General features: G+C 42.5%; 60 protein-coding genes, 2 pseudogenes, 1 riboswitch and 1 other annotated feature (2 of these 64 running past the window's edge). Of the genes and pseudogenes, 24 read left to right on the forward strand and 38 right to left on the reverse strand.

From position 1 onward, the window contains the following. A protein-coding gene (locus E4665_RS06325; RefSeq protein WP_338325998.1) for an aminotransferase class I/II-fold pyridoxal phosphate-dependent enzyme crosses the window boundary here: on the forward strand, positions 1 to 320 show its 3' portion. Its footprint begins 37 nt before the window's first position; only the last 320 of its 357 coding nucleotides appear in the window; the start codon falls outside the window, past its left edge; it ends in the stop codon at positions 318 to 320. A gap of 261 nt (positions 321 to 581) precedes the next feature. Here the strand turns inward: E4665_RS06325 and E4665_RS06330 are convergent, their stop codons facing one another. The 6 genes from E4665_RS06330 to E4665_RS06355 form a co-directional block, all read right to left on the reverse strand. Beyond that, complete coding sequence (locus tag E4665_RS06330) at positions 582 to 1,454, reverse strand: LysR family transcriptional regulator (RefSeq protein ID WP_135347959.1); 873 nt, start codon at positions 1,452 to 1,454, stop codon at positions 582 to 584. A 51-nt stretch (positions 1,455 to 1,505) separates the two neighbouring features. Then, positions 1,506 to 2,543 (reverse strand): NADH:flavin oxidoreductase/NADH oxidase, encoded by a 1,038-nt coding sequence (locus E4665_RS06335; protein WP_135347960.1) that lies wholly within the window; start codon positions 2,541 to 2,543, stop codon positions 1,506 to 1,508. Between the two features lie 12 nt (positions 2,544 to 2,555). Beyond that, positions 2,556 to 3,299, reverse strand: coding sequence for an SDR family NAD(P)-dependent oxidoreductase (locus E4665_RS06340; RefSeq protein WP_241654726.1), 744 nt, complete (start codon positions 3,297 to 3,299; stop codon positions 2,556 to 2,558). Between the two features lie 148 nt (positions 3,300 to 3,447). Next, positions 3,448 to 4,107 carry a type 1 glutamine amidotransferase domain-containing protein gene (locus E4665_RS06345; protein WP_135347962.1) on the reverse strand — a complete coding sequence of 220 codons (660 nt, stop codon included), beginning with the start codon at positions 4,105 to 4,107 and terminating at the stop codon, positions 3,448 to 3,450. 150 nt (positions 4,108 to 4,257) lie between these two features. After that, complete coding sequence (locus tag E4665_RS06350) at positions 4,258 to 4,467, reverse strand: helix-turn-helix domain-containing protein (RefSeq protein ID WP_135347963.1); 210 nt, start codon at positions 4,465 to 4,467, stop codon at positions 4,258 to 4,260. Positions 4,468 to 4,477: 10 nt separating this feature from the next. Continuing rightward, complete coding sequence (locus tag E4665_RS06355) at positions 4,478 to 4,957, reverse strand: DUF2975 domain-containing protein (protein ID WP_135347964.1); 480 nt, start codon at positions 4,955 to 4,957, stop codon at positions 4,478 to 4,480. Positions 4,958 to 5,158: 201 nt separating this feature from the next. Next, positions 5,159 to 5,402: a binding site (T-box leader), on the forward strand. Positions 5,403 to 5,449: 47 nt separating this feature from the next. Here E4665_RS06355 and tyrS point away from each other — a divergent pair. The 5 genes from tyrS to E4665_RS06380 all read left to right on the forward strand — a co-directional run bounded on the left by tyrS (position 5,450) and on the right by E4665_RS06380 (position 11,496). Next, a complete protein-coding gene (gene tyrS / locus E4665_RS06360; protein WP_135347965.1) occupies positions 5,450 to 6,697 on the forward strand; it encodes a tyrosine--tRNA ligase in 1,248 nt (415 codons plus the stop codon). A gap of 180 nt (positions 6,698 to 6,877) precedes the next feature. Then, positions 6,878 to 7,489, forward strand: a complete 612-nt coding sequence (locus E4665_RS06365; protein WP_135347966.1) for a TetR/AcrR family transcriptional regulator — start codon at positions 6,878 to 6,880, stop codon at positions 7,487 to 7,489. 63 nt (positions 7,490 to 7,552) lie between these two features. Beyond that, on the forward strand, positions 7,553 to 9,034 hold the full coding sequence (locus E4665_RS06370) for a DHA2 family efflux MFS transporter permease subunit (protein ID WP_135347967.1): 1,482 nt from the start codon (positions 7,553 to 7,555) through the stop codon (positions 9,032 to 9,034). Positions 9,035 to 9,057: 23 nt separating this feature from the next. Continuing rightward, positions 9,058 to 9,423, forward strand: a complete 366-nt coding sequence (locus E4665_RS06375) for a hypothetical protein (RefSeq protein WP_135347968.1) — start codon at positions 9,058 to 9,060, stop codon at positions 9,421 to 9,423. Between the two features lie 363 nt (positions 9,424 to 9,786). Further along, positions 9,787 to 11,496 carry an AAA family ATPase gene (locus E4665_RS06380; RefSeq protein ID WP_135347969.1) on the forward strand — a complete coding sequence of 570 codons (1,710 nt, stop codon included), beginning with the start codon at positions 9,787 to 9,789 and terminating at the stop codon, positions 11,494 to 11,496. Between the two features lie 162 nt (positions 11,497 to 11,658). Here the strand turns inward: E4665_RS06380 and E4665_RS06385 are convergent, their stop codons facing one another. Next, on the reverse strand, positions 11,659 to 12,156 hold the full coding sequence (locus E4665_RS06385; RefSeq protein ID WP_135347970.1) for a GNAT family N-acetyltransferase: 498 nt from the start codon (positions 12,154 to 12,156) through the stop codon (positions 11,659 to 11,661). A 206-nt stretch (positions 12,157 to 12,362) separates the two neighbouring features. On the opposite strand from E4665_RS06385, the gene E4665_RS06390 reads away from it, so the two are divergent. Beyond that, the gene (locus tag E4665_RS06390) at positions 12,363 to 12,977 is read left to right on the forward strand and encodes a cation efflux transmembrane domain-containing protein (protein WP_241654712.1); all 615 of its coding nucleotides are present in this window, start codon (positions 12,363 to 12,365) and stop codon (positions 12,975 to 12,977) included. Positions 12,978 to 13,025: 48 nt separating this feature from the next. Here E4665_RS06390 and E4665_RS06395 read toward each other — a convergent pair whose 3' ends face one another. From E4665_RS06395 to E4665_RS06405, 3 genes are all read right to left on the reverse strand, one after another. Continuing rightward, positions 13,026 to 14,234, reverse strand: a complete 1,209-nt coding sequence (locus E4665_RS06395; RefSeq protein WP_241654713.1) for an MFS transporter — start codon at positions 14,232 to 14,234, stop codon at positions 13,026 to 13,028. Between the two features lie 346 nt (positions 14,235 to 14,580). Next, positions 14,581 to 15,075, reverse strand: a complete 495-nt coding sequence (locus tag E4665_RS06400) for a cysteine hydrolase family protein (RefSeq protein WP_135347972.1) — start codon at positions 15,073 to 15,075, stop codon at positions 14,581 to 14,583. 54 nt (positions 15,076 to 15,129) lie between these two features. After that, the gene (locus tag E4665_RS06405; protein WP_135347973.1) at positions 15,130 to 15,681 is read right to left on the reverse strand and encodes a cysteine hydrolase family protein; all 552 of its coding nucleotides are present in this window, start codon (positions 15,679 to 15,681) and stop codon (positions 15,130 to 15,132) included. Positions 15,682 to 15,793: 112 nt separating this feature from the next. Here E4665_RS06405 and E4665_RS06410 point away from each other — a divergent pair, with 112 nt between their 5' ends. After that, entirely contained in the window at positions 15,794 to 16,186 is a 393-nt protein-coding gene (locus E4665_RS06410; RefSeq protein WP_167815133.1) for an Lrp/AsnC family transcriptional regulator, read from the forward strand. Positions 16,187 to 16,352: 166 nt separating this feature from the next. Here E4665_RS06410 and E4665_RS06415 read toward each other — a convergent pair whose 3' ends face one another. From E4665_RS06415 to E4665_RS06425, 3 genes are all read right to left on the reverse strand, one after another. Next, on the reverse strand, positions 16,353 to 17,717 hold the full coding sequence (locus E4665_RS06415) for an aspartate kinase (RefSeq protein WP_135347975.1): 1,365 nt from the start codon (positions 17,715 to 17,717) through the stop codon (positions 16,353 to 16,355). Positions 17,718 to 17,915: 198 nt separating this feature from the next. Beyond that, the gene (locus E4665_RS06420) at positions 17,916 to 19,472 is read right to left on the reverse strand and encodes a Vga family ABC-F type ribosomal protection protein (RefSeq protein WP_135347976.1); all 1,557 of its coding nucleotides are present in this window, start codon (positions 19,470 to 19,472) and stop codon (positions 17,916 to 17,918) included. 307 nt (positions 19,473 to 19,779) lie between these two features. Next, entirely contained in the window at positions 19,780 to 20,628 is an 849-nt protein-coding gene (locus tag E4665_RS06425) for a DNA/RNA non-specific endonuclease (RefSeq protein WP_174845461.1), read from the reverse strand. A gap of 385 nt (positions 20,629 to 21,013) precedes the next feature. Here E4665_RS06425 and E4665_RS06430 point away from each other — a divergent pair, with 385 nt between their 5' ends. Further along, entirely contained in the window at positions 21,014 to 21,538 is a 525-nt protein-coding gene (locus E4665_RS06430; protein ID WP_135347977.1) for a DUF1440 domain-containing protein, read from the forward strand. 66 nt (positions 21,539 to 21,604) lie between these two features. Beyond that, entirely contained in the window at positions 21,605 to 22,927 is a 1,323-nt protein-coding gene (locus tag E4665_RS06435; RefSeq protein ID WP_135347978.1) for a glycoside-pentoside-hexuronide (GPH):cation symporter, read from the forward strand. A gap of 121 nt (positions 22,928 to 23,048) precedes the next feature. Here the strand turns inward: E4665_RS06435 and E4665_RS06440 are convergent, their stop codons facing one another. From E4665_RS06440 to E4665_RS06455, 4 genes are all read right to left on the reverse strand, one after another. After that, positions 23,049 to 23,774, reverse strand: coding sequence for an ABC transporter permease (locus tag E4665_RS06440; RefSeq protein ID WP_167815134.1), 726 nt, complete (start codon positions 23,772 to 23,774; stop codon positions 23,049 to 23,051). Beyond that, a complete protein-coding gene (locus E4665_RS06445; protein WP_135347980.1) occupies positions 23,767 to 24,690 on the reverse strand; it encodes an ABC transporter ATP-binding protein in 924 nt (307 codons plus the stop codon). Before E4665_RS06445 ends, E4665_RS06440 begins: the two co-directional genes overlap by 8 nt. Positions 24,691 to 24,758: 68 nt before the next feature. Then, on the reverse strand, positions 24,759 to 25,694 hold the full coding sequence (locus E4665_RS06450) for a sensor histidine kinase (RefSeq protein ID WP_206663559.1): 936 nt from the start codon (positions 25,692 to 25,694) through the stop codon (positions 24,759 to 24,761). Positions 25,695 to 25,696: 2 nt separating this feature from the next. After that, the gene (locus tag E4665_RS06455; RefSeq protein WP_135347981.1) at positions 25,697 to 26,398 is read right to left on the reverse strand and encodes a response regulator transcription factor; all 702 of its coding nucleotides are present in this window, start codon (positions 26,396 to 26,398) and stop codon (positions 25,697 to 25,699) included. Positions 26,399 to 27,020: 622 nt separating this feature from the next. Here E4665_RS06455 and E4665_RS06460 point away from each other — a divergent pair. From E4665_RS06460 to E4665_RS06495, 8 genes and pseudogenes are all read left to right on the forward strand, one after another. Further along, a complete protein-coding gene (locus E4665_RS06460; RefSeq protein WP_135347982.1) occupies positions 27,021 to 27,476 on the forward strand; it encodes a GNAT family N-acetyltransferase in 456 nt (151 codons plus the stop codon). 191 nt (positions 27,477 to 27,667) lie between these two features. Next, positions 27,668 to 28,237, forward strand: coding sequence for an NAD(P)/FAD-dependent oxidoreductase (locus E4665_RS06465; RefSeq protein ID WP_135347983.1), 570 nt, complete (start codon positions 27,668 to 27,670; stop codon positions 28,235 to 28,237). A 215-nt stretch (positions 28,238 to 28,452) separates the two neighbouring features. Beyond that, complete coding sequence (locus E4665_RS06470; RefSeq protein ID WP_135347984.1) at positions 28,453 to 28,782, forward strand: PadR family transcriptional regulator; 330 nt, start codon at positions 28,453 to 28,455, stop codon at positions 28,780 to 28,782. 14 nt (positions 28,783 to 28,796) lie between these two features. Further along, complete coding sequence (locus E4665_RS06475) at positions 28,797 to 29,663, forward strand: pentapeptide repeat-containing protein (protein WP_135347985.1); 867 nt, start codon at positions 28,797 to 28,799, stop codon at positions 29,661 to 29,663. 67 nt (positions 29,664 to 29,730) lie between these two features. Continuing rightward, positions 29,731 to 29,808: pseudogene (locus E4665_RS18805) on the forward strand (ATP-binding cassette domain-containing protein); the annotation flags it as partial. A gap of 195 nt (positions 29,809 to 30,003) precedes the next feature. Continuing rightward, positions 30,004 to 30,534, forward strand: a complete 531-nt coding sequence (locus E4665_RS06485; RefSeq protein WP_135347986.1) for a GNAT family N-acetyltransferase — start codon at positions 30,004 to 30,006, stop codon at positions 30,532 to 30,534. A gap of 97 nt (positions 30,535 to 30,631) precedes the next feature. After that, a complete protein-coding gene (locus tag E4665_RS18735) occupies positions 30,632 to 30,760 on the forward strand; it encodes a hypothetical protein (RefSeq protein WP_338325997.1) in 129 nt (42 codons plus the stop codon). Positions 30,761 to 30,837: 77 nt separating this feature from the next. Next, entirely contained in the window at positions 30,838 to 31,470 is a 633-nt protein-coding gene (locus E4665_RS06495; RefSeq protein ID WP_135347987.1) for a LysE family translocator, read from the forward strand. A 115-nt stretch (positions 31,471 to 31,585) separates the two neighbouring features. On the opposite strand, the gene E4665_RS06500 is transcribed toward E4665_RS06495, so the two are convergent. Next, on the reverse strand, positions 31,586 to 32,293 hold the full coding sequence (locus E4665_RS06500) for a DNA alkylation repair protein (RefSeq protein ID WP_135347988.1): 708 nt from the start codon (positions 32,291 to 32,293) through the stop codon (positions 31,586 to 31,588). A gap of 244 nt (positions 32,294 to 32,537) precedes the next feature. On the opposite strand from E4665_RS06500, the gene queG reads away from it, so the two are divergent. After that, positions 32,538 to 33,704 (forward strand): tRNA epoxyqueuosine(34) reductase QueG, encoded by a 1,167-nt coding sequence (gene queG / locus E4665_RS06505; protein WP_135347989.1) that lies wholly within the window; start codon positions 32,538 to 32,540, stop codon positions 33,702 to 33,704. A 6-nt stretch (positions 33,705 to 33,710) separates the two neighbouring features. Here the strand turns inward: queG and E4665_RS06510 are convergent, their stop codons facing one another. The 18 genes and pseudogenes from E4665_RS06510 to E4665_RS06595 form a co-directional block, all read right to left on the reverse strand. Then, positions 33,711 to 34,118 (reverse strand): type II toxin-antitoxin system death-on-curing family toxin, encoded by a 408-nt coding sequence (locus E4665_RS06510; RefSeq protein ID WP_135347990.1) that lies wholly within the window; start codon positions 34,116 to 34,118, stop codon positions 33,711 to 33,713. Continuing rightward, positions 34,115 to 34,375, reverse strand: a complete 261-nt coding sequence (locus E4665_RS06515; protein ID WP_135347991.1) for an AbrB/MazE/SpoVT family DNA-binding domain-containing protein — start codon at positions 34,373 to 34,375, stop codon at positions 34,115 to 34,117. The genes E4665_RS06510 and E4665_RS06515 overlap by 4 nt, the downstream gene beginning before the upstream one ends. Positions 34,376 to 34,476: 101 nt before the next feature. Beyond that, entirely contained in the window at positions 34,477 to 34,848 is a 372-nt protein-coding gene (locus E4665_RS06520) for an iron chaperone (protein WP_135347992.1), read from the reverse strand. A gap of 338 nt (positions 34,849 to 35,186) precedes the next feature. Beyond that, positions 35,187 to 35,618: a DMT family transporter gene (locus E4665_RS06525; RefSeq protein ID WP_135347993.1), complete on the reverse strand. Its 432-nt coding sequence runs from the start codon at positions 35,616 to 35,618 to the stop codon at positions 35,187 to 35,189. Positions 35,619 to 35,778: 160 nt separating this feature from the next. Next, complete coding sequence (locus E4665_RS06530) at positions 35,779 to 36,147, reverse strand: DMT family transporter (RefSeq protein WP_241654715.1); 369 nt, start codon at positions 36,145 to 36,147, stop codon at positions 35,779 to 35,781. Between the two features lie 74 nt (positions 36,148 to 36,221). Beyond that, the gene (locus E4665_RS06535; RefSeq protein ID WP_135347994.1) at positions 36,222 to 36,581 is read right to left on the reverse strand and encodes an ArsR/SmtB family transcription factor; all 360 of its coding nucleotides are present in this window, start codon (positions 36,579 to 36,581) and stop codon (positions 36,222 to 36,224) included. A 153-nt stretch (positions 36,582 to 36,734) separates the two neighbouring features. Next, positions 36,735 to 36,872 (reverse strand): annotated as a pseudogene (locus tag E4665_RS18470) (VOC family protein); the annotation flags it as partial. Between the two features lie 203 nt (positions 36,873 to 37,075). Further along, the gene (locus E4665_RS06545) at positions 37,076 to 37,426 is read right to left on the reverse strand and encodes a DUF3899 domain-containing protein (protein WP_135347995.1); all 351 of its coding nucleotides are present in this window, start codon (positions 37,424 to 37,426) and stop codon (positions 37,076 to 37,078) included. Then, complete coding sequence (locus E4665_RS06550) at positions 37,410 to 38,351, reverse strand: ABC transporter ATP-binding protein (protein ID WP_135347996.1); 942 nt, start codon at positions 38,349 to 38,351, stop codon at positions 37,410 to 37,412. Before E4665_RS06550 ends, E4665_RS06545 begins: the two co-directional genes overlap by 17 nt. Continuing rightward, positions 38,348 to 39,394 carry an ABC transporter ATP-binding protein gene (locus E4665_RS06555; RefSeq protein WP_135347997.1) on the reverse strand — a complete coding sequence of 349 codons (1,047 nt, stop codon included), beginning with the start codon at positions 39,392 to 39,394 and terminating at the stop codon, positions 38,348 to 38,350. Before E4665_RS06555 ends, E4665_RS06550 begins: the two co-directional genes overlap by 4 nt. A gap of 4 nt (positions 39,395 to 39,398) precedes the next feature. After that, on the reverse strand, positions 39,399 to 40,430 hold the full coding sequence (locus E4665_RS06560) for an ABC transporter permease (RefSeq protein WP_135347998.1): 1,032 nt from the start codon (positions 40,428 to 40,430) through the stop codon (positions 39,399 to 39,401). Next, a complete protein-coding gene (locus tag E4665_RS06565; protein WP_277752209.1) occupies positions 40,423 to 41,349 on the reverse strand; it encodes an ABC transporter permease in 927 nt (308 codons plus the stop codon). The genes E4665_RS06560 and E4665_RS06565 overlap by 8 nt, the downstream gene beginning before the upstream one ends. Positions 41,350 to 41,446: 97 nt before the next feature. Next, entirely contained in the window at positions 41,447 to 43,117 is a 1,671-nt protein-coding gene (locus tag E4665_RS06570) for a peptide ABC transporter substrate-binding protein (protein ID WP_135348000.1), read from the reverse strand. A 316-nt stretch (positions 43,118 to 43,433) separates the two neighbouring features. After that, the gene (locus tag E4665_RS06575) at positions 43,434 to 45,446 is read right to left on the reverse strand and encodes a S9 family peptidase (RefSeq protein ID WP_135348001.1); all 2,013 of its coding nucleotides are present in this window, start codon (positions 45,444 to 45,446) and stop codon (positions 43,434 to 43,436) included. A 147-nt stretch (positions 45,447 to 45,593) separates the two neighbouring features. Beyond that, entirely contained in the window at positions 45,594 to 46,973 is a 1,380-nt protein-coding gene (locus E4665_RS06580) for a M20/M25/M40 family metallo-hydrolase (RefSeq protein WP_135348002.1), read from the reverse strand. Between the two features lie 210 nt (positions 46,974 to 47,183). Next, positions 47,184 to 47,284, reverse strand: a riboswitch (SAM riboswitch). Between the two features lie 464 nt (positions 47,285 to 47,748). Continuing rightward, entirely contained in the window at positions 47,749 to 48,921 is a 1,173-nt protein-coding gene (locus tag E4665_RS06585) for an MDR family MFS transporter (RefSeq protein WP_135348003.1), read from the reverse strand. Positions 48,922 to 48,933: 12 nt separating this feature from the next. Then, entirely contained in the window at positions 48,934 to 49,335 is a 402-nt protein-coding gene (locus tag E4665_RS06590; protein WP_135348004.1) for a MerR family transcriptional regulator, read from the reverse strand. Between the two features lie 88 nt (positions 49,336 to 49,423). Further along, positions 49,424 to 50,281, reverse strand: coding sequence for a LysR family transcriptional regulator (locus E4665_RS06595; protein WP_135348005.1), 858 nt, complete (start codon positions 50,279 to 50,281; stop codon positions 49,424 to 49,426). A gap of 108 nt (positions 50,282 to 50,389) precedes the next feature. Between E4665_RS06595 and E4665_RS06600 the strand changes: the two genes are divergently transcribed. Continuing rightward, the gene (locus tag E4665_RS06600) at positions 50,390 to 51,613 is read left to right on the forward strand and encodes an MFS transporter (protein ID WP_135348006.1); all 1,224 of its coding nucleotides are present in this window, start codon (positions 50,390 to 50,392) and stop codon (positions 51,611 to 51,613) included. Positions 51,614 to 51,714: 101 nt separating this feature from the next. On the opposite strand, the gene E4665_RS06605 is transcribed toward E4665_RS06600, so the two are convergent. Continuing rightward, the gene (locus E4665_RS06605) at positions 51,715 to 52,626 is read right to left on the reverse strand and encodes a LysR family transcriptional regulator (protein ID WP_167815135.1); all 912 of its coding nucleotides are present in this window, start codon (positions 52,624 to 52,626) and stop codon (positions 51,715 to 51,717) included. A gap of 224 nt (positions 52,627 to 52,850) precedes the next feature. On the opposite strand from E4665_RS06605, the gene E4665_RS06610 reads away from it, so the two are divergent. The 3 genes from E4665_RS06610 (at position 52,851) to E4665_RS06620 (ending at position 55,518) form a co-directional block, all read left to right on the forward strand. After that, entirely contained in the window at positions 52,851 to 53,789 is a 939-nt protein-coding gene (locus E4665_RS06610; protein WP_135348008.1) for a DMT family transporter, read from the forward strand. Between the two features lie 106 nt (positions 53,790 to 53,895). Continuing rightward, positions 53,896 to 54,816, forward strand: coding sequence for a DMT family transporter (locus E4665_RS06615; protein WP_135348009.1), 921 nt, complete (start codon positions 53,896 to 53,898; stop codon positions 54,814 to 54,816). Between the two features lie 198 nt (positions 54,817 to 55,014). Beyond that, positions 55,015 to 55,518 carry an NAD(+) diphosphatase gene (locus E4665_RS06620; protein WP_135348010.1) on the forward strand — a complete coding sequence of 168 codons (504 nt, stop codon included), beginning with the start codon at positions 55,015 to 55,017 and terminating at the stop codon, positions 55,516 to 55,518. A gap of 218 nt (positions 55,519 to 55,736) precedes the next feature. Here the strand turns inward: E4665_RS06620 and E4665_RS06625 are convergent, their stop codons facing one another. Next, the gene (locus E4665_RS06625) at positions 55,737 to 56,636 is read right to left on the reverse strand and encodes a DMT family transporter (protein ID WP_135348011.1); all 900 of its coding nucleotides are present in this window, start codon (positions 56,634 to 56,636) and stop codon (positions 55,737 to 55,739) included. 174 nt (positions 56,637 to 56,810) lie between these two features. On the opposite strand from E4665_RS06625, the gene E4665_RS06630 reads away from it, so the two are divergent. Further along, positions 56,811 to 57,671, forward strand: the 5' portion of a protein-coding gene (locus E4665_RS06630; RefSeq protein WP_135348012.1) for a LysR family transcriptional regulator. The gene runs 33 nt beyond the window's last position; 861 of the gene's 894 nt are visible here — the first part of the coding sequence; it begins with the start codon at positions 56,811 to 56,813; the stop codon falls past the right edge of the window.

Consider the following 57,671-nt stretch of genomic DNA (forward strand, 5'->3'; position numbering starts at 1 on the left):
AGTGTGTGAATCAACTGCTGAACTCCAACAAGGATTTTTTAACCTATGGCGATTATCAGGGTGAGTTGGAATTAAGAAAGGCCCTATCGGGGTATCTGCATCGTTCCCGCGGTGTGAATTGTTCTCCGGAGCAGATCGTCATCGCTGCCGGCACACAGTCCATTTTGCATATTCTCTACCGGATCACTGAGTGGAAGAACAAAGTATTGGCTATGGAAGATCCGGGATACCAGGGCGTCCGGCGCTCTCTGCAAAATCAGGATATTCGTATGGCACCCGTCCCAGTTGACAAGGATGGCCTGTCCCTGCATGAACTGTAAAAAGTTCCGGCAGATGCGGTTTATATCACGCCATCCCATCAATATCCTCTGGGGTATGGCGGACTGTCACCGAACGGGATAAAAGAAGGCATTCATCGATTGCACAAAGCCTGGCTGCCTTATTATCAATAAAAATGGGAAAAATGAATGACGAACAATGAAATCCCATTAAAGTACAGCGTTTTTATCAACAACATTTAATAACTCATTTAAACTTAAAATCAACCAAAAAAAAGTCATTCAGAGCAGGAGTTTATACCATTACCTGGTTTTCTGAATGACTTTTATTATATGATTCATTACAGGCAGATGCTTACTTTTGCTTTTGTATGCCAGATAAATGACATTTTTAACGCTTAAATTCTCTAATATTACCCTGGCTTTTTCTCTATCCATTGAATTTCTTAATATATAGGTCGGAATTAAACTGATACCCGCACCATTTTCTATAGCCTTAAGAATCAAGTGTAAGTTAGGAATGACGTGAACCGGTTTAATAATCGGGCGCTTTTTAAAGTGTTCCCGCCAAAATCTTCTGATGATCGGCAAATCCAGACCATAACTGATCCAGTCCTGGGACAAAAGCCATTTTTCTAGTGACTCAAAATCATTATTTGACGGTATTTCCATTTGTTTTGGCGCAGCGACGACAAATTCCTCATCATATAATCTCGTGAATTCAATTCCTGGCGTTTGGCACTTTTGCGAGGTAATAATGATGTCTACCTTATCTTCCTTCAATAGTCCGAGCAATTGATCAGCTGTCCCGAAATAAGAAATAGTGCTTGTCTTATATTCCTGAAGCTGATCCAGAATATTTTCAGAAAAGTATTCAATGGCGGATCCGATTCTGATGATCGAAAGTGTCGGCAGGGAAGCCGCCTTAAAGTTTAAGGTGGCTTCCTCTAATGCTTCAACAAGAGGCGCAAGCTGTGAATATAATTCTTTCCCTCTTTCAGTGGGTACCATTTTCCGTGCCGTTCTGACGAACAAAGGCTCTCCCACTTCAGCTTCTAACGAAGCTAAGTGCTGGCTCATTGCCGGTTGTGTCATGATGCGTGTCTTGGCAGCTTCAGACACCGAATTATATTTATAGATCGAAACAAAGCTTCGATACCATTCAAAATCTGCCAAAGTTTAAAAATCACCTCTTAATAAAGATATCAGGGATTAAACTGTAAATCGTCACTTCCGTTTTCTTGGAAATCCATTTTCATACTGCACCGGTATATCCGCTTCTTTATGGAGTTTAACGGCAGCTTCAAGCGTCCAATAAGGATTTCGAAGCATTCCTCTGCCTACAGCAACGAGATCGGCCTCTTCGTTTCCGACAACAGCATTGGCCAGCTGCGGTTCGTCCAGTCGTCCGACTGCGATGACTGGAATGTTGAGCGCGTGCTTAATTTCTCTGGCTAATGGCACCTGATAGGCCGCGTGTGTCCCCGGTCTTCCATCAGCGGAAATCGGGCCTTCTCCTCCCGCACTGACATGAAACACATCTGCACCTGCTTTTTGGTATTCTTTAGAGAAAGCCACACTTTCCTTAATCCCATAGCCACCTTCTACGTACTCCTGAGCAGAAATGCGCACAATGAGTGGCATATCTTCAGGCATCTCACTTTTCGCGGCCTGAATCACTTCTTTGCCAAACCTGGTCAGATCCTTACCATACTCATCTGTTCTATGATTGGTTAACGGTGAATGAAATTGGTGAATAAGGTATCCGTGAGCTCCGTGCAGTTCAATCGTATCCACGCCTGCCTTGACAGCACGCCGCACCGCCAGACGAAATTTCTCCACCATTTGTTTCACTTCATCCGTTGACAGTGCTCTTGGTGTTTTCGATTCACTGTCAAAGGGAACCGCTGAAGGCGCAACAGGAACAGCAGCATCCTCCGCTTTACGTCCTGCGTGAGCAATCTGAATGCCCACTTTCGCCCCATAGTGATGGCAGGCGTCTACGATGCGGGCCAAGGCCGGGATTTGTTCATCTGACCATAAGCCCAGATCAAAATCAGTAATACGGCCATCCGGCTCCACATCCGTCATTTCAATGATAATCAGGCCGGTCCCGCCGACAGCCCGGCTCACATAGTGCACGTAATGCCAATCTGTCGCAATTCCGTCTTTGTTCTTCACGGAGTACTGGCACATGGGAGGCATTACTACGCGATTTTTTAACGTCAATCCCTTCAGCTGGTACGGGGTAAATAGATGCTTCATATTCGTCTCTCCTTATAAAAGCTCATTAACGGAATAAACTTTTCCGTTGATTAAATTTTCATTTAAAATCAGGTCAACCAATGCCTTCGCTATCCGGTCAGGCTGCCGCAAAGATCCGTTCGTTTTGAAGCTTAAAAATTGATCAATATCAGTAAATGCTTCTTCATCCGCATTTCTTATGGTACCCTGCATATCAGTATCCATAATTCCCGGATTGAAGGCCACGATCTTATGAGAGCCCTTTACATTTTCCTGCTCAATACCTGCCACTTCCGTGTGCATATTGATGGCCGCTTTGGTCGCGTTGTATACATTCCATCCGTAAATCGGCCGTTCTGCTGCACCGGAGGTTACGTTGACAATAACCAGTTCAATCGCTTCTGCCCTTAATTCTTTTAACAATGTGTTGTTAATAAGCATGGGGGCAAGAAGATTTAAATGGATTGCTCGCCGAATCAGACTGTTATCTAAAAAACCCAGCCTTTCAATGGGCTCGACCATACCCGCATTATTAACTACATACAATCTCTGAGGTTTTCTGGCAACAACCTGCTGACATAACCTCCTTATCAGAGGTTCAATTTCTTCTACGTGAGTCAGATCGACAGGGAAATGCGAATAGTGGCCCTTTGTTATCAGATCCTGCACCTTTTCATTCGTGCTCCGGGACAAACCGATAACCTCCGTGCCCCGCTCAACCAAGGCATTGCTGATCTCATAACCAAGCCCTTTAGATACCCCTGTAACAAGTGCCATTTCCAATATTTTTCACCTCTTTTTTTCCAAATAAGAAAATATATCAGAACTCAAACAATTTTATCGGAACTCAGTAACGAATAGTCATTTAAAGTTTCCTAGAAAATTAGAAAAGCTGATATCCTATAAGATACCAGCTTTTAGTTAATTAACCCAGTTTTTCGATCACTGCTTGGGCTACAGCTAGTGTAGACTGCGGATTTTGGCCTGTGATCAGATTGCCGTCCGCCTCAACATGAGAGGTCCAGTTTGGAGCGGCAACATAAATGGCGCCTAACTCACGGATTTTACTTTCCAGCAGGAATGGTAGTACCGGTTTCAGTCCTGTCTCTGCCTCTTCTCTGTCCGTGAATGCATTCACACGTTTTCCAGCGACAAGTGGCTGGCCATTGGATAACGTTGCACCAACAAGTCCCGCAGGTCCGTGGCAAACGGCCGCCACGATCTTGTCCCCTTCATAGAAATCACGCAGCAATTCCTGAAGTTTTTTACTTTCAGGAAGGTCAAACATCGCCCCATGACCTCCTGGTAGGAAAATGGCATCGAAAGGATCAGAAGATATATCATTAAGTTTCACAGTATCATGCAAATACTTTTCTGTATCCAGAATTTCCTGTGATGTATTCTGATCAATGCTGCCTGGATCAGGAGTACTTTTCCCGCCAAGAGGGCTGGCAACGGTGACACTATACCCTCTCTTTTTGAATTCAAGATATGCTTCCGCAAACTCAGATAACCAGATACCTGTAGTTTTGCCTTCTGTGAGTTCCGTATGATTTGTGACCACCATTAAGATATTTTTTGACATCATCATAACCTCCTAAGTCATTTATGGTTCTTGATTAGTCTAATCCCAGGCAACGTATAAAACAAATTATGTTTTTATACGTTATCCATAAATATATTTATACATAATGGCAACCACGAATTTGAACCGACGTCTGTAAACCGAATTCAGTTACTCTTCCCTTCTGTACTCGAGAATATCACCCGGCTGGCAATCCAATACCTCACAGATTTTATTTAACGTATCAAATCTTATCGCCTTGGCTTTACCGGTTTTCAAAATAGATATATTCGCCATCGTGATGCCCACGCGTTCTGACAGTTCCGTGACGGTTATTTTTCTTTTAGCCATCATGACATCCAATGTAACATTGATCGCCACACGTATCACCTCAAATGGTCAGGTCATTCGTTTCCTTCAAATCACAGGCTTTATCCACCCAATGTGATAAAACCGCAAAGATCATTGACAGGCTCAAGCCGCCGATATCAATAAAAAAAGTAGCAATCAAAAGGCCAGGATGCAACATACTTGAACCAAACAAAATAATGCTGATAATGAAAAACAGAGCTGTATCAAACAAGAATAATCTGCTGATCATCAGCAGGCTCTTTGAATTGGCCCGGGAAAAAGAATTATCTCTGGAAATTTCATGACACACCTTCCAGAAGCAGATGAGGGCAGCGAAGCATGGCACGATCGTCACCCATTCCCAGATTAAATAGGGCCAGAACAGATAATCCAGGTCCGCATATGTACGCGTCAGACTGATACCTAGTGTCGGCAAAATATACAAAGAGAGCAGAATACCTATAATGCCTACAATAATCGTCATACCCTTTAACCATCTGGCCAGCTGAGCCTGTTTCACGATGGATTCCCCCAGTCATGCTGAATATATGTTAAATATAGCGCTAAAAACATTGTTTTTCAATAACGATATATCGTTTTTCAATAATATTATAAACCCCGTACCGACCGGGACCAAAGGCTTATCGGTGGATCGGAAAACCCTAGCTGTGCTTGACAGAGATTACCATTTGTGATTAAATAACCACTAACTTTTATATTCGTAAAAACGTTGAAAGAATCAAGTAATGCTTGTCAATTAAGTCTCAGAAAGTCGGCGGCCGATGTGAGCCGACACATTGATGAACATGAATTACCCTCTTGAGTGCTGCTGTGAACGGAAAGATTTATTCTTATTCATTAAGAATTTCAATTAACAGTGGCCGGTACCCAACCGTTATGATCGGGAAAAGCGGAAAGCCTTCGGGTTTTCAACTAGGGTGGTATCGCGCCACGTCGTCCCTATTTTTAGGGGCGGCTTTTTTTTATCATTAATTAATTGGAGATGGATCATATGAATGATTGGAAATCCTTATCGCTATCACAAAAGGAAGAAGTCGAAGAACAGTTTGAAGTACTAAGTCGGGGAACAGAAAAAACTATTCCAGATAATGGTTTAAAAGAAAAACTAATCGCATCAATCACTTCTAAAACGCCACTACGAGTAAAGCTTGGACTGGATCCTTCAGCCCCTGATGTACACATTGGTCATACAGTAGTATTGCATAAGCTGCGTCAATTTCAGCATTTCGGTCATATCGTCCAGCTTGTGATCGGTGATTTCACAGGAAGAATTGGTGATCCAACCGGGAAGTCGGCCACACGCAAACAGCTCACCGATGAGGAAGTCAAAGCAAATGCGACAACCTATTTTAAACAGTTCGGCAAAGTGATTGATATGGAAAAAGCAATGGTTGACTACAATTCGACATGGCTTGCGCCGCTTCACTTTGCAGATGTCATTCGACTGGCTTCACAAACAACCGTTGCCAGGATGTTGGAGCGTGATGATTTTGAGAAGCGGTACCGAGCAGGCCAGTCCATTGCTATTCACGAATTCTTCTATCCGCTCATGCAAGCCTATGACTCTGTTGCCTTAAAGTCGGATATTGAATTGGGCGGAACGGATCAAACGTTTAATTTATTAATGGGAAGGCACATACAGGAAAGCTTTGGTCTGGACAAACAAGTGGTGATGACGCTTCCCCTGCTTGAAGGCCTGGACGGGGTCAAAAAAATGTCGAAGTCTCTCGGAAATTACATCGGCATCGATGAGGATCCGAAAAGTATGTTTGGCAAAGCGATGTCCATTCCCGATAATTTAATGGTAAAGTATTTTACCCTTGTTACCGATATTTCTGCAAATGATCTGGAAAAAATAAAGACTGCTTTAAGCGACGGCTCTCTTCATCCAAGAGATGCCAAATTAAAACTAGCCTGGACGCTTGTCAGAATGTATCACGGAGAATCTGAAGCAAATGAAGCAAAGCTGAATTTTCTTTCAGTCTTTCAAAAGCACGCTCTTCCAGAACATCTAGAAGAGGTTCCGCTACAGATAAGTCAGGAGAAAATCTGGATTATCGACTTATTAGTTACGAAACTGCACTTATTTAAGACGAATGGAGAAGCCCGGAGAATGATTTTGGCCGGTGGCATCAAAATTAATCAGGAAAAAATAAATGATGTGCATCTAGAAATTAAAGTGGAGAACGATATGGTTATCCAAGTTGGAAAAAGACGTTTTCTTAAAATCAGAGGCTAACGGTAAAATGAACAATCATTGCTGCGGAGTTTCCCTTTTTTACCGTGCAACAGCAGAATGAAACAGTTCAACTGCTCAGTGATGCCCGACAAAAACAAAACATTTTGCTTTTGGAAAAAATGTATGTTATATTTTAACTAATCGAACGTTTAGTTAATTTTTAGAGAGGAGGCTTATTCAGTGAGCACCAGAATGACGAACCGCGATCTTCAGGCACTGGAACGCCGCAAACAAATCCTTGATGTTTCTAAAAAGCTGTTTCTGGAGCAAGGGTACCATGCAACATCAATGCGCATGATCAACAAAACCGTCGGACTATCGGAAGCACTAACCTATCATTATTTTCCAAATGGCAAATTGGAAATATTTAAAGCGGTTGTCGAGGCGGGACACGAGAATAGCATCAAACAGATACAGACAGTCATTCAAACGTTCCGGCACGATATGCCTTTGAGAGATGCGTTGATCACTTTTGGGAAAACCGTTCATCAACTGTTTGCTACCGATGACAGTATTATTCCGCTGGTTATTCGTGAACGGCAGCTGCTGGACAGTTCTGAATATAAGTTTATCAACGAAACGACTCAGCAGCTGATCGATACATTTGCTGCCTACTTAAAAAATCCTAAAGTCAGGCCAAAATTAAAATCGTTTGATCTTCGGTTAGGTATTCTGCAATACACCTATAATTTCACAACCAGTTCAATATTCGGTGAGTCCCTGTTTAATGATAATTACGACGAGTACGTTTCGGAACTGGCTGATATGACCCTTCAATTGTGGTGTGAATGACAGTATTTTTTTATTTGTTAATTTAACTAAGCAAACGTTTGGTTAATATACTGGAGGCGGATTATGAAAAATATGCGTAAATGGCTCGTTTTATTTGTTCTCGCTCTGAGTACTTTAGCAGTTGGTATTGATTCAACTGTACTCAACCTGGCTTTGCCGACATTGGCATCAAAATTAAATGCAACAAACTCCGAGTTACAATGGTTTGTCGATTCCTACAACTTAGTCTTTGCCGCGACACTGATACCGGCTGGTCTACTGGGCGATCGTTTTGGCCGTAAAAAAATGCTTATTTTGTCCTTGGGCATATTCGGCTTGTCATCACTGCTTTGCGCCTATGCAGCTTCACCAGCGATGCTGATTGTTTATCGGTGTACGCTTGCTCTTGGCGCGGCGACGTTGATCCCAACGTCCATGTCCATTATTCCTGTACTATTCACAAAGGGAGAACAGCCAAAGGCGACCGCAATCTGGGTAATTGCTAATACGCTTAGTATGCCGATCGGACCAATCATTGGCGGTTGGTTACTCAATCACTTCTGGTGGGGCTCCGTTTTTCTGATTAATGTGCCAATCGTTTTGATCGCGTTAATTGCTGTTACTGTTTTGATGACTGAATCGAAGCAATCCCACAAGCAGACCTTTGATCTTCTTGGCATTGCCACATCAAGCCTCGGACTAACCAGCATCACCTACGGCGTTATTCTTGCGGGTGAAAAGTCATGGTCAAATGCTGGGGTCTGGTACGCGATTATACTGGGTGTGATTTTACTTGTAGCATTTGTCATGTGGGAACTTAAGTGCAAAAAACCGCTCATTAATCTATCACTGTTCAAATCTCGATCATTTTCGCTGAGCAATATTTTTATGATGGTGATCAGCTACATTATGTTCGGCTATCTCTACATCCTGCCTCAATATTTTCAAAATGTTGAAGGCAGCGATACACAGCAGGCAGGCTTCAAATTACTGCCGCTTATTCTTGGCATTACATTAGGCTCAATTATTGTCAGCAGGATTCATCTCAACCAAAAAATGACCATTACTTTTGGCTTTATCTTGCTGATCGTGTCAGGATTAATGGGTTGGCGCACGGCAATCGATACATCTTATGGCTGGGTGGCTGTATGGACAGCACTCGCCGGCGTCGGCATTGGTGCTATTCTTCCAGCTACAATGAGCACTGCGCTCGCCGATCTTTCCCCCGATCAAAGCGGTATTGGTTCATCCGTCATAAAAGCCATTCAGCAGATCGGCAGCACGTTTGGTGTCGCAACGCTTGGGACCGTATTAATTTCAACTTATCAGGCGAATGTCAATTTCAGAGGCCTGCCTCCTGAAGCAGTATCCTGGGTCAAGAAAAGCGTCACTTCCGGAATCGCAGTCGCACATAAACTGCAATCCCAGGCGTTAGTTCATTCCGTACGATCCAGCTTTGTGCTTGGAATGAATAGCGTTTTATTCATTTGTGGCGTGATCGCATGTTGCAGTTTAATCGTTGTTTGGCTATTTTTACGCACGTCCAAAGCAAAACAAGTAAATTGAATCTATCGAAGGAAGGTCAAAATATGAACCGTAAAAAACTAGTGTCCATCGGATGGATGATATTATTTTTAACCGTCTTGAAATTTCCGATTATGGGTTTAGATACACATACAAACAGTTCCATCTTGGGATTTATTGGACCGTTAATCATTGCACTCATTATTTATTTGCTGCCCTTATATTTTGTGGCAAAGGATAAAAAGTGGGCTATAGTCGTCTTTTCGGTGATCCTGCTTCTAACGTTATTAATGGGCGGAAGTTCGGGAGTAGAATTTGCGGCCACAACCCATTCAGCCTTATTGAAAGGATTAATGATTACCCTACTGATCGTGCAGTTGGTTGCGACCATTTATTGGTTCTTTGCAGCGTTCGTGCAGAGGAAAAAATGAATTTGCGTATTCCGTCTTTCTTGCGGTAACCAACAAAATTCCTGATTAAGCATGATTAATAAGAGAGTACAGCTCGTTTAAAAACTGTACTCTCTTTCGTTTGTTTTGATGACGGCACATGAGGCGTGAATCTCTAACAGCTCCGGCAAATTTCTAGTAAGTTATGTATTTAAGCTCAATATTCTGCTAATTATGCTTCAACATATTATAATGATCCTATATTAAAAATCTGATATTTTTGTCAAAGATTGTCGCCACTTCATTTGGCGCATATCGATATAGGCCGAACCATGACCTTTCTCGTAGATTCAGGAAATTTTAAACTTATCCGGTTAAAATAGGCCCATAAAAGGAAGTGAGATCATGAGAAAATATCGATGGGTCATGTGGCGAAAGCTGCTGATCTTTGTAGCGATTATCGCAATTATTAGTGTATCCCTTTGGGCAGGGGGATCAAATGCGTGGAATATTGCCCTTACTATCTTAAACTTGCTGCTCCAATTGTTTTTTGCCGTACTCATGATCATTGTCCAGTTTGTTGCACTATTCTGGTTCCTCGCCAGAGGGCGGACCTACTGGATCATGCCCGGCGAAACCGGATCAAACTGGGACGACTATCGGGGCAATCCTGAAATCGTTGAGAATGCCAAACGAATTGTCACCCTTCTCAAAGGCGTTAAGGATTTCAAGAAAATGGGGGGCCAAGCAATACGGGGACTGCTGCTTTGCGGACCACCGGGAACAGGGAAATCTTATCTTGCACAGGTCATTGCCAACGAAGCTCAGATCCCTTTCGCTTATGCTTCCGCTCCAAGCTTTCAAAATATGTTCTTCGGCGTCGGCAATTTAAAAGTTATGAGTCTCTATAGAAAAGCACGGAGATTAGCCAAAACCTATGGTGCCTGCATTATTTTTATTGACGAAATTGACGCGATCGGTATGTCGAGACAGTCAGGCGGAGGGGCCGGCGGAATCGGCGCGATGTTCGGCATGGGTGGCTCCGGCCTGCTTAATGAGCTGCTTCTGCAGATGGATCCACCGAACATCGATCATTCGCGCTTCGCCAAGCTTCTCCGTTCGCTCGGACTTCGGCACAAAAAAGCAGAACATCGTGCTGTTCTGACCATTGGTGCGACGAATTTACCGGACGTTCTTGACCCGGCCCTGCTCCGTCCCGGACGATTTGACCGGAAGCTCTGGGTCTATCCCCCGGACTATGACGGCCGGGTGGATGTGTTCGACTATTATCTTCAGAAAGTGAACCGGGATCAGACGCTAACCCCGCAAAAAGCGGCTCTGGACACCATCGGTTACAGCCCGGCTCAGATCAAGCATATTGTTAACGAAGCAATTATCATTGCTCATCAGCGCGGTGCTCAGGATGCCAATTACGAAGACTTCCGGGCTGCCATGGAAACCTACGAATGGGGTCTTCAGCAGCCTCTTCGCTCCATGAGCGCCGATGAGCGACGTAATGTTGCCTATCATGAGGCCGGACATGCGGTTGCCCAGTACTTGCTGAAGCCACATGAACGTGTCTGGAAAGTAACCATTATCCGCCGCGGCGGTGCACTCGGGCTTGCGGCAACGAAACCAACGCATGAGCGCTATAACCAAAGCGACAGTGAAATGCTGGCAGAAATTCAGGTCTGCCTTGCCTCACGTGCTGCCGAAGAAATCTTTTTGGAGAAAAAATTAAATGGCGTGACCTCCGATCTGCAGCAGGCGACCAAGCTTGCTGGTGCCTACCTCGGGGCAGTCGGAATGGGTGACGAGCTGTTCAGCTGGCTGTCCACGGGCTCTCTGCCTGACGCACTTAAGCAACTCCGTCCAAAGATCAATGTGCTATTAAAGGATCAAATGGGGCAGGTCAAAAAGTTAATCGAAGAACAAACAGACTTTGTTCATGCCATTGCAGAAGAATTACTGAAACGCGGAGATCTCACAGGAGAAGAAATTGAAGAAATCTACATCCGACTGAACGGTCATGCGCGGCCTGCAACGCCTGAGATCAAAACACTGGTTGATTCTTTTGACACCGAAAAACCAACTGAAGAAGCGGCAAAGCCGTAACAAACACAAGCTGATTATTTCTCAAAAGAGAAGTAATCAGCTTGTTTCTATTTGGTGTCGATGTTTTGCATCAAATCGAAGAGATATGCACCTTAACAAGGACTTTATGTACCTAGGGAACGATATAACATACTCTGTAATTACCAATAATACTTAAAAAAATTATTTTTGAACGGTATATTTATAGAACTTTTTATCAACCTTCATGACTGGAAATTTGGGCGGCAAGTCTTCCAGCAATATGCTCTGAAAACCATTTTTCTCGTAAAATCGATGGGCAGCTTTAAACTGCAGCGTCGTTCCAAGATAGATTCCCTGTATTTTTCTTTTTCTTGCCCAGTCAATAGCCGTATTTAATAAGAACGCAGCCGTTTTAAAGATTTTCCCTCTATAATCTTTTGCGACAAACATCTTTCTTAATGCTGCCTGATTATTTTCGATGTCCAGTAGTGCAACAGTACCTACCACCTGATCATGATGGAGAGCGACCCAAAAGTTTCCTTTATTCTTCTGGTAGAAATTTTCAATATCAAGTAAATCAGGCTGGTCACTTCTGGATATAGGGATATGATATTCATCTTGTTGTATTTGCAGAATTAGATCCATCACTTGAGGCTGGTACACGCCGTGATATTCTTTGACAACGATTTCAGTATTCATCCATTCCACCTCCGAATCATTTTCACATGTTTCATTATAGTGAGTAAGCCTGAGACAATCCAATCTATGACTAAGGGGAGTTCCCGTTTATAATAAAAAAGTACACGGGCGAACAGCATAATTCTGCCCCTTCATGTAATAGAAATTAAGCGAGCATCTCATTGCTTCGTAGTGACTTTATAGTGTGACAAGGCGGGAGAAAAAAATTGAACAACTCTGGCGCAATCAATGCAGGCATACGAATTGAAATTTTTTCTGTATTATGGATGGTCCTTGAATTTATAATAGCGGTTTATTCAGGAATAGCCGCTCACTCTTTGTTATTCATTGCTTTTGGTTTAGACAGCTTCATTGAACTTGTTTCCGGTGTGGTTCTAATCTGGCGACTCAGAGTGGAACAACATGGCACGGACGCAGTAAAAATTGAGCGTGCTGAGCGCGTATCTTCCCGAGTCGTGGGGCTGGCTTTACTGCTCCTGGCGGCGTATGTACTCATCACGTCAGTGCTTAACTTATTTTCGCATCACTCCGCGGAAACAAGTTTTCTTGGTATCTCTTTAGCCGTAGGCTCTGTTATTCTGATGCCCCTGTTAATGATTGGTAAAAAGAGAATTGCAAAAATAATAGGCAGCAACGCACTTGCAGAGGATGGCATGTGCAATCTTGTCTGCGCTTATATGGCATTTACGGTTCTTTTGGGAGCCGGACTCACCGCCCTTTTCAATTGGTGGTGGGCTGACTCTGTATTTGCATTAATCCTTGTCTATTTCATTTTTAGCGAAGGTTGGGAAGGCCTGCATCCTGAAGAGGATGAGGAATAAGAGCCACATGATGACGGCATAGCAGATGGATAATAGGTAATAATTTTCTTAAGGGCGTAACTTCTTCCTCAATCTAATACCATATTCGTGGCTTATCAGCAAGATAAACAGAATTATTGATATGAAAACAAATGATACTCCTCCAAGGAATCCAAGCACTCTGGGTGACACATAGCCTAACAGGATGCCAGCAAAAAACATAGAGATTGCAAGCAATGTATTTGAAACTGCCTGTATCACTCCAAAAAGGGTGCCTCGTAATTGTTCTGGAATGTTTTTCATAAGCATGGTATTGAAACATGTATTGCATGTTCCCGAAAAAAAAGCGGTTAAACAAAAAATAATAAAAGCTAAAGTAACGATTGAATTAACACTAAGAATAACGAGCATTGTTCCTTCAAGACCCAAGCAAAGCAATCCAGTAAGAATAAAACGACTTCTTAAGTAGCTAGTTAAATAAAAACTACAAAACAAACCAATCCCTAAGGCTCCATAGAATAACCCAACTCCAAATTCTCCAAGATGAAATATTTTGACAGCATAGATGCTAATCAAAATATTATCAATACCCGTTATCAAAGATACAAGTAAGATATATATAATAATAAGCTTTAATGGGAAAGAATTTTTAATTACTTCCTTAATTTGAGAAATGTAAGTGTTCTCCCCCTTAAGTTTTCTTGAAATGTTTTCTACCTTATTTTCATTTTTTATCGTAGCATTAATTAATGCTGCAATTAGAAACGATATTCCGTTGAGCCAAAACGCAATATTGGAACCAAGTATAAAAGTTACAATTCCTCCTGCAAGAGCACCGAAGATAAGCACAATCCCTGTCATTACTTGTTCCATACTGTTTACTTTACCGTAATTTTCCTTAGAAACGGAAAATGGGACAAGTGATGTTCTTGCAGGAGAATAAATCGCTTCTCCGACAGCTAAAATAAATGCACTTAAATAGATTATCCATATTTCGCTCTGTGACTGTACTAATAAAAATGACAGTGCGAATACTATTCTTCCTAAATCGGTGATGACTAATATACGTTTTCTCGGGAAAAAATCAGATAATCTTCCACCTATAGGGGCAAATAACAAAAAAGGAAGCAGGCGAAGCATCATAACCACACCAATTGAAAGTCCAGAGCCCGTTAATGTTAATAGCATCGTAAGCATAGCAACTTGGCTAAAACGATCACCGATGCCATTTATCAGACCTGAGAAAAACAATTTACAATATGAATTATTTTGTCTCAACAATAAAATCATTCCGTCACCTGATTTCAAATTCATCTAATTAGATAATAGTTGAATTAATATGTAAGTCAAGTTAGAAATATTAAAATGGATAATTATTACTACGCAGCACGTGTTTGCAGTGCAACACCATCATGAAAATTCTTTTTGTTAGCCAATAAAGGAACCTTATTTCCAAAGAGACCGTACGTATATTAATCTGTATTTAGCACTAAAAAAGATCAGGTATCTATACCCGATCCTTTTTAGTACTTTCGATTCAACTTGTTAAATGCGCCTGCAGATGAATGAAATAAAATTCATGAGCTTGCCTGCCTCGGCATCAATAGAACCGTAGGGTACAAAATCATAAAAAGGTTAAAAACCGATGATCCCAAATGTTCTCATGGTGCTCAATGATTGTTTTCGCACCCAGAAGGTCATTGTTCACTGTGGTCGTTAACCCTTTTTTCATAAATAATGTATATCCTAAACCATGAGCCATTCGAATCGTCGTATCAACACAATACTCCGTTTGTGCACCGCAAATTTCAAGCTGATTTACATTTAACTTCAAAAGCTGGTCTTTCAGATTTGTTTTGTAAAATGAATTGGCGTGTGTTTTATTGACATAGATATCTGTATCCCTGCAATCTACCTCCGGAAAAATTTCCCATTGAGGAGAATTGAGAACGAGCTCACGATCATTATGCTGAATAAAAATCACTGGATTGTTGTTTTCTCTAAACAACTGAATTCTTTGATTGACTCCCTCAATGACATGAGCCAATTGATAAAGCGGGGCAGTTTCAGATTGAACACCTATTTGTAAATCAATAACGAGTAATGCTGCCTTGTCCATACTTAATGATCCCTCTATCCTTATAACATCCGTTTGACGCTACAATAAAAAATTTCATTCTGATAAAAAAGTGGCTGTCGTTTCTACCCTTGAAAAACTGGCTAAAGCAGAAAGAAAAGCATTTTGGACATTAATTGCAGAAATCGTGCTTTGGCCGAAGGGAAGGTTCCGCGTGGCACACGCGTCGGAAATCAGTGTAACTTGGTAACCTAGTTCGCTGGCCTGCCGTGTGGTTGAATCAACACACATATGAGTCATCATACCACATATGACCAGATGATCGATTTTTTGTTCTTGTAATTTTTCTTGAAGATCAGTGTGAAAAAAACTGTTTGGATAGGCTTTTTCAATTGTAGATACATGATCAGACACTAAAAAAGGTTCCATTGATGCATGCAAACGGACACCGTCCGTTTCAGGAAGAAAAAAAGTGGCTTCTTTAGATTCACTGATGTGTTGAATTAAATATACGGGTCTGCCTTCTTTGGTATACTTTTCTAATAATCGAAGAATATTCGCCAATGCATTTTCCGGTTGATAGAGTGGAAAAGCCCCGCCCTCAAAATAATCATTTTGTACATCGATGATGATTAGTGCTTCTCTCATGATGAACCTCCCTTATAATATACTAATAGGATAAGGATGAATCGATGAAAAAAGAAGACTTTTATGAAAGGGATTTTGATGAATCACTTTCACGATGAAAGGATGCATGAATTTGGATGAGATAGATCGTCGAATCGTGAACAAGTTAAAGGAGAATAGTCGTGTGACCTGGAAGAACCTTGGCAAAGAAATTCATCTGACCGGCCAGGCTATCGGAGCACGTGTTGAGCGGCTAATCGAAGAAAAACAGATTAAGAAATTCACCGTGGATGTAGCATACCAACACACCGAATTTATCACAGTATACATGGATACACAGGAATACCAGGCTTTTGAAAATAAGATGGTGTCTCATCCAAATGTTGAATCGGTGCACAAAATTTCCGGAGACGGATGCTATCTCCTGATTGCGCACTTTTCACCTGAAGAAATGGACCTTTTTTTCAAGAAACTGTTGACCTTCGGACGATACAAAGTCAATGTTTCATTGAATCAATTAAAGTAAATCATCATGGCATCGACCAGATCGGTATTTGGGGCTCTGAGTGTATCATTGATTTTGTAAGTGATCCTCTAGCAAAAATCATCAAATCAGGCGATTCATCTTGCCCTTTTACAAGGGATGAAATGAATCGCCTGTTGTGTGAACTCATATTCAGATGTTCCGCCAGTTAGTGAACCCCGACTTCCGTAAAGAATTCTTCGTACAAAGCCTGCACGGCTTTCTTCTCAACAGCTTCCTTGACACCGAACATCATGCTTGTTTCTGAAGAGCCCTGATTAATCATTTCAATGTTAATATTTGCTTCAGCCAATGCCTTTGACGCTCTTGCCGCGGTACCGACCTTCTGGCGCATGCCTTCACCGACAAGCATAATGAGTGCCAGATCATGCTCCACGCGTACCTCGTCCGCATCAAGATCACGGAGAATTGTCTGAACGATACTTTTCTCCATTGCTTCATCCATTTGATTTTGTCTTAAAATAATCGTTATGTCGTCAATGCCTGAGGGAACGTGTTCAAAGGATAGACCGAATTCCTCCAGGGTTAACAAGATTTTACGGACAAATCCAATTTCCTTGTTCATCAAATATTTTCCAACATAAATGCTGCAGAAATCTTCATCGCTGGCAATCCCGACAACAGGTCCATTGATGTTTTTCCTTGCGTTCACAATTTTTGTGCCGGGTGCTTCCGGGTTATTCGTGTTTTTTACATTCACCGGGATGCCCGCACGAAAAGCGGGAATCAGGGCTTCATCGTGGAAAACGGAAAAACCGCCATAAGACAACTCTCTCATTTCGCGATAGGTCAGCTCGCGAATTTCTTTCGGATGATGAACAATGTTCGGATTCACCGCATAAACCGCATCGACATCTGTAAAATTTTCATATAAATCCGCTTTAACACCGTTAGCCAAAATCGAACCGGTAATGTCCGATCCGCTGCGTGAGAAAGTCACGACATCTCCATCCGTGTTATAGCCAAAAAATCCAGGGAAAACAATAATACCAGGTCTGTTTTTCAATTCGTATAAACGTTTATACGACTCAGGCAGCACCTGAGCGTTTCCCGGATCGTTGCTTACTAAAAGACCGGCTTCTTTCGGAGAAACATACTGCGCGTCCAGACCCTTATGCCTGAAAGCCGCCGCAATCAGCTTAGCATTATTGTCCTCACCACTTGCCTTCACTGCTTCAATAAAGGAAGCGGGATTACTTTTGTCGCCATGAAGCAGGGATAAAAGATCATCTGATATTCTGCCAATAATATCATCTGAAAGGTTCAATTCTTCAGCGATACTCTTATATCTGCCAATAATGGTTTCGACCAGCTTGCCTGCGTCCGCGCCATTAAGGTATTTTTCCGCACAGCTGATCAATAAGTCCGTCACTTTTATATCGTCAGAATAGCGTTTCCCCGGAGCAGAAACAACGACAATTTTTCGTTCAGGGTCTGATGCAACAATATGATACACTTTCTCTACCTGAGCCCCGGAAGCAAGAGAGCTTCCGCCGAATTTAACCACTTTCATACCGACAACCCCTACAATGGTCACTTATAAAAAATGTACCCCTAGTATTACGTATTTCGGAGAAAGAATCAAACCTTTTTTGCATTTTTTATATGTTTCTGACGAAATTATTGCGGGATCGCGTTAATATGATAGAAACAAGCAAAAAAATAACGTCTCCTGCCTTTTTAAAGATACCATCTTCATTTTTGATCCTGTTCATTGCCCATTTTTCTTTTTTTCTTTTAAGAGCCGCTGAAACTCCTGCTCCAGCTCTTCGGACGGTTCGATGCTCAAGCGGCTGAGCACTTCTGTTATTTTTGTTTCAAGCAGAAGGCGTTTCTCTTTTTCATCATCATGACTCTTTTTCGGTTTGTCGTGTTTCCATTGCCGGTAGGTTCCTTCAAACACTCGGATGGTTTGATTGCGAATTTCCAGGATCCGTGTCGCAATGTTTTCGATAAACCTGCGATCATGGGAAACGAAAAGCACACTGCCTTCATACTCTTTGAGCAGCGACTCTAAAGCGCCAACTGCCTCCATATCAAGATAGTTCGTTGGCTCATCTAAAATCAGCGTATTCATATCACTTAAAAACACTTTTGACAAAGCAACTTTGACACGTTCCCCACCGCTCAGAACCCTGACACGCTTAGAAACATCATCTTTGAAAAAGTGCATTCGGGCAAGCACCGTGCGCATCAGCGTTTCATCCTGTTTTGATGTCGCGCGGACATTCTCAATAATCGATTTCTCTTGATCCAATATGTTTAGATTTTGGCTGAAGTAACCGATTTTCATTGATGGAGAGGCCATAATTCCAACTTCTTGATTGATCACCTTTTTGATCAGCGTTGTTTTACCGCTCCCATTAGGCCCAATAATCGCCAATTTGTCGCCGCCGCGAACGAGAAAACTCGTCTTTCGCCAAAGTATCCGTTCGCCAACTCTGCCGGATACGTCCTCTGCGCGGAGAATCGTTCGATTCTTAAACGTTTCTGCATTGGGCAGGTTCATCCTGAGTGGCTGAAGCTCTTTCACTTTTTCTACCTTTTCCAGTTTTTCCAACCGCGTTTCAATAGCATTCGCCGTCTCATATAACTTCTTTTGTTTCTTGGAAAGGTCTTTAATGCGTGCTTCGGAACTACTTAAATTCTTTGGTTTCTTTGTGGCCCGCTGAGCTTTTCTCTCTTTTAATTTTAGCGCCTCTTCCAATTGCTGTTTCTTCTTCTCGTAGCTTTCATATGCCGATTGTTGCTCTCTACGCTCTATTTCTTTTTGCGCGGCATAGTCGCTGTAATTACCTTGGTAAACTTTGATCTTACTTTCACTAATTTCCCATATCGTTGTGCACAGCATATCCAAAAAAGTGCGGTCGTGCGACACAATAACAAACGCCCCTTGCCACTCGCTCAACTTCCTTTCCAACCATTCAATATGATCTGTATCCAGATTGGTCGTTGGTTCATCAGCAAGCAGCAACTCCGGATTGCTTACAAGCGCTTTTTGAATGTATTCCTGAGTGACTTCCCCACCGCTTTTTGTTGTATCCGTCCGTTTGAGTTGCGGCAACAGTTTACATTGAGTACGTTGAATGACCGTTCCTTCTTCCGGAACCATCTTCTCTGCAAAAATATTCAGCAACGTTGTTTTCCCGCATCCATTTCGTCCAACTAATCCAATGCGATCCCTTTGATGGATGCGCAGCTGATCCACATCAAGCAATAACCGATCCTTTACATAATGCTTTACATGAAGCGCTTCTAATAGAATCACCAAATCATCCCCATTTCTTCTGTTTCCTGGGACGTAAAAATGCCCCCTGTCTGCAATCAGAATAGGAGGCACCAGTTATGGGCGAACACCAAAGAGAAATCCGGTCTTTTCGGACAGCCGCCGATACTAACCCTATCCTGAAATCCCGGTATGAAGACACACGTACAGAAAAAAAGTGCTTTCCGCAAACATCTTCAGTTACCGGTTTTCGAAAACAGGATTAGTTTTTCATCGGCCCTTGGTTCACCCTTCCGTTCGTTTAATTAACTTCAATTTAATAGATACAATAAGCCATGTCAAGTCATCCTCACGGTGTCGGAACGATCATACTTCTGTCCACGCGCGATGTGCCGTCAGCATAGTTGAACTGAAATCCCGGCTGAACATTAAAGATATAGACGTTGAAATTCAGTGATCCATCCGTTGAAATGGCCTGAAGCTCTACACCTTTAGCCATTAAATCATTTTTATCAAAAATAGCTTGTGCCTGATAGATCACTTTTCTCCCTTGTTTCAGTGCATTTCGCACTTTGCTTTCGTACAGGGTTTGTATCTCCTGATTCGAAAAAGCAGTCTGGGTGAACAGGTTTTTAGGATTATTCTGATCTCCAGATTTCAGGGATGGATCATAGGATCCCGTAAAAGCAATACCCTTTGATAGAGAATAAGCAATTAAATGGCCGCGGTTAAGGATGGCTTCACCCTTGACCATTTTCTGGTGCCAGCCGGTCGGACGAACATACTGACGAACCCTGAGTGAGTCGTTCGCCAGATTACGCGCTTCAAGATACGCTGTGTTGGGTCGTGACGTACGGTTCAATGAATCAAGATTGCTGTAGATCACTTTATTTTCCTTCCAGTCTTTCGGATTGAGCGTTGACTGGTTATGGTTCACTGTGATGACCACGCTTGATCCTGATTCATAATTGAGCGATGCAAGACGGGATGATGACGTATCTTTTATTGATTCATGTCCGGGCAGAGAGGGTTTAGCCGCGGAAACTCCTTTCTGGACATGGCTCACTGCCGTTGTAACAGAACTCGAAGATGATGGATCATGCCCCGCCTGATGACTATCGGGAATAAGCATTTTGCCTGCGAAAAAAACCATGATGATTAATGCAAAGGTAAAAATGGACCGGTTTATTTTTTTCATTACTTGTTCCTCTAATCACTCATTTTTTCATTTTCATACTTTACTATTTTCAGATGTCGGATCATTCGTGAGGGGCTTTGCATCTCTCTTTCTCAAAGGTACATATTTTTTGCTACATTCACTAAAGTGTAAACTCTTGATGCTGCATGCGTCAATGTGAAACGATCGCTTCCAGCTAACTAAGAATGCAGTCATTAGCGGACATTCAAACGTTTAAACGAGTTCGAACGGAGAATGCCTTTTGAATCAAAAGATACGGGCATCGACAAAAAAAGAAAATGAGGTTCAATGCGGACGGTAAAGCATTATTTACCACTGTCATGCAAGAAATGATTATACTATTTAGTACATACTAACTTTAATATTGCTAGGAGGGGTTAGACACATGTCGTTATTTAAGAAAAAAGTCAAGCCATCCCCCAATTTGAAGGCTGCCATCGTGGCCGGCATTGCCGCCGGGGTCGTTTCCGGACTGGTCAAGTTTGGATGGGAAAATGTTCTGCCGCCGCGTACCCCTGAACGTGACGCGACGAACCCACCTCAGAAACTTCTTCAGCAGCTGGGGATCCCTGAATCAGTAACTCATAGTACATATCAGTATTCCGACCATGACCTGCCATGGGTCAGTTACGCCGTCCACTTCGGTTTTTCGACGTCATTTGCCGTACTCTACGAGGTGCTCGCCCAGTACGAACCGAAGATCAAGGCCGGCGGCGGATCTGTCTTCGGTCTCGCCGTCTGGGCAGCCTTTCACTTAGGCATTATGCCAGCTATGAAAACAGTGCCATCTGCCAAAGATCAGCCTGCTGAAGAACACGTTTCCGAAGCGCTGGGACATGTGGCCTGGATGTGGACCAATGATGTCATCGCCGATGAAGTGTACCGCCGGCTGATCCAAACCAAAAAATAATGCGACAAGGTGCCCAGTGGCGGTGACCACTGGGCACCTTCCTGTTTCACAGAAAGAAGGTAACTTATGATCGAAAAATGGCAAACGGCCTGGCCGGAACGCATCAGCTACGGATTGAGCGATGCTGCCGACAACCTGGTCTTTCAAATGTTAACTACTTACCTGCTGTTCTTTTATACTGATGTTTATGGTCTGGACCCCGCCGCAGTAGCGGTTCTATTTATTGTCGCCCGAATCGCTGATGTCGTGGAAAGCTTTATCATCGGCGTGATGATCGACCGCACCCATTCTCGCTGGGGCAAGAGCCGGCCATTCTTTCTTTGGTTCGCTCTGCCCTATGTCGTGTTTGCCGTTCTGACCTTTGTCACGCCAGATTTCTCACAAACAGGAAAATTGGCATGGGCTTATGTGACTTATTTGGGCCTGGGATTCTTTTACACAGCGGTTAACTTGCCGATTACATCCATTCTGCCGACCCTATCGCAAAACACCCATGAATTGACCTTGCTTGGCGTGATTCGTCAGTTTTTCGGTAGCTCGGTTCAAATCATCGTCGCGGTCTTTACCCTACCGCTGGTCGCTTTTTTCGGACATGGGAATCAGCAGGAAGGATTCCTGCTGACGATTGGCCTTTTTGGACTGATCTCATTATTTCTGATCATCAACACGTTTTTCCACGTCCATGAGCGGTTCACAAATCCTGAAATAGCTCACCAGCCGTTCAGGCATGTGATGCGCATGCTCCGCAAAAATAGGCCGTGGATGATTATTTCCGTTGTGATTTTTCTTTACTGGCTGACGACAGCCATTAAAAATCAGACGACGATTTATTATTTTAAATACACACTACATCATGAGGACTTAGTCCCCTTGGCCAATAGTTTTACTTTGGCCGCCCTGATCGGGGTCATCCTGATCATCCGGGCGGCCGGATTGTTTGGCAAGAAACGGACGATGCTGATCGGCATTGTCACTGCTTTTATCGGTCAAATCATTCTGACCATCGGTGTTTACACCCATCTTCTGGCGATCCTATTTGCCGGAATTTTGATTAATTCTGTCGGACATGGCATCATTATCGGCCTCGTTTCCATTATGATTGCCGACACGATTCGCTATGGCACCGCCATGGGTATTCAGGCAGAAGGCATCTTAGCATCAACTGACGATTTTGGCGTCAATATGGGACTCGGCATCGGGGGCATGATCACGGCCGTACTGTTCCACCTGTCCGGCTATGTTTCCAATCACGCTCAAAATACGGAAACCCTGTCGATGATCAACGTCAACTATGCCTGGATCCCTCTCGGCTTGTATATCCTGATGTTTTTCATTTTATTGAGCTATAACGAGCAACGGATCAATGATGCCGTGACTGTTGAAAAATAAAAGCCAGACGGGACCAACTTTCAATGCAAATTATTTAATGAGACTCAAATGATAAATACAAATAAATTTGTTTACTAAATTGATCATTTAAGGTCATGCACAAGAGCAAATATGCTATCTGTTATTGATCTTGATGTTTAAAAGAGTATACTGCCATAAAAAGGCCAAAAAATGCACAAATGCAAATGGATGTAGTCGCCAGTACCGGCACAACTTGCATACCTGGAACAGTAATCAGAGGCACAGAAGACCAAGGCACTAAGCTTCCCAAAAATTTTGGAAAATACAATCCAGCGAAACCTATTCCAGTAAAGATTATGGTGCATAACAAAGATGGATAAAAATTCTTACGTTGTAAAACAGCCACCCATGCGATAGGGGTAAGAGTAACTAAATGAAGCAGGCCAAATTTTATGATAAAGCTAGCTATTTCATAAAAGGACCCGTATAGTGTTGCACTACCATACAAGATGCCAGCACCTAAGCATACTATTGCAAGATAACATAGCGTCATCGTAATATGCCAAGTAGCCCAAATAATGAGCTTTCCTATTAAAAGTCTTGTGCGGGTAACGGGTGCCGTAAGCATGTTTATAATTGTATGGTCGGTATATTCCCTTTGAATCAAAAAAGTAAGGACGAAACCACTTAGCACGGGATAAGCAAAATACTGACACAGGGAAGCTAGCCGGAATACCCATCCCATAATAGAGTACTTCGGCAGTGCTCCCTGAAAAATATCTGTTGCAATTACCATGACAGGCAAGATTATAGCAAGCGATGAGCATGATATAATCAGCCTGTTATGCCGCAATTTCAATCGTTCAGCAGCCAATAGATTATTCAATGCCAACACCACCTGTTATTTTTTTGAAATAGTCCTCCAAATTATCACTGCAAATCTGGATTGTAGAGACGCCGGCTCCTACGGAAACTAAAGCTTTATTTAATTCCACAAGGTCGATACCGGTATCATAGATACGCATGGAATTATCTGCTTCGGCAGTGTAGTTATTGGTATGCAATACGCGTTCAAGTACTTGTGCTGCTAAAGATTGAGAAGTCACTTGAATATGGATATACTTCTGATTTTTCTTTTCAAGATCAGCCATCGTGTTTTCTTCCAAGAGGTTGCCATGATGGAGAATGCCAATATCGTCAGCAAGCAAAGCAATTTCTGTTAGAATATGGCTGGATATCAGGATGGTTTTTCCATATTCCTCACTTAAGCTCCGGATAAATGCGCGCACTTCAGCAATACCAATGGGATCAAGGCCATTAGTCGGTTCATCCAATATAAGCAGTTCCGGATCGTTGAGGATTGCGTTGGCAATACCCAAGCGCTGTTTCATACCAAGCGAATACGAAGAAAACGGTTTTTTATCGTCATAGGGAAGACCCACTGTCTTTAGAGCTTCCTGGACCGCATTTTGCTTTATAGTACCGCGAATTCTTGCAAAAATTTGTAGATTTTCTGTGCCAGTTAGATGCGGGTAAAAACCAGGAGTTTCAATAATTGAACCAATTCGGGGATATAATTTACGTTCATTTTTTTTGAGCGATTCACCAAACAACCGCACTTCGCCAGAAGATATTGCTGACAATCCCAAAATCATTTTCATGGTTGTTGTCTTTCCGGCACCATTACGACCTAACAGACCATAAATACGTCCACGTTTCACATGGATGCTTACATTGTTGACGACGGTAGTAGATCCGTATCTCTTTGTCAGCATCTGCGTTTCAATGACACAATCATTCACTGTTATTAGCCCCCTTCATAAACAAGAATAGCATGCTAACCTTGCCATAATCTTGCCGCTATCTTGATTTAGTCTTGTTTTTCAGGAACTAATAAGGGAAACAATAAGAAAAAAAGTGTGCCTTTTTCTTTTATACTCTTAACAGTAATTTCTCCATGTAGTCCTTTCACCAGTTCGGCTACAATTGATAACCCCAAGCCGCTGCCCTTTGTACCACGAGCCGTATTGCACTTATAAAGCCGTTCAAAGATGTGTGGTAAATCGGTTTCGGATATTCCAACTCCATTATCCTGTATTTCAAAGGCCATTTTATTATCGTTCTCTTCCTCGCTTACTTTTATAAATGTGGCATGACCATGTGTCAATACATTTTGGAGTAGATTATCCAGTATGCGTTTTAGAGCGGTTTTATCTATTGAAACAAACAATTCGTTTTCCGGTACAGATATATCATAGCAGATGTCGTTTTTTTCAAATTGTGGTATCCATTCGGAAACAATTTCTCTCGCATATTCATGGATGTCTATATTCTCATAGTGATATATCCGTTCACCAGATTCCAGCTTAAGCCATTCAAAGAGTGTATCAACATAATATTTCAAATCAAGGGCCTTATTTAATGCAATTTCGATATACTGTTCTTTTTCCTTGCCGGTTACATACCCCAATTGGATGGCTTCAAGATAACCTGTCAGTGAGGCAAGTGGTGTTCGTATATCATGGGACAAACTGGTTGCAAGTTGCCGATATGATCTCTCTGCTTGCTGGTGCTTAAACAGCTCATTTTTGGTCTGGATAACAATCTCATTGATCTTGTAGCACAAACTAGCTACGGGTGACGTTTTACTAACGATTAACCGTCTGTTCATGTTTCCATTTGCAATTTCATCTACTATAGTGCTTGCTTCCATCAACTGCACTTTAGTTCTATATAAATAGAATGCCAAAGCAGCAATCACGAAGCACAGTATTGTGATGATCATTCCGCATACAAAAAATACCATAGCTAAACTCCCTGATTGAACCGATAACCCACACCGCGTACTGTTTGAATATACTTTGGGGTTTCAGGACACATCTCAATTTTTCTTCGTAACTTACTGATGAAAGACATAATGTTGCTGTCGTCAAAGGAATATTCATCATGCCAGACATTATTATATAATTGACGTTTTGTGAATATTTTCCCCTTATGTTCTGCTAAAAAGTAGAGTAGGTCAAACTCTTTTGCAGTAAGTTCTACGAAATTACCATTAACGCAAACTGTTCGGTTAGTGCCATTTATGACAATACCATCGAAGCAAAGCTTGCCATTCTGCAGATTTACTCCATAATTGAGTATTGTATTGCGCCGAATTAATGAATCGACTCGTGCAAGAAATTCCCTTATGCCAAAAGGTTTGGTCAGATAATCATCAGCCCCTAACCTCAAACCGTTTACTTTATCGTCCTCTTCATTTTTTGCCGTCAGCATAAGAATAGGAACAGTGCTTTCACTTCTGATTTGTTCCAAAAGGCTAAAACCATTTATATCGGGTAGCATGACATCAAGCACTACTAGGCAAAAAGTTGCACTCTGAAAAAGAGACATGCCTCTTGCACCGGCATGGGCTTTGGTTACAACCATGCCAGTGTTTAATAAACACCTTTCAAGTAAATTGCAAAGTTCAACATCATCATCAATAATTAGAACCTTATATTCAGTCATATATACTCCACTTCTCAATTTTCACCCTTCTATTTTCATTTCTTCTTCATCGGTTGGTTTTTAAGCATCCTTTAGCATCAGCGACATCGACTAAAATGTACCAAACCTGGGATTCGGTCTTCCTCGTTAAAACTTTATATGCGTCGCTGCTTCTTGAACTAAAAGATCTACAATCGTCCTCACATCTAATTTTAATATTCAGTTGTCCTAAACTCACGCGTATTCATGTACTTCATTTTTGTTGCTCCATGTACTGTTATCTAATTGGATTAAATCAGTTAAGCTGCAATCATATTGATTAATATGTATCATTTACATGATCTCTTGAAAAGTACTTTTATAATATTATCTCGGAGAATGTATAAAGTTTTCTTAGCAGTACGTCTGCACACAACATTATTCTCAGAAAAGAACTTTTTTGTCCAGTAAACAACTTTATATTTAAAAAAAGTACTTTACATCAATATATCATCAAAAAATTTTTTATAATGATACCCGGGGAGATGAAACGCCGTGTGCAGTGTGATAGCTGCTTTACCGGTTTGGCGTATGAGAAAAGGTAGAAGTAATCGTGCTACAGTAGAATAAATCACCCATAATGTTTGAAGGAGGAACCAGAATCATGGAGATTAAGACAGACGACTTAACTGGCGACAAAATTATTTGCTTAATCAGAGAGCACCTTCAGGGTATGGCACACGTTTCCCCACCGGAAAGTATCCATGCACTGGATCTTGAGACGCTGAGAAAACCGGACATCACCTTCTGGAGTGCGTGGGAAGGAGGCGAATTACTTGGCTGTGGGGCACTCAAAGAGCTTGACAGCCAGCATGGAGAAGTCAAATCCATGCGAACTGCTTCATCACATCTGAGAAGGGGTGTTGCCCGGCGGCTTCTGCAACACATTATTGAAGAAGCCAGTGTTCGCGGCTATCAGCGCCTAAGTTTGGAAACCGGTTCGCAGGAAGCATTTGAACCAGCGAGAAGATTATATACGGGTTTAGGATTTCACTCTTGTCAGCCGTTTTCGGATTACGCCGCAGATCCGAACAGTGTGTTCCTGACAAAGACGCTGTAAGTCATTGAAAATAGTGTGCTTTTCTTCTCGCAAGCGACTCCTGAAAATCGGGGAGCCACTATAAGTGTCCAAAGGTTCCGTGACTCATTCAGGAATCGATCCGATTTCAAGAAGCACGATTCAGGCTTTAACTCCCGAAAATGTTTATTATGGAAGTAGAAAAGATAAATTCCGGGATGGAGGGATTTCAAATGTACGATGTGGTTATTATCGGCGGTGGACCGGCGGGTCAGAGTGCTGCCATCTTCACAAGCAAAGCGGGACTGAAAACACTGGTTATTGATAATGAAAAAGGACTGACCCAGCGCGCGCTTCTCAAAAATCACTACGGCATTCTGGAGACGAGCGGAGCGTCACTGGTTGAAACGGGGAAAAAACAGGTGGAACGCTTTGGAGCCGAGTTTGTCAAATCGCAGGTGACGAATGTCACCAAAAACGGCGAAGCATTCGATATTAAAACAGAAGACGGTGCTTCCTATTCCGCTGGTCAGATCATTCTGGCAACCGGCTCGAACGCCAAATTGGCGCAAACAATCGGTCTGAAGACCAAAGACGGCCGCGAGAAATATGTGAAAACTGTGATCGAAACGGATGAGGCCGGACATACGAGCATTGACGGCATCTGGGCTGCCGGTGTGGCCGCTGGCGTCAGCGTCCACACGATTGTCACAAGCGGAGACGGCGCAAAAAAAGCGATCAACCTGATCAGTGAGCTGAAAGGCGAACGCTACGTGGATCACGACAAACAGCCAACGGACTGAATCCTCAATTCAGCCAAATCACATATTTTTCTGCATCACCCAAAGCAAGGCACAGATTATGGTGCCTTGCTTCTCTATTTTATTGACGGCAATCCATTGAATCGATGACAACAAGAGTCACTTTATAAATCCATTATTTTCATACAAGATTAACACGTAATATTACTTTGACTGTCACAGTAATATGATATATATTGATACTGTGAGGTGATGACATGCGTACGAATAAAATTACATCCGACCAGCTGCGCGGACATTCCGATACAATGATTTTACGGCTCTTATCCGAAGCGGATCACTACGGCTACGAAATTGTCAAACTGATTGCCGAGCGCTCGGGCGGTGACTACGAATTAAAGGAGGCCACGATGTATTCCAGCGTCCGGCGGCTTGAGGCGGACGGTGACATTGAGTGGTACTGGGGTGATGAGTCTCAGGGCGGACGGCGGAAATATTTTCGGATCACCGATAAAGGCAAAGCCACTTATTCCAGCAACAAAAGCAATTGGGAGTACACCAAACGAATTCTTGATAAATTACTTTGAAGGAGATTCCAGCCATGAATGAAAAATTAAGTCACTATTTGAACGACGTTTTTGCCCCTTATGACGGCGTGAAAAGTGTTGCCGATTTAAAGGCCGATCTGCTCTCCGATTTGCAGGAGCGGTATCGTGAACTCAAAGCCGAGGGCAAGGATGATGAAACAGCCTTCCAGATGACGATCGACAGCATCGGTGACATTGAAGAAACCGTACAGGAAGTCGCCGACCTCTCCCACTCTCTTGAGCGGCGAGCTGTGATCCATTTCAGCGCGAGCGACCTGCAGGGGAGCGATTTTGCAGGCGTCATCGCGCACAAAAGAAACTTTAAAGCAAGCGCGCTGCGCGGCTCCGACTTTTCCGGTGCGGACTTAACGGGCAGCGCATTTGTCGGCAGCGATGTGCGTGAAGCCAATTTCGATGGCGCAAACCTGACCGACTGCAAACTATCAATTATTGACCTCAGGGATTCAAGTTTCCGGCAGTCTATACTGATTCGCACCAATATCAGTAAGTCGGATCTGACGGGAACAAAATTCATTGATGTCCGGTTTACGGATGTCACGCTGTCGATGACCGATCTCAGAAAGACTGTAATGGAAAATTGTGTCTTTAACGGCGTCGATTTCAACTATTCCGACCTGCGGGGCATGTGTTTTGACGGTCATACCTTTATCGATGCCACGTTTGACAAGGTAGCACTGAACGACGCGTCGTTTAAAGACGCGACACTCAAAAACGTATCTTTCCGAGCAACGCATGTCTTAACTAATAAATATTACCGTGCCATCAAAACCATCTGCTTTGACGGAGCCATGATGGATAAGCTGACGTATGCCGCACTCAAGGGCATGAAGGCTGATTTATCAAAGGTTACTGTTATTTAAGGAAGGAGAATATGCATAACATAGCCATTCAGGCGGGGGGCTTGAGAAGTCCTATAAACAGCTTCATGTGCTAAAATGTGTAAATTTCAAGATGGAACAGGGTACTATTTTCGCCTTGCTTGGCTCCAACGGCGCGGGCAAGACGGCGGAACCGCCGGATTGGACGTTGCGTCAAAAACCGAAAATGCACGGCAGTCCTTAGTTTCTATGATCCTCAGATAAGGTCAAATTAAGTGTTAACTCCACAGTTCCTGTTTACTGCTCAATAGAATTGTGAGAAAATCACTCTATCAATTGGAAAAATGGGCGTTTGATTTTATGCTGCGGAAGGGTTAAACATATGGATATCGTTATTGAGTCAGGAAAAGCAAATGATAGTGATGAATTAGAACAACTTTATAACGATTTGAATGACCATTTAGCTCGTTCAGTTAACTATCCTGAATGGATAAAAGGTGTTTATCCTGTGAGACAGAATGCAGTTGACGGCGTAACACAAGGTAATCTCTATGTAGCAAGGTATGATGGGATAATCATTGGTTCTCTTATTTTAAGTCATAAGCCTGAGCCCGCATATGAAAAAGCCAAATGGAAATTTGCGTCTGACGACTATTCGGATATCTTTGTTATTCATACATTTGTCGTACATCCGAATTTTTTGAAACGTGGTGTAGGCAAAGCATTGATAGATTTTTCTATTGAATACGGTATTAAGTCACACGCAAAGTCAATCCGGTTGGATGTTTACGAAAATAACATACCTGCTATCAAATTATATGAAAAATGTGGTTTTAACTATATTAATACAGTTGATTTGGGGCTTGGACACTATGGACTGAAGTGGTTCAGGCTCTATGAACGGCTACTATGAGCGCATCATCTTCGACTTTCATTGTATGAAGGGGACTAAGAGTCATCATAAGTAGAAATGCAAAAAATGTTCCCATGAAAAATGTCTCGATTATGTCTTGGGCTATGGTCATGCAAATGATTTGTCTTCACGCGATCTCCAATTTAAAATGTCCCAGGGGCTCTTGGAAAAAATTCTGACGGGTTTTGTCCTATTGGTCCCTATAAACGGTGAATCTGATACCTAATTAAGGTTCTATAATAGATTCAATTTTGTTCATGTGGTATTCTTAATGAAAAGTTTTTTATAAGGGGAGATAAAACTGTGGTAGACTCCGTTACTCTGGTCAGTTTTTCACTGGTTGCTTTAGGAATTGTATGCGCACCCGGACCCAATATGATGTATCTCGTATCATGTTCTCTCACTCAGGGTAAGAAGGCAGGCTTTTTTTCATTATTAGGTGTTGTCACAGGTTTTATCGTTTATGTGATCGCAACCATTTTAGGACTTGATTTCATCTTTAAAACGGTTCCTCTGCTTTATTCAGCCATCAAAGTCGCAGGAATCATTTATTTGCTGTGGATGGCATGGAACGCCATAAAGCCGGGAAGCGAGTCTGTTTTTGAACCTCATGATGTTCCTCATCGCACGCTGAAAAAACTATATTTGAACGGGTTAATGACGAATTTATTAAATCCCAAAATAGCGGTTCTTTACATCTCTTTGTTACCTCAGTTTGAACATCCTCAAAATGGTCCGTTAGCTCTTCAAATTGGCGTGCTTGGAACTACACAGATTATCATCAGCTTTTCCGTAAACTTATTAATCGTGTTATTTGCTGGTCAAGTCTCCAAAATACTAAGGGAGAGACCGGTATGGAAAAAAGTACAAAAATATTTCATGGCAACGATTTTAGGCCTGTTGGCGTTAAATTTGGCATTCGTCAAAAATAAATAAATTCTGCTCCTTACGTATGCTGTTTGGGAAGAAACCCAAATGAGCCCTTCTTGAGAGGCAAGCCAGTGACCCTTTGCTGAGCCTGTCTCTATTTTTTCGGGAAGACTCATCAAGGCTAACACCTTACGTATTTGCGTTTGAAACCCAACCTCCCTCTATCCAGGTCCTTTTGAATACTTTCGGAAGCGTGCAGGATCCTGCTTTTTTTCTTGTCCCGCCTGATTTCGACTGGTCCGACCGCCTTTGCGGTTTCGAGCGCCTGATCATGGAGCGGCAAATAGGAAATCCCGACGGTGTAGATGAAATTATTCATAGAGGCTTTCGATCGATCAGGAAAATCGTGAATCGTATTTTCCACTTGATCAAGCATGCTGGCAATCTTATTTGAGTTAAATTCATTGTCCGGGCGATTACCCAGAAGCCAGCAGTAACAGCTCCAGCCAGCTGACATTCTCAGTTCTTCACCGCTTGCAATCCATTTATCAGCAATGACTTGTGCAATATCGGTTTCTGACAGAGTGACTGCCACCACGAAATCAGATAGCATATAAAAGTACGCCGCATCCATCCAACGCTCAAAATCCTCCTCAGTCATTGCCTTTGGGTCCGCAATAATGCCAGCAAAATACATGGCATCGTAGTTCCCTGTGGCGTAAAGCTGTTCTGCTAAAGGCTGATTGATCTTTATTTTCTTTGCGATCGGCTTCATTTGTCCTGTAGCCACGCCAAAAAGCGGTTCATGGGCACCATTGCTAATATAGGTCTTCTTGATTCGTTCCTTGCCAAGCGCTTCCAGTTCCTGCATCACCATTTCGCAATCCATCGTTTGGCACTCCCTTCCATTATCATTGTCCTTACTTCTTCCCTGACTCTATTGAAATAAGTTTCTTTCTGGACCACATAGGCTTACCCGTCTCTTTTTAATTGTTGCTTTTATTATATTACAGCAATGATTTGCGGACATCGTCCAATCACGCTATCATGAGATCAGCAGTTTTGAACTCCGTTTTCAGAGCTGGATCAATCTCCCGAAATTTATATTGGCAGTCATGAAGGGACACAAAAAAATGACGGATTTTCAAAAGCTGAAAGAACAGCTGATCACATATAGTAAAGAAATAGGCGTGGACAAGATTGGCTTCACGACGGCTGATCCGTTCGCCGAATTAAAGGCACGGCTCTATGAGCAGCGGGCGCTTGGGTTTCAGTCCGGATTCGAGGAGAAGGATATCGAGAAAAGAACTGAGCCATCTCTGCTCATGGACGGTGTGCAGTCGATCGTTTCGATCGCCATGGCGTATCCGAAGAGAATGCCCGAACGACCGGCAAACACGAAAGGTCATCGTCGCGGTGCTTTTGCCCGGGTCTCCTGGGGGCAGGACTACCATATGATTCTTCGTGATCGCTTGCAAAAGCTTGGTGAATTTCTCGTTGACACGATCCACGGAGCCAAATACAAAAGCATGGTCGATACCGGAGAATTGTCTGATCGGGCGGTGGCTGAACGTGCCGGCATCGGCTGGGCAGGAAAAAGCACCAACCTCATTACGAAAGAACTCGGATCGTATGTTTATCTTGGCGAAATGCTGACCAACATCCCGTTCCCGCCGGACAAGCCGGCAACCGACCTTTGCGGCGACTGCACGATTTGCATCGACCACTGTCCAACCGGGGCCCTGGTTCAGGGCGGACAGCTTAATAGCCAAAAGTGCATCGCCTATCTCACACAGACCAAGCAGGAACTTCCGGAAGAATACAAAAAAGCGATCGGCAACCGTCTCTATGGCTGCGACACCTGTCAGCAGGTCTGTCCGTACAACCGTGATGTAGACAGTCATTTTCATGAGGAGATGGAGCCGGATCCAGAACTGGCCCGTCCCCTTTTGCAGCCGCTGTTATCGCTGTCCAATCGTGAATTCAAAGAGACCTTTGGCCCGCTATCCGGCTCCTGGCGGGGGAAAAAGCCGATTCAGCGCAATGCAATTGTGGCACTCGGCAATTACAAAGAAATCTCCGCCGCACCGGAACTCCTTCGTCTGCTGAGCGAAGATCCACGTCCGGTGATTCGTCGCACCATCACCTGGGCGCTTCAGCAGATGTGGGATCGTTTTGAACCCGACACGCGCGCGCAGATGATTCAATCATTAGAAAATCTGCTTGCCAAAGAAACAGATGAAAAGATTCACCAGTGGATCAAAGAACGGCTGGATGCGGATAAAAGCACTGAAAAATGACACGACTCAAGTGGCTGATCTTGAATGATTTTCAATCCATGTGCTCGCTTCAGCAATGCCTATTTTGTTCTGCTGATCAGAAATCCTGACCGTAAAATCGATAACTTCATCATCGGTCGCGTCAAATCGAATATTATTTTTATTGAGAAAAGTGACCATTCCCACAAAACCTGTCCTCTTATTTGCATTGTAAAAAGGATGGTTTTGAACAACGCTTTGAAATAATGCTGCTGCCTTTTCATATATTGTTGAATAAGCATCTTGACCAAATGCCGACTGCTTGGGACGATTTACAGCACTATTTAGCAAAGAGGGTTCTTTTACCCCAATCTGTTCGGATGGCGTATATTTTTTAATCAAGATTGAATTGATAAAAATCAAGTCATTTTCACTCAGAAACAAAATTTCTTTCATTTCTTAGCCAATTCCTTAATTGCTCGATCATACTGATTCATTACTCCAGTAACCGTTTTGATCAGTTCAGGATCAATTCCATCAGGTAATTGAACATTATTTTTCTTTTTGATAGTCACTGTACCATCCGCTTGAAGCTTAAACTCAACTTGATCACCTGGTTTCGCATTGAGATGTTCCAGTACTTCTATTGGATAAGTCGATCCATAACTATTTCCCATTTTAAAAATTTTTCTTTGCACGTTAACACTCCCCATATTAATTCCCTCCTTGTTATAATATGCGAATGTATTTACGTATATACATTAACACGCATACTACTAGTTTACAATTGAGTTCCTATAATCATCCGGTTTTTTTATTTCCGCCAAAAAGTCGAACAGTCTGCTTTATCCGTAATATTAAACACGATTATTTTTTCAAGCAACGAGAAATCAACCGGTCGATCCCATGGAAAACGTATTAACAGCTTAGTATGATCATAACCAGCCCGTTTAATTTCATCAGAAAAGTGATCAATCCCTGCACGTTCCGGTGCAACTGCCAAGTGATGTTTAGACACACTAAAGCCAATAATGAATGTGCCATGATCCGTAAACATCGGTTGATTCCACGCAATTCTTTGCTTTAAATTCGTAAATTTCTCAGTGACCCAAGCCAAAACTTCTTCCGTTTGTGCCTGATGTTGCGGGTCATCAATATGCGCTAAATAGTCGGCAAAGACTTCCATGTTGTTCCCTCCACATATATTGGGTTTGGACACCAATAATCATATCAAGGATGAGATACTTTTTCATTTTTCACCTTTTTTGATGAAAAAGCGGGTGATTCTTAAATGTTAAGAAATGTCGGGTTTCACATGATTTTCTTGGTTTCTAATACCTTTTTAGTTGTTCAAAGATCTTAGAATCAACTATTTGTTCTAAATTCTAATTGCTGAATAACACCATATTCGTTGCAATGGAGTGTAGAAACAACGCGGCGGACAGAAAAGCCCGTGCTTTTCTATCCGCTCATTCACTTTTTAGAGACGACGTCCAGCCTCTTCATGTTTGTAAAATTTTAATTTTAGTAAATAACGATGAGTGCCCCTAACATACATACAATGGCTAGAACTTTTCTGCGGGTTATTCTATTTTTCACACTGCCCAGCCAACCAAAATGTTCAATAAACATACTCATGATCATTTGACCGGCTACTACAGCAATCATTGATATCCCTACTCCGACTTTAGGAACACCAAAAACTAGAATTGTTAAATAACTGACTCCAAACAAACCACCCAACAAGTACCATCTGGGCATACTTAATGTATGTGACAACTTCCCTCTGCCAAAAAACAAAACAATTAAGGTCAGTAAAATCGATCCCACAAAAAAATTATAAAAACTGCTTTCAAATTGACCAATTATTTTTCCTAGTTCTCCATAAATAGCGCCTTCCAGGCTTAAGGCGGTTCCTGATATAAGTGCAACTAAATAAAAGATTGCTTTTTTCAATTATAATTCTCCTCTTTATACGAATATCTATATATTTACGATTCATTTAGTTAGTCATTAAAGTGCTGTAAATCCTTTCATTCAGCTGGTTCTTCATGATCTTTAAACAACAGATACAACGCTGCCAGCATCAATAATAAACCAATTATTCTGTACCAAATCATGAAAACAACTTCCCACCAAACCAGCCAAATTGATCAATAATAAAGCTGGCCGAAATCTGACCAATAATGGCAGCAACATTTGCTGCACTCACTCCAATTTTTGGACCCGCTAAAATTGTTAGAAACAAATAACCGACTCCGAAAAAGACCGCACATAATTGCCATACTGGAGCTTGTGCTATAGCCAGCAAATTTCCTCTACCAAAGAAAATTAACCATAATGATAAAAATAAAGTACCTGTTATAAAGGTCAAAAGAGCCGTTTCCAACGCACCTATTTTCTTACTTAATTTCCCATTAATTGAAGATTGCGCGCTTAAAATAGTTCCCCCTATAAAAGTAATGACAACAGTTATCACATTCACTCGTTCCCGCTCCATATGTAGTTATTTGGTGATTTAAGCATATTTTCAAATAGTTATATATCTAGATATATAGATTAATAAAAAACAATATAAAAAAATCTTTTAAGCAATTTTTTTATATTGTCAGCTAATTTCCTAATTGCTTCTTCGTTTCTTCTATAATAAGTCCATTTACCGTGTCTTTCGGATTCTAACAAACCTGCATCCTGCAACATGGCAAGATAGGAAGAAATAGTCGATTGGGAAAGTCCGGCTTTTTCTTGAATATCTCCTACACATACATCGCCCTTTTCACTTATATTTTTTGATAAAATCGCCGTAGGTTTATCAAAATGTTTTAAAGGATCTTTAAACCAATCGAGTATTTCTAATCGAGTCTTATTTGATAATGCCTTGAAAGTTTTAGTGAATAAGTTTGCGAAAAAATCAATCATACTCTGTGTGGCTCCAATCCCATTAACTTTTTACATCCTTACCCTGAAGAAGATTCGCATCAACAGTACCGCCATAAATAAAATGTATTCATTTTGAATGTGGTCGCTTATCAATGGATACTTAGTGTTATATGTTGCTTGGTAACAAAGCAATTAATCATTGATTTCTGTTGAGATCTGCCCTGTGATATCGAATTTATCTTTTACTTGTCCGTAGAATGGACTCCAGGGCATTTCTTGAAGCGGCATCATGACGTCGGCACCTGCTTGAAGTTTCTTAAATACCTCTTGGCCTAAAAAGGTAGCCTTTAAATGAAAAATCGAGAGATAAATATAAATTCTCCCGATTTTTTGTACTTTAATTTAGAGTACAGACAAACCATCCCTATAATGCTTATTGACAACAAGCAAAACACTATCTTGTCTTCCCTATTGGAAATTTTATTTTTTAGCTTCATTCTTCAATCGGAATAAATAGAACCCATTCGTTTTCTTCATGAAAATAGCAAAAGCGTGAAACTGATCAGATAGTAAAAAATAGAGATGATCCACGCGTACCTCAAGTAGGGATTTTTCTTTTTTGCATTCCGACCCCGTTCATCCCTAGGCTTATAGTTTTTTAAGAAGAATCGTTTGCAACTCTCAGAAAAAGCGGAAAATGCTCTTTCTTGCCGCAGCCAGAGTGCTGTCAGAATAATCGTCAGCATCAGAGCAAACAGAAAGCTGGCATTGGAAAGGGTTACCATGTTAAAGTGACCGCCTTCCCAAAGGAAAAAGAGAAAATAGATAATCCATGAACAGAAAAAATAGATGATAAGTTTCCGCAGCTTAATTTTTCTTTTCATTTTTCAGCTGTTCCTTATACGCCTCGACTTGATTGTCCTGGGATAAAACAAAGTGACCTTTGCCAATCTCATGCAATTCACCATTCAGATCGCCTTCATGAAATTGATAAATGATCCGGGAACGATTTATTTCTTTATAAGGATCCGCATGGGGAATGGCCGACAGTAAGCTTTTTGTATAGCGATGAATCGGATAGTGATAGAGCTCATCGGTATCTCCCAATTCGACAATCACTCCGCGGTACATAACGGCAATCCGGTCACTGATGTACTTAACCATTGACAGGTCATGGGCAATGAACAAATAGGTTAGATTCCGCTCCTTCTGTAGTTTCTTTAACAGATTGACCACCTGTGCCTGAATCGACACATCCAGAGCGGAAATCGGTTCGTCACAGACGATCAGCTTCGGTTTGACCGCCAGCGCTCTGGCAATGCCAATACGCTGACGTTGTCCACCAGAAAATTCATGCGGATAGCGCCCTGCATGTTCTGGATTCAGCCCCACTGTAGCCAGTAACCCGCGGATCTGATGATTCCGGTCTTCCCTGGATTTAGCCAAATGATGGACATCAATGCCTTCGCCTATAATATCCTGTACTTTTTTCTTCGGATCCAGTGAGGCATAAGGATCCTGAAAAATCATCTGTACATTGCGACAAAATTCCAGCTGATCACGTTTGGATCTGATCCTAGCAATATCCTTGCCATCGAAAATAATTTCTCCATTAGTAGGATGATACAGTTTGACGATGCAACGTCCGGTCGTTGTCTTCCCGCAGCCGGATTCGCCGACCAGTCCCAATGTTTCACCTTCTACAATATCGAAATTTATATTATTAACCGCTCGTATCTCACCCTTTTGTTCACGGGAGAAGAACTTTTTCAATCCTTTGACTTGCAGCAAAACGTTCTGATCGCTCATGGTTTCCCTCCATGTTTTTTATAAAAGGTTGCATATCTTCGCTGTATTGAAGGCGGGGGCTCAACCTTGGGCGCCCGCTCATCGAGCAGCCACGTCGCTGCAAAGTGGGTCGGCGACAGCTGAAAATACGGGGGCTCATAGTAACGATCAGCTTCAAGAGCATAAGGATTTCTTGAATAGAAGGCGTCTCCTTTCGACGGATGGATCAGATCCGGTGGCGCTCCCGGAATCGCATAGAGTTCCTCATCGGCCTCATCTGCTGTTGGTACAGATTGCAACAGTCCCCAAGTGTATGGATGCTGCGGTAAATAAAAAATTTCTTCTGCCGTTCCTATCTCAACAATTTTACCAGCATACATCACGGCGACCCGGTCGGCCACCTTAGCAACAACGCCCAGGTCATGAGTAATGAAAATGATCGATGTACCGTTTTTCTTCTGGATATCTTTCATTAATTCAATGATCTGTGCCTGAATGGTCACATCTAGCGCTGTGGTCGGTTCATCAGCAATCAGAAGCTTCGGATTGCAGGCAAGCGCGATGGCAATCACAATTCTCTGCCTCTGTCCGCCTGAAAACTGATGCGGATAGTCCTTATAGCGTACTTCACTGTTTGGTATGCCGACGCGTTTTAGCAGCTCGATCGCCCTTTTCATCGCTTCGTGTTTTGATAAGTGCAAATGATGAATCATCGGCAAAGCGATCTGCTTACTGACACGCATGGTTGGATTAAGCGACGTCATCGGATCTTGAAAGATAATTGAGATCTCTTTACCTCGAATACTACGCATTTCCCGCTGTGATTTTGCTAAAATATTCTTTCCTTCGTAGAGGATGCTGCCGTCGTCAATCGACGCATTTTTCGAAAGAAGGCGAATAATACTCCGGCAGGTGACCGATTTTCCGGAGCCGGATTCACCGACAAGAGCCAGTGTCTCTCCATAATGTAAATCAAACGAGACCCCTCGGACGGCATGAACTTTCCCGTTAAGTGAGTCAAATGAAACATGTACATCATCTAAAGATAAGATTGTCTCTGACACGTGATCATCCCTTCATCTTCGGATCAAAAGCATCTCTGAGCCCGTCGGCAAAAATATTAAAAGCAATCATGATCAGACTGATAATCAGTGCCGGGTACCACATTAAATGAGGATAAAACTGGAACGTCTGATAGCCGTCATTGATCAGCGTCCCAAGCGAAGCATTGGGCGCACGCATACCTACACCGATGAAACTTAAGAACGCTTCAAAAAATATCGCCTCAGGAATGGTGAACATTGTCTGAATAATAATCACGCTGCTCAGATTCGGAAGAATATGACCCAGAACCGTTTTTACCGGTCTCTGGCCCAGGACTCTAGCCGCGAGAATAAACTCTTGATTTTTTATCTGCAGTGTCTGCCCTCTGACCACGCGGGCCATCGTGATCCAACCAATCAGTGCCAGTGCCATGATGATTGACGGAATGCCCGGCGGAAAAATAAGCAGCATCAGAACAACAACAACCAAAGTTGGAACACCAGATATAATTTCCAGCGCCCGCTGCATTATTGTATCAGCCTTTCCGCCAAGCCATCCGGAAATGAGGCCATAGGGGACGCCGATCGTCAGATCAAGAAATGCGGCGGAAAAAGCAATTAAGAGCGAAATTCTCGTCCCATAGAGCAGCCGTGACAACAAGTCTCTGCCGAATTGGTCCGTCCCTAAATAGAAATACACCGAAGACGGAACATCCTTTTCCTTATACACGTCAACCCAGACACCAGCCTGTTTGGCGTAGCCGTTAAAGCCATTAATATGTAAGCCTGGTATCTTAGGGGGTAGAAAGGAGTACTGAACTTGCTGAGTATCGGGATTGTGCGGTGAAAACCAGATTGATCCAACTGCAATCACCAGGATGATCAGCAGGATGATTAGTGATACCACGGCACCCTTATTCTTCTTGATCCTTCTCCAGCTGTCCCTATAAAAACTGAGCGAAACCGGCTGTGTGTCCTGAATATTTTCTTCTGCTTCGGACTGTTGACTCAATGTGAAGTACTTATCGGGAACTTGCTGAACGTTTGTTTTACTCATCTCTTGTTCCCCCAATCAAGCGTATCCGTGGATCAATCAAGACGTACAAAATATCAACGATCAGAATCACAATGACCAGCAACGTTGAGTAAAGGATCGTCAGACCCATAATCGTAAAATAATCATTTGAAAGAATTGATTTTGTGAACTGTTCGCCGATCCCGGGAACCGCAAAAATTTGTTCCACAACGAGTGAACCTGTCAGCAAACTGGCGACCATTGGCCCTAAGATAGTGATCAGCGGAATCACCGCATTCCGCAACCCGTAACGGAAGGCAACGGTCCATTCATCCACACCGGTTGAACGTGCCAGTTCGATGTAGTCACTGTGCAGGACATCGATCATTTCTGTTCGGATAAACCTGGCGGAGTCAGCCATCGGTGTAATCGCCAAGGCCAGTGATGGGAGAATGGAGGAAGCAAAGCCGTTATCCCACAAGCCTATCGGCAACCATTTCAAATCAATGGCAAAAAACAATTGTAATAGGACTGCAAAGACGAAATTGGGGACTGATCCCCCCAATATGGCAAACAAAGAAGTTGACGTGTCCAACCATGTATTTTGGAACCTGGCGGAAATGATGCCGAATAAGATCCCGACCACCGTCCCTATTATTAATGCCTGGATGCCAAGCTGAACGGATGGCCCGATTCTTGTTGCAATAATCTTACTGACGGGTTGATTTCCAAACTGAAGAGAGACACCTAGATTTCCTTTGGCCACACCCACCATGTAGTACAAATACTGAACGACCACTGGCTTATCCAGACCATATTGGTGATTCATCACGGCCTTCTGTACATTTGTTAATTTTTCTTCATTACCATAAGGCGAACCCGGTAATTTTTGCATCAGAAGAAAAGTAACGGAACTTATCAACAGCAATGTAACAATCATATAGATTACCCTCTTGAACATAAACTTGAGGAAACCCTTCACTCTGATCCCTTCCTTTTTAAAGACCCAATAAAAAAGAGGAAGACAGTTAAACGTCCCCCCCTTTTCCTAGAAAATTTTATTTTACAAGATAGGCACGGGTGATATCGAATGGTGCACCAAGGTTATGCGTAACAATGCCTTTAACTTTCGGGTTAATCAGATAGTTTTCCGAACCCTGATCGAGTGGTACAACAACCGCACGATCAAGCAGATATTTCTGTGCAGCCAGCAGATCGTTCCACCGCTGTTCCAGATTTTTCAGATCAGCCGGAGAATTGATCTTGTCAATCAATTTATCGTAGTTGGCATCTTTAAACTGCGCATGATTATGTTCAAAGGTAGAATAGAACTGCTGCGGAAAACTTACTGGGTCAAAGTCGCCGGTCCAGCCACCGAGCGCTAGATCGAACTTATAAGACATCATTTTCTGGAACCGGACTTTGGCCGGAACATTGCTGATATTAATGGTCACACCTGGTAATGCCGACTCAATCTGACTCTGCAGATACTGGCCAACATTTCCTGCCCCTGTAGAGTCATCGGTGAGCAGAGTAAATGCAATTTTGCTTGTACCCAGTTCTTTCTTTGCCTTATTCCACAGTTGTGTTGCTTCCGCTTTGTTATAAGGCGACTGATTTCCGGCTACCTCTGTAAAGTCTTTACCGTCTACCGGACTCTTGGCAATCCCTTTAGGGATGATGCCTGTTGCCGCTCGCGAACCGTCATCCAATACATTGTTGACTAACTGTTCACGGTTAATCGACAGGCTGATCGCTTTGCGCAGGTTTTCATTCTGCAGATATTTATTCGAACTTGTCCCGAATTCAAGATTTGTCGCACGCAAAGCTAAAACATTATGATATCTCGGGTCTTTCTGGAATTGTTTGACAAAGTCTCCATCCAGCGGTGCTGCGTCGGTTTTTCCTGCCTGAAAGAGGTTAACCCCTGTCGACGTATTTTTGAGCACCTGAACATTAATCTGGTTTAAATGAATATTCTTTTTATCCCAGTAATATTTATTCTTAACATACTTCCAAGTCAGGCCGGTACCATCCCAATCGGTCAGAACAAACGGTCCGTTGCTCAAGGTATCCGCGCTGCTTGAACCGTATTTGCTTCCCTTCGAATTGACAAACTTCTCATTTTGCGGGAAGAGATTTTCCGATGAAAGTTTTTCTTCGAAGTACGGATCAGGATTGATCAAGTCGATTTGCAGCTTCGTATCAGAAAGAGCCTTGATACCTAACTGATCGACGCTCTTCTTCCCTTCACTGATTGCCTGTGCATTCTTGATGTTGAAATAAACACTGGCATTCTGTGCAGCCGTCTTCGGGTCAAACAGACGTCTCCAGGCGAACACGAAATCATTTGCGGTCAACGGTGCTCCGTTTGACCATTTCAAGCCTTTTTTAAGATTAATAATGTACTGTGTTTTGGCACTGTTGGTCGGCTGCGGTTTACCAGCAGCAAGTGCCGGTACCGGATCGTTCTTGCCGTTGATCTTGTACAGACCTTCAGCAAATATATCAATTTGTTCTGAACTGACGGTATCGTATTCCTTAACAGAATCCGCCGTCGGTATTTCTGCTGTGGTCACCCAGTTTAATACCTGCTTTGATGCTAGGTTACCCGTCGATGACTTAGATGATGAGTTACTGCCGCTGGCGTTTGAACCGCAGCCGGTCAGTGCGACGACCATCAACAAAGTACCGAGCAGTGCACTCACTCGTTTACTTATTTTTTTCATCTTTATAACCCCCCACTTTCATTTGTTAAAAACTGTTAAACTATTAGTTCCAACTGAAATGGTTATCTGTTTTCAGGATCACCGGATCCCTTGTCTTATCTGAAACAACAACACCTTTTAAACCGTCTGTTTTTACGCATCATCTAACCCCCTTGTTTCTTTGATTCCTGCCGACTCTCTCTTTTTTTGCCAACAGCAACAGTATAAAGTCTAATTATAAGTAAATCAATATGATTTTAGTGATTTAATAGTGAAAGTTAATGATACCTTTCTTAATCATGGATCAATAGGCTCAAATACTAATGAACTCTGAAAATCATTCTACAGCCCATGCTTTTTGCACTTTGTCTTCACGGCTTTTATCTTCATTGTGTCGGTCAAACCAGTTGAGAATCTCATTAAGACGCGTGATTCTGTTCTTCGGTTTTCCGCTACGGGAAAGCCCGTGATTCTCTCCTTTGATCCGTACAAACCGCGTCTCAACGCCCAGACGACGGAGCACCCCATACCACTGTTCGGCCTGTTCAATCGGGCAACGGTGATCCTCTTCGCTATGAATAATCAGGGTTGGTGTCGTAACGTTTTTCGCATTCCGAATCGGTGAAAAATGCATCAGCTTTTCTTCATCGCTCCATAAATCGGCCCCGTTAAAATAGCGTGAGAGGAAATAGTAGCCAATGTCGCTCGTCTCATACAAAGTAAACAAATTGGAAATGGAACGCTGCGTCACCGCAGCCGTGAAACGATTCGTTGTCCCAATGATGGCGTTGGTCATAAAGCCGCCATAACTGCCGCCGGTAACGTATTGCCTGATGCGGTCGAGCTGCGGGAAGCGGTCAAGCACATAATCGAGGCCTCTGAGAATGTCTTCTTTATCCTTTTCTCCCCAATCGTTATACACCCCGCTGCAAAACTTGGCGCCATACCCCTGGCTACCACGCGGATTTGTATAAACAACGGCGTAACCCTGAGCAGCAAGGACTTGAAATTCGTGATTAAATGAATAACCGTACGCCGACGCCGGGCCACCGTGAATTTCCAAAACAACAGGTATTTTTTCCTTTGTTTTAACTTGAGTCGGCGGAAACAGCACCCAGCCGTCGATTTTCCAATTGTCTGCACCCTCATATGTAAACGAAACAGGTATAGCCAAATCCAGTGTGTTAAACAGGGTGCTGTTATGGTCACTCAATTTCCGGACCGTTTTCTCCCCGTCGAGCACATATAAATCTCCTGTGGATACAGGTGTCGAAAGAACCAATGCAAGACGCCCATGTTTTTGATCAAATGACGTCACGACTTCTTTATCCTTTAGATAAACAGGTGAGATTGTACCGTCCAGACCGACACGCTTCAGACCCGCGTTCGGTCCTTCATCGACAAGATAGATGAGCGACTGATCCTGATCGTCCCAAAGAAAGACCGTCTTGCCCCCATCAAATCGTGCATCTGTTCCAACATGGTTACCAAGGGAATAGAATTCCTTTTCCGTTACGTTGCGCGCTACCCCGCCTTGTGACGGTATTAGCCATATGGCAATGTTTTCAGGACTGCACTCACCGTCTTCATTGCCAGCAAAGGCCACGAATTGCCCGTGGTGCGACACCTGAAGATTGAAAATGTCTCCTTTCGCCTGATAGAACAAACTTTGTTCGTTATTCCGGAAGTCGTGCACATAAATGTCGGCTAAATAGTCAGTCCGATCGGCATTTACTTTTTTCTGAAGAAAATACAGTTTGAAATCGTCCGGAGAAAGGACCAAACCATATGCGTCGAGGTTCTGATCAGTCAATAATTGCTTTTCATGACTTTTAAGATCGAGCTTGAACAATGCGCGTGTCGATTGAATGAACCCTTTCCCGTTTGCCTGATAACGGAGCCGTTGAATCACAGTGACGTCCTCATTATCCGTCTGTTTTTCATCAGGAACGGAACTCTCAACAACCAGAAACGTTTCATCGGATGAAACATTAAAATCGGTGACCTCCTGATCAAAATCTGTAACCGGCTGCGCTTCACCCCCATTAACTGGTAGTCTCCACACCTGATCTTTACCCGTCCTGTTGGATAAGAAATAAATGTTCCTTCCATCTTTTGAAAATCGGGGATGATGATTTTTCACTAACTGATCTCCAGCAAGATCAAATGTCAGCCGCCGAGGTACAGACGAGTTGTCCGAAAGATAAAGTGCTGAAGAATATCCGTTGCCTTTCTGATCCACTTTCGTTACAACGTAAACAATCTGCTCGTCCACAGGTGAGACAACGGGTGACCCTGTAAAAATAAAGTCGTTCAGATCATTAATGGTAATTAATCGTTTTTGCCCCATGCCATGCTATCTCCTCTCCCCAATTGATTACTTTTCTTTCTCCAGCAGATCAAATGCCCAACGTTTATCAGGATTCGTACTGACCCCGCCCGGGGACGATAAATCAATGTTCTAAACCCATGATAAAAGTTGTCTGCCAGCCGACATTCAGTGAACCGCATTCGATTTACTGGATGAATTTAAATCCTGTGCCAGTTTCTCGAAGATAGCCGTCACAAAGTGAATGCCCTGATAGTAATTGCTCAGATGAACATTTTCGTTTGGTGAGTGCGCACCGGAACCGGGATCACCGATTCCGAAAGACATCAACGGTGCATGAAGATAGTGATTGAAGAGGTACATCGGACCAGTCCCAGAACTTGTCGGCAACAGCTGAAGATTGTCCGTTCCACCATAAATTTCCGCAGCGATGTTCAGCACGTTCCTGACAATCGGTGTATCTAAATCAGAACGGTAGCCCTTTTCACCCATCAGGTACTCCAGCTTTACGTCGCTGAATCCGCGCTTATCCAGATACTTCCGGACTTTCTGTTGAATATCAATCGGATCCTGATGCGGAACCAACCGGACGTCGATTTTCGCCCGTGCTGTATGTGGCAGCACCGTCTTGACACTTTCGCCTTCATAGCCGCTGGTCAATCCGGCAATATTAATCGTCGGTTCAAAAGCATAAGCTTCCTTAATATTGTCGAATAGGAACGGCCGATTGAGGTCATGCAGTGTTCTTACCGCATCCTTATCCAGGTACATCTTATTTATCAGTTCCCTGGCACGCGGCGACGGCTCTTCTACATCATCATAAAATCCGTCGACGAGAATCCGCCCGCTTTCAATATCACGTAAAGCAGCCAGTGCCTGGGTAAGTCGCCATCCTGGACCTTCGATGTAAGCCGCCGATGATGAATGGATATCATCTTTGCTCGTCCGGGCCACCAGATCAAAGCAACTGATACCCTTATTGCCACCGGTTATTTCCAATTTCCCCTGCGACGTCTTTGAGCCGCCTTCCCAGACAACAAGATCCGTCTGAAAAAGATCGGCATATTTCTTTAGATAGTCCTCGAGATTCTGACTGGCGATTTCCTCGGCACCCTCGACAAAAAATTTAACCCGAAAAGGAAAGTCACCATGCTCCTGCTTATAAATACTCAGTGCCGTCAGCCGGACAATCAGTTCGCCCTTGCAGTCAGCCACCCCGCGTCCCACCAGTTTGCCGTCCGTCTCGGTCAGGGTAAACGGTTCCGAATGCCATTCCTCCAGCGGTTCAGGTGGTTGCACATCATAGTGGTTATAGAACACTATCGTTGTTTTATTTTTTTTCGCATCTTTAGGCTGAAAATCAGCATAAACCAGCGGATGCTCATAATCGCTGAATACTTCTGCATGTCCCCCGGCCTCTGTAAATAATTTTTGCAGAAAATCTGCTGTTTCTTGAGTTGCCCTGTTCTGAGCAGACACTGAAGGTAATTTCACATAATCAGCCAAGTATTTTTTATACCGTTCGATAATTTCGTCTCTTTTACTCATTTACATCACCCTTTTTTAACTAAATTAGTGAATCATCCTGACCAACTCAGGTAACGGTGCAATCATCTTCTCCTAAGAGATGAACTTCAAGAGCCTGATAGTCTTCAACAATTTCTGGTAATCGCCTCTCTTGAAACAAAAAAATGAAAAATAAAAATGCCGCTTTCTATAATAAGAAAACGACATGTGCTTCTGACTTGTACATTTGTTTTCTTATCTTTACAGATGATCTCTGCTGGAATTGACACCATACACATTGTGCTGGTTGTCGGGTTTCATTGGGCCAGTCCCTCCGCCACTCTGGATAAGAAATGTTACATCCTATTAAGTTGTGTACCATCATCATAAATTGATTAATAAGCCTTGTCAATACATACCAACTAAATGGGTATTAAATATTTAAACTTCGAACTTTCAGTCGAGTAGCTACAGGAATTTTTCAACTGACTCATCATCTTTTATAATTAGTCATTCAAACGTTTGATCAAAATAGCCTGCCTGTTTTTCTGAGGGGATACTGATAATTGGCGGCGCTAAAGTAATGCTAAAGGAAAGAAGTATGCTGAAAGCAATGGGTAGTCCCTGTTGATCCGGTTTTTATCACAGAACTTGTCATTCTTTTCTTTTCACCAAAAAACTTTTAAAGTAGTAGCAGACTGCCTCCCCGGAACTTATGTTTTTATAAATCCAGTCAGTCTATCCAGTCCTTAAGATAATAAGTAGTAGGGACAGCACCGTAAACGAATCACCCCACGAATCTAGTGACAATTCTTTATTAATAACTGCTCATGTGCTTTAACAGATAGTGAAATATGAGAATCGACAGGCCCATTAGAATGATGATCACTATATAGAGGTAAGTATAAGAGGATCGTTCCACAATAATTCCGCCTATTACTGGTCCGATCGCTCTTCCGATGGTGGATGACATATTCACAAAACTTTGACAGGCTCCCTTCTGCCCGGTTGGCGCAATCGTACTGATCATGGCCGGTATCGCCGGAAACGCGAACATTTCACCAAAGGTCAGTAAAACAATCGCCACTAAGAATCCCGCATACTGCACGCTGAACATGAGAACAACGAAAGACAAAATAAATGAAATAACACCGATATTAATTTGTACTTTATAAGTCCGTGCCGCTTTCTTAATAATCTGCGAGATAAGCGGCTGCCCAATAACAATCAGCACGGCATTGATGGTCCACAAGAAACTATACTGCTTCATTGAAATATGTAATTCTGGTAAGCGGGCTGAAACGTTGCTCTGCCACTGTACATAACCGATCCATATAACGAGATAAAGAGCACAAATGACAAGGACGTTGATGAACTGTTTCTGACTTCTGCGGCCCGTCTTTATTCTCTTTGTTTCTTCAGGATGATCCGGATGATGCACAACCGCCAGATCTTTGTAAAAAAATAAAACAATAGCTAAAAAGGCGATGTATAACAGCAGGTTAGCAGTAAATATAAGCGTAATATTGATATCAGCGATGAACCCGGCAATCGACGTGCCGACAGCCACCCCGACGTTAAGTCCCAGATAAATTGAATTAAAAACATAACGGTGTTCATAGCCGGACATACTGGCGGCAAACGAATTAATGGATATGACGACGATGCCCGTTCCTAAGCCGAGTACGACTAAAAGTACCGCGTAAGCAGGCCAGCCATGGTACATGACCAAGCCAATCAGTGAAACGATGGAGGTTAAGAGACCGATCAGGATCGTCTTATAGCCTCCGATCCGGTCAAACAGGCGTCCGCCTGCGAAATTACCAACCAACGTTGTGATTGAATTTAATAATAAAACAAACCCGGCCGCACTTAGTGATTTTCCCAGATGATCGTGCATGTAGATCGTATTCAGCGGCCAGATAAAACTCACACCCGCATTATTTAAAATTGATCCGGTGACTAACCATTTTAACTTTGAGTTTTTCAAGCCGACCCTTCCTCATAGGTGCTGTGTGTTTATAATTCCCTTGTAGACGTTCATTCGGTCGATGATCTTCTTCCTGTGATTTTCAATGGCTTTTCTTTGTTCATCGAGTTTCCGCAAATGATCTTCCAAGACCTTCAGACGCTTCTCTAAGACACTTCTAAGTTCCGCATCATTGGTTAATCTTCTTATCTCACTGATGCATCCTTCTTTTCCAAAATGAATGATCTCGTCCAGCGAGAGCCCCATCTTCTTTAAATCCTTGATAAATTCGATAAATGCAATGTCTTCGTCGCTGTAGCTTCTCGCCCCCGAACCATTCTTTTCCACCTTTGGAATCAAACCGATTTCTTCATAATAGCGAAGTGTATAGGCGGATATCCCCGTCAGCTCCGAAACGTCACTGATTTTATTCATCTTTCCTGTCCCCTTTTCCGTAGTATAAAAATTAGAGTTACCTCTAAGTCAAGAGCAATAACGTCTGATTTTTTTAATGGCAATCTTCTCAAGTGTTGTATGTGTCTTTTTGTGTCACTAATAAAAATTCCTGAAGGGCGGGAGAGATGTAACTGTCCTTTCGTGTAATGAATTGCGTGGGGACACTTGCGTATTTTTCAGGCAGCGGAATCTGTACCAGTTCGGGGTCATCGACAATTGCCTTCATCATGACCGCAATACCCATCCCTGCTTTAACACAGCCAATGATTGCCTCTATCGATCCAAATTCAAGAATGCGTTGTGGAAAAATAGCTTCTTCATGAAGCCACTTTTCCAGGTTGCTTCTGTAAGAACAGCCATGACTGAAAACGATTAAATTAGATGCACCGATATCCCTAAATGAGGAAAGTGAATGTTTGCTAATCAGGATCAGTTCTTCATTACGGAACAGCTGTGCATTTAGTTCAGGATGATGGACAATACCGGCAACAAAGGCACCTTCTAGCTTTCGCTCTGCGACAAGGCGGATAAGCTCAGTTGAAGTATGAGTTTCTAGAATAAGGTCCACTTCTGGAAAATTATTGCAGTAGCCGGCAAGTAATTGGGGCAACCGAACGGCAGCGGTCGATTCTGTAGCGCCGATTTTAAGCGTTCCGGATGGTTGTATCGAGCGGCTGCGAAGAGTATTCACGGTTTGTTCCATAAGCTGAATCATCTGTTCGGCATAAGGGAGGAGTGCTTTTCCATTTTCGGTCATTTCAACACCTTTGCCATTGCGGATAAATAAAGGAGCGCGAAGTTCATGCTCCAGTTGTTTAATTCTCATGGTAACAGTTGATTGGACATAGTTAAGTTTTTGAGCGGTCCGGGAAATAGAGCCTTCTCCTGCAACAGCTTTAAAAAGAATGAGGTCTTTGATCTCCATTGGGATACCTCCATTATTAACATCAAAATAAATGATATCAAATATTAAACATCATCATTTTACACGATATCTTCTGGCTTTTAAAATGAAAACGGGAGGTGTAGCGTCATGACTCAGCCGGAATCGGAGAATCTGGTTCTTGAGGGAAAAACTGGAGGTTATAAATGGATCGTGCTGCTACTTGCGACAGGGACGCAGGCAAGTGCGACAATGGTCAACTATGGGGTCGGCCCTCTGGCATATTTCTGGAAGCAGGAGTATCATCTGACTCAAATGCAGACCGGGACAATCATATCGGCGATGAGCATTGGGCCACTCGTTTGCATGCTGCTTATTGGCCGAATGCTGGATCGTTGGCAGGAGCGGCAGATTATCGGCTGGGGATCCATATTGCTCGGGCTCTCATTCTTGGCGGTAGCGAAAGTGCCCAGTTTTCCAGCCCTACTCTTCACTTTACTTGTAGCAGGAATGTTTTACAGTACGGCACAACCCGGAGGAAGCAAAGCTGTAATCAAGTGGTTCCCCCGTGAAATTCGCGGGCTGGCAATGGGGATACGGCAGGCAGGGATTCCTATTGGCGGTGGATTAGGAGGATTAATTATCCCCCCGATTTCGGTCATGTATGGATGGCCCTCTGCTGTTTTTGTCATTTCAGGATTATGCGCGGGAGCAGGGATCTTATTCCTGATTTTCTACAAAGAACCACCAACTTCTCATAGAGTTTCTATACATGGGTATGGAAAAACGTTTCATATGCAGATCGGAGCCATCCTTAAAGATAAGTCGCTCTATCCGATCTTTTTCGCAGGAATATGCATGATCTCCTTACAAATGGTTATGATTGGTCATCTCACTATCTTCCTTGTTCACAACGAGGCGCTCACTCCTGTGTTTGCCGGATTCGTATATTCTGTTGCGCTATTTTGCGGCATGGCGGGAAGGGTTCTGCTTGCATGGATCAGCGATTACCTTTTCCATGGCAACCGTCGTAGACCGTTTTTGATTTCTATTGTATCAACTTTTTTATTGATCTGTTTGTTTGCACTCAAACCGTTGACTTATCCGGTGTGGATCCTTTTTTTGATTAGCGGGTTACTCGGTTTTTTGGGGATGGGATGGTATAGTCTTTTTATTGTGGAAGTAGCCGAGAAGGCGGAAAAAGATTCGGTTGCCGTCACGGTAAGTTTTGCCTTGACACTTAATCAAGCAATGATTATCGCAGCACCCCCGCTGTTCGGATGGATCGTGGACACAGTTGGATATTCGTGGGCATGGCTGAGTCTTGCAGCACTCGTTTTTCTGGCAGGAGTAGGAATGTGGAAAAGCCAATAGTCGCCTTCATCTTTGCTGAAAAGTTGACGAAAACGCGTAATAAAAAGGCGACCTTGGTCACTCAGATGGGCTGTTTTTTATGTTTGGGCAGTAAAAGACAATCAGTGATTAAAGACCATTTCGCTTTCTGCCTTCTCGCGATATTGCTCCTTCAAAAGATCAACGAACAGTTCTGCCGCTTTCGATAATTGCCGCCCTTTCAAATAAACGATCTGCACCAATTGAGAGAGTTCTTCCGTGGCAAATGGAAGGCACGTCACGCAATCACTGTTTATTTCGCGGACAAATGGCTCAGGCAAAATGGTCGCTGCCACTCCGCTTTCAGCGAATTTGATTAAAGAATTCATCGTCGAGAATTCAAATTTAGGATCAATCGTAAAACCTTGTTTCTCAGCTTCATCATTTATCATTTCACGGACAAGAAAGTTTGACGGATATAATGCTAAAGGTAGTTTAACAAGATCACAAATCGACAGGACTTTTTTCTTTTGCAGATCCTTTAAAATGTCTTTGGTGGCAATTAATGAAAAATGTTCGGTGTAAAGCGGAATGGAGGTCAGATCAGGTAAATGATATGAGGAACGGACAACCCCTATCTCTTTTTTATTCTCCTCAATGTCCTCTATTGTCTCTTTCGTTGATTTTATATTTGCCTGAATCACAATGCCCGGATGTAAGTGATTGTATTGAATCAAAACACGCGTGATTAACTCGTTGCATGAAAAACCAAGCCGCAGGGTGCCTTCTGAACTTCCTTGAAGCTTTTTCAGCTTGGATTCAAATCCGGACAGTTCATTGAAAATGCGAGAAGAAGTTTGGTAAAGAAGTTCTCCAGCCTGTGTCGGATATATCTTTTTGCCGACACGGTCAAATAAACGTGACCCAATCTCATCCTCTAAAATCCGAATCTGCTGGCTCAAAGTGGGCTGTGAGATCCCCAACTTTTCTGCAGCTCTTGAAAAGTGAAGCGTCTGGTAAACCGATACAAAATATTTAAGATGCCGGATCTCCAAGTAAATCTCTCCCAACAAAAAAAGTGTATGGATCATTGTCCAAAAGTTTGTTCATAGTATATATCTATCATTTCTATAGAATAAATAGTATTGATCTATTATTATAGCCTATCTATACTTAGGTCACAAGATCGCAGGAGGATCAATTAATGAAATTATCGTTGGAGGCCATCTATTTTAAGCAAGATTTTTGATTCAATATCTAAAGAAGGGGATCATTCATTATGTTTGAAGTTATTATTGGTATGGCGACCGGGATTATTTTGCCGATACAAACAGCCATCAGTGTTAAGCTCCGAAAAGCACTTAAATCACCGCTTCGTGCAGCATTTGCCACCTTTTTCATTGCAGCCATTTTTTTAGGACTTATTCTCATTTTGTCCGGTCATTCGCTATTAATCGATCCAATCATTATTAGTGAACAGCCATGGTGGTTGTGGATCGGTGGATTTTTAGGTGTTATTTATGTGACCGGAAATATTATTTTATTTCCTCGTTTAGGCAGCGTACAGACGGTCATTATGCCGGTGCTCGGTCAAATTATTATGAGCATGCTCATTGACGATTTTGGATGGTTTGGCTTAGCACAACATCGTTTTGACTGGATACGTGGTGTTGGCTCTTTGCTGATTCTTGGAGGTATTATTCTCGCAGTATTAGTAGATCAACAACTGGAAAAGCAGAAAAGTAAATCAACCGACAATGTTAAATCAGGTATGCTTTTGCCATGGCAAATTATCGGCGTTTTACTTGGCATGTGCAACGCGACACAGACCGCTATAAACGGTCATTTGGGGGAAGTGATTCATTCACCGATACAGTCTACCTTCATTTCTTTTGTTATTGGAACGCTCACATTATTGATACTTACTCTTGTAAAAGATCGATCTTTAGGTATCTATCAAGGGTTAACTTCTGGTCAACCCTGGTGGATTTGGACAAGTGGATTATTCGGTTCCCTGTTCATTTTAGGTAATGCCTTTTTATCACCAAAAATCGGAACAGGTCTAACCGTTTCGATCGTACTCTTCGGACAAATTGCTGGAAGTTTACTCATTGAAAAGTTCGGCTGGTTGGAAGCTCAGCAAAAACGAATATCTAAAACTAAGCTCATCGGGCTGGTTATCATGTTAGTAGGTGTCATTTTAATTAAACTCGTATAAATAGAAAAATGTGTCATCTTTTATCAACTCACGTGTAAGAAAGTTTGATGAATATAATTGGTAAAGTATTAGTACAAGGTCACAAGATTGAAGGAGGATAAAATCAATGAAAATAAAAGCCTGGCTGCTTTTGCTCTTCTGTAATTTGTTTTGGGCCGGTAATATGATCGTCGGGAAAATTGTTACCGCGCAATTTCCAACAGTTTGGATGATATTTGCCAGATGGCTGATCGCTTTCCTTTTTTTATTGCCACTTGCCCACTTTCTGGAACATCCAAAATGGTGGAAACTATTTAAAGAAAATTATCAAATCCTTCTTTTTATGTCTGTTATTGGAACCGCTCTTTACAATTGGATCACCTATACGGCTTTAAGATACACAACATCACTCAACGCTTCACTGATCAACGCCCTTAATCCAGGTCTGATTATCTTATTCTCGGCAATATTGCTGCACGCCCGAATGAAGATCGGACAAATAATTGGATTAGTTCTATCTTTCGCAGGTGTATTACTTGTCATTACTAAAGGACAGCCGCTGCTGGTCTTCCAGACGCATTACAATAAAGGGGATGCCCTCATGCTGATTGTTATTTTTATGTGGGCGATCTATTCCATTGTCGGACGGGCGGCAAAAAACGTGCCCCCAATTACACTAATCACCATCACTTCATTTATAGGGTTTATTGTAACGCTTCCGTTCCTGCCATTGTATCCGATAAAACTATCAAATCTCAATTTGTCGGCAGTGATTGGAATAGTTTTTATTGGTATCTTCCCGTCGTTTCTTTCCTTTGTGATGTGGAATATGGCAACGCGAATGTTAGGTCCCGGAGTCGCCGGACTGTCGATGAATCTAATCTGTATCTTCACAGCGATCATCAGCGCCATACTGGGTGCAAAACTTCTCCCGTCTCAAATAATTGGTGGCTTAATTATTATTTTCGGCATCGCATTAAGTTCGGGAACCCCGCTTTTCCACAGAAAAGTATCTTTGAAAAAAGCAGAGCTGTTCAACAAACCATGAGCAGTTCTGCTTTTTTAGACCATAAGTTGAACAGCCACGCATATCACCTCTGTAGAATTGGTTGGTGCTACTATTATATTGAATCATTCAACCCCGAAAAGATAGATGATGTCTGCGCGGGATGCTACAATCAAATTGTTCTAGGTAAAAATCTAAGATTCAGAACTTAACTTTGAATTATGAGGAGTGCTATATTCGATGATCTATAATTATTGCCCTGTGTGTGGTGAAAAATTACTTGGTAAGCTTGCAGGTGACGATGGACCAACCCCATTTTGTCCCCAATGTGACAAATTTTGGTTCCCAACATTTTCCGATTGCGTGATTGTCCTCGTCACAAATGAACTAAACGAAATTGCTTTAGTAAAAATGCCGTATCTTTCGCAAAAATATGAGTCATTAATCTCTGGTTACATGAAGCCGGGTGAGACTGCTGAAGTTGCAGCTCACCGTGAAGTACAAGAAGAACTGGGAATCTCTTTAACTAGTCTTCGATATTCAGGAACATATTGGTTTGCCAAAAATGAGGCACTAATGCATGGATTCATTGGTACGACTGTTAAACAAGACTTCAAAATATCTGACGAATTAGCCTCCGCCAAGTGGGTTCTTGCAAAAGATGCACCACAGTATATGTTTCCAGATAGCCCAGGTAACGCTGCATTGGCAGTCTATCGAAATTTTATTCGAGAAATCCATTAAAATACTTCTGAAATTTATAATGTATTCGTTGGGTAGAGTATTTTGAGATTGTCCAACATTAGCTCGTTTGGTATCATATGGGGTTGCCCAAGAAGCAGATTCATCTCGTCATTAAAATGGACGAATTTTCTCCGCTGGCACCCTTTAATAAATCCATTTTCTCAGGGGAAACTTCACCATACCTCAGCTCTCTCTATAAAATACGCCAATATAGATTATTAATATTTACTATGTGGTCGAGCCGTTTTCGCAGCCTGTTTGGATTGATGGTTGAATAGAGTGTAAGAAAGCGCAACAAAAATAACTACGATCCCAAAAATTTGAAGACGGCTGGGAATAAAGCCACTTATCAATATATCAATCAGGATCGCAACGAGCGGATCCAAATAAGTAAGGGCAGAAACGGTTGTCACTTTGAGCCGGCGTATGCCCCCGTAAAAAAGCAAATAAACGATCCCCGTATGAACAACTCCTGTAACTATACTATAAAACCATTCGGATAAAGTTAGCTGCGTGTAAAGTGAATAATCAACAAATGGAAATAACATTACGACCCCCGTCAAAGTTTGTATCAGGGTTACCGCATATGGACTGGCTCGTCTGATTTTTTTGCCCGTCAGAATAACAAAGGCATAAAAAAAAGCAGCAACAGCAGCATCCAGTGGTCCAATGAAGGATTGACCTCTGTGCATCGTTTCCAGCGTAAGCCCTGAAGTAAAAAGAGAACCAATAAAGGCTAGTATAACAGATAACAGACCGAGCCCTTGGATCGGTGCCTTTAGAAAAATCCAGCTAATCACAAGGACGATAATCGGTGCAAGATTGTAAATTGAAATGACAATCGTAATCGCTGTATGCTCAAATGAAGCAAAAAACAGGATCCAGTTCAATACGAGCAGAACCCCGCCAAGGACAATGATCGGTACCTCTCTCTTTCCCCATTTCTCTTTTTTATAACGTCCGCTGAAAAACCAATAGGCAGCTAAAAAAAGTGCTGCGCTGACGCAGCGGATAAAAACAAGTTCCATTGACGGCAGTCCAGACAGTCGCGAGAAAAATCCGATGGTACCGACAATGATCATGGCCAGACTTAGCTGAATAAAAGCAATTTTATCCACTGATTAAACCCCTTTCGTGAAGCGGATATTTCCAAGCGATTGTCCATACAACCTTTTCTTTTATGACTCAATTATAGGCAGGAACTAATTATCAGTAAAATAGATGTTTATGAATTGATATATCGGAATAAACGATGTTAAATAGAAATAAACAAGCATAAGAGGAGTTTTCCAATGGAAATCAGACAACTCAAAACGTTTCAGGCCATTGTCAATGATGGAGGATTCATGAAGGCTGCAACTAAACTTGGCTATGCTCAATCCACAGTAACTGGACATATTCAGGCAATCGAGGAAGAGTTGGGAAAACCGCTGTTTGATCGGATTGGAAAACAAATGGTTCTTACGGAAATCGGGAAACAACTGCTGCCCTATGCTAATGAAATCATCGTATTGATGGAAAAGGCAATCCAGTTACCTGCAAACAAAAAGGAAATGACCGGAACACTTGTGATTGGTGCATCTGAATCATTGACAACTTATCGACTTCCTTCAGTCATCCGCACTTATAAAGCCCAGTTTCCTCGAGTGCAGATTATTCTTAAACCGTTAACAGCTGAAGATATGTACGAAGAACTGAAACGAGGGCAATTGGATCTTGCTTTTCTCATGGACAAGTTGATCACTAATGAAGAATTATGCACCATACCTCTGGTTACTGAAAAAATGGCTCTCGTCCTCTCAAATCAGCAGGCAAAAAGAGCAGGAAAATCCTCGAAAGATTTTCTTCCTGCTGATGAAGTGATTTTATATACCGAACGTGGATGTGCCTATCGTTATTTTTTTGAAAAAATATTGAACACCCATGCCTATACTCCAAATAATACGCTTGAATTTTGGAGTATTGAGGCTTTAAAACAGTGTATCATCTGCGGATTGGGTGCTTCCTTTTTGCCATTAGTTACAGTCAAAAAGGAATGGATGAATCATGAGTTGACCTGCATTCTGACCAAGGAAGATAGGATTAAGACGCAGATGATTTATCATAAAAATAAGTGGTTGTCCCCCGCTACTCAAGCGTTCATCAAAATGGTA

The sequence above is a fragment of the Sporolactobacillus shoreae genome (assembly GCF_004684935.1).
Classification (GTDB): domain Bacteria; phylum Bacillota; class Bacilli; order Bacillales; family Sporolactobacillaceae; genus Sporolactobacillus; species Sporolactobacillus shoreae.

Bases quoted from the DNA above. Each gene is read 5' to 3' on its own strand.
- E4665_RS06335 (WP_135347960.1), bottom strand. From the start codon at position 2,543: ATGAAGCATCTATTTACCCCGTACCAGCTGAAGGGATTGACGTTAAAA.
- E4665_RS06340 (WP_241654726.1), bottom strand. From the start codon at position 3,299: ATGGCACTTGTTACAGGGGTATCTAAAGGGCTTGGTTATGAGATCAGC.
- E4665_RS06345 (WP_135347962.1), bottom strand. From the start codon at position 4,107: ATGTCAAAAAATATCTTAATGGTGGTCACAAATCATACGGAACTCACA.
- tyrS (WP_135347965.1), top strand. From the start codon at position 5,450: ATGAATGATTGGAAATCCTTATCGCTATCACAAAAGGAAGAAGTCGAA.
- E4665_RS06370 (WP_135347967.1), top strand. From the start codon at position 7,553: ATGAAAAATATGCGTAAATGGCTCGTTTTATTTGTTCTCGCTCTGAGT.
- E4665_RS06375 (WP_135347968.1), top strand. From the start codon at position 9,058: ATGAACCGTAAAAAACTAGTGTCCATCGGATGGATGATATTATTTTTA.
- E4665_RS06380 (WP_135347969.1), top strand. From the start codon at position 9,787: ATGAGAAAATATCGATGGGTCATGTGGCGAAAGCTGCTGATCTTTGTA.
- E4665_RS06385 (WP_135347970.1), bottom strand. From the start codon at position 12,156: ATGAATACTGAAATCGTTGTCAAAGAATATCACGGCGTGTACCAGCCT.
- E4665_RS06400 (WP_135347972.1), bottom strand. From the start codon at position 15,075: ATGGACAAGGCAGCATTACTCGTTATTGATTTACAAATAGGTGTTCAA.
- E4665_RS06405 (WP_135347973.1), bottom strand. From the start codon at position 15,681: ATGAGAGAAGCACTAATCATCATCGATGTACAAAATGATTATTTTGAG.
- E4665_RS06415 (WP_135347975.1), bottom strand. From the start codon at position 17,717: ATGAAAGTGGTTAAATTCGGCGGAAGCTCTCTTGCTTCCGGGGCTCAG.
- E4665_RS06425 (WP_174845461.1), bottom strand. From the start codon at position 20,628: ATGAAAAAAATAAACCGGTCCATTTTTACCTTTGCATTAATCATCATG.
- E4665_RS06430 (WP_135347977.1), top strand. From the start codon at position 21,014: ATGTCGTTATTTAAGAAAAAAGTCAAGCCATCCCCCAATTTGAAGGCT.
- E4665_RS06435 (WP_135347978.1), top strand. From the start codon at position 21,605: ATGATCGAAAAATGGCAAACGGCCTGGCCGGAACGCATCAGCTACGGA.
- E4665_RS06450 (WP_206663559.1), bottom strand. From the start codon at position 25,694: ATGGTATTTTTTGTATGCGGAATGATCATCACAATACTGTGCTTCGTG.
- E4665_RS06455 (WP_135347981.1), bottom strand. From the start codon at position 26,398: ATGACTGAATATAAGGTTCTAATTATTGATGATGATGTTGAACTTTGC.
- E4665_RS06460 (WP_135347982.1), top strand. From the start codon at position 27,021: ATGGAGATTAAGACAGACGACTTAACTGGCGACAAAATTATTTGCTTA.
- E4665_RS06465 (WP_135347983.1), top strand. From the start codon at position 27,668: ATGTACGATGTGGTTATTATCGGCGGTGGACCGGCGGGTCAGAGTGCT.
- E4665_RS06470 (WP_135347984.1), top strand. From the start codon at position 28,453: ATGCGTACGAATAAAATTACATCCGACCAGCTGCGCGGACATTCCGAT.
- E4665_RS06475 (WP_135347985.1), top strand. From the start codon at position 28,797: ATGAATGAAAAATTAAGTCACTATTTGAACGACGTTTTTGCCCCTTAT.
- E4665_RS06485 (WP_135347986.1), top strand. From the start codon at position 30,004: ATGGATATCGTTATTGAGTCAGGAAAAGCAAATGATAGTGATGAATTA.
- E4665_RS06500 (WP_135347988.1), bottom strand. From the start codon at position 32,293: ATGGATTGCGAAATGGTGATGCAGGAACTGGAAGCGCTTGGCAAGGAA.
- queG (WP_135347989.1), top strand. From the start codon at position 32,538: ATGACGGATTTTCAAAAGCTGAAAGAACAGCTGATCACATATAGTAAA.
- E4665_RS06510 (WP_135347990.1), bottom strand. From the start codon at position 34,118: ATGAAAGAAATTTTGTTTCTGAGTGAAAATGACTTGATTTTTATCAAT.
- E4665_RS06515 (WP_135347991.1), bottom strand. From the start codon at position 34,375: ATGGGGAGTGTTAACGTGCAAAGAAAAATTTTTAAAATGGGAAATAGT.
- E4665_RS06520 (WP_135347992.1), bottom strand. From the start codon at position 34,848: ATGGAAGTCTTTGCCGACTATTTAGCGCATATTGATGACCCGCAACAT.
- E4665_RS06535 (WP_135347994.1), bottom strand. From the start codon at position 36,581: ATGATTGATTTTTTCGCAAACTTATTCACTAAAACTTTCAAGGCATTA.
- E4665_RS06545 (WP_135347995.1), bottom strand. From the start codon at position 37,426: ATGAAAAGAAAAATTAAGCTGCGGAAACTTATCATCTATTTTTTCTGT.
- E4665_RS06550 (WP_135347996.1), bottom strand. From the start codon at position 38,351: ATGAGCGATCAGAACGTTTTGCTGCAAGTCAAAGGATTGAAAAAGTTC.
- E4665_RS06560 (WP_135347998.1), bottom strand. From the start codon at position 40,430: ATGAGTAAAACAAACGTTCAGCAAGTTCCCGATAAGTACTTCACATTG.
- E4665_RS06565 (WP_277752209.1), bottom strand. From the start codon at position 41,349: ATGTTCAAGAGGGTAATCTATATGATTGTTACATTGCTGTTGATAAGT.
- E4665_RS06570 (WP_135348000.1), bottom strand. From the start codon at position 43,117: ATGAAAAAAATAAGTAAACGAGTGAGTGCACTGCTCGGTACTTTGTTG.
- E4665_RS06575 (WP_135348001.1), bottom strand. From the start codon at position 45,446: ATGGGGCAAAAACGATTAATTACCATTAATGATCTGAACGACTTTATT.
- E4665_RS06580 (WP_135348002.1), bottom strand. From the start codon at position 46,973: ATGAGTAAAAGAGACGAAATTATCGAACGGTATAAAAAATACTTGGCT.
- E4665_RS06590 (WP_135348004.1), bottom strand. From the start codon at position 49,335: ATGAATAAAATCAGTGACGTTTCGGAGCTGACGGGGATATCCGCCTAT.
- E4665_RS06595 (WP_135348005.1), bottom strand. From the start codon at position 50,281: ATGGAGATCAAAGACCTCATTCTTTTTAAAGCTGTTGCAGGAGAAGGC.
- E4665_RS06600 (WP_135348006.1), top strand. From the start codon at position 50,390: ATGACTCAGCCGGAATCGGAGAATCTGGTTCTTGAGGGAAAAACTGGA.
- E4665_RS06610 (WP_135348008.1), top strand. From the start codon at position 52,851: ATGTTTGAAGTTATTATTGGTATGGCGACCGGGATTATTTTGCCGATA.
- E4665_RS06615 (WP_135348009.1), top strand. From the start codon at position 53,896: ATGAAAATAAAAGCCTGGCTGCTTTTGCTCTTCTGTAATTTGTTTTGG.
- E4665_RS06620 (WP_135348010.1), top strand. From the start codon at position 55,015: ATGATCTATAATTATTGCCCTGTGTGTGGTGAAAAATTACTTGGTAAG.